This is a genomic window from Terriglobia bacterium, from assembly GCA_020072785.1.
Lineage (GTDB): Bacteria > Acidobacteriota > Terriglobia > Acidiferrales > UBA7541 > Acidiferrum.
In genome coordinates, this window is sequence record JAIQGG010000005.1 from 57,542 (window position 1) to 115,212 (window position 57,671).

The window sequence follows — 57,671 nt, forward strand, 5'->3', positions numbered from 1 at the left end:
CATCGGCTTCCTAAAATCTTCCTGAAAAACTATCGTCCCTGGTCATCCCGGGAGTGCTAAGCCCTCAACTGACATTCCTCTTCGTTCTTCGAATTTCGAGTTTCGTATTTCGAATTTCGCTCCCTACTCACTCTTCCCGCCCGTTTCGTACGCCCGCAGCGCCTCCGCAATCACCCCCTGCAGCGGCACGTCGCGCTCCGCCGCCAGTTTGCGGCAATCCTCGTACTCCGGCGCCACGTGCAGAATCTTTCCGCCGGCCCGGGACACCTTGATGCGCACGTCCCCAAACTCCGTGTGCACGCTCACCCATTCGCGCGGCAGACACCGCCGCTCGGCGCGATAGGTGCGGGCGCCCAGCGTCGTGGTCTCCGCGAAGAGCAGCTTCATCAGCGCGTCCACGCCCTCCGGCCGGCACAGCACCGTCAGCAGCGTCCCCGGCCGGTTTTTCTTCATCTGCACCGGCGTGGTGTAAACGTCCAGCGCGCCCGCCGCCAGCGCCCTCTCCAGCACGTAGCCGTAAATCTGCGGATTCATGTCGTCGAGATTGGTCTCGATCACCGCAATCTCTTCCGTCTCGATTCCCTGCCCGGCTTCCGCCGCTTCGCCCACCAGCAGGCGCACCACGTTCGGCTGCCCCGGCAGATCGGACGTCCCCGCGCCATAGCCAATCGCGGACGTGTTCATCCGCGGCTGCGCGCCGAACTCCGCGCACAGCGTGGCCACGATCGCCGCGCCCGTCGGCGTCACCATCTCCCTCGGCACGCCCGTCGAATACGTCGGCTTGCCGCGCAACAGCTCCGCCGTGGCCGGCGCCGGCACTGGCAGTAATCCGTGCGCCGTCTTGACCGTTCCGCTGCCCACGTTCAGCGGCGAGCAGGCGAAGCGTTCGATTCCCAGCGCCGCGAATCCGATGCTCGCCCCCACAATGTCCACGATCGAATCCACCGCGCCCACTTCATGAAAATGGATCTTCTCGAGCGGCGCGTCGTGCACTTTCGCTTCCGCCTCGCCCAGCCGCTGGAAGATCGCCGTCGCCCGCTCCCGCACCGGCTGGCCCAGCCCCGACTTCTCGATCATCTCCAGGATCGTGCTCAGCGAGCGGTGCTTTTGCTGGTCCTCGGCCTTCACGCGCACCCACGTCGCGGACATCCCGTTCTTCCACACCTTCTCCGCCGAAATCTCCCACCCCGCCAGCCGCAACCCCGCCAGCCCCTCCCGCAACTGCTCGAGCGGACACCCAGCGTCCACCAAAGCCCCCAGCGTCATGTCCCCGCTGATTCCGGAAAAACAGTCGAAGTAAGCTAATTTCATGGAGTTACGCCGCGCAACAACCCCGCCAGTAACACAGGTGGAACTTGTCCCAACTCGGTCGGGAGCCTGTGCTCTTCAGTCCGTGCTCCGTTCGCATTCGTTTCGATACTATCGGCGCCGCGCAGGGGTGTCAAATGCAGGCCCACCGCAGCCGATGCCTGCTCCGCCAGTAGCACAGGCGAAACTTGTCCCGGCTCGGTCGGGAGCCTGTGCCCCAACCCGTTCTCAGCGTCACTCGGAAGACATTCCGTCGAATCGCACGAAAGCTTTTTCATCGGTCGGCTATGAGTCCCCTGGTAGTCCTTGCCGAAACGCTTCCTTTAGAAAATCTATGAAGACGCGCACCTTAAGCGGTAAATAACTACGGGACGGATAGAGCACCCAGGCGGCTGCAGATTCGAAATTCGCCGCCGTGACCTCATACCCAGGGAAAAGATCTACCAAGCGGCCCTCCTGCAACTCTTGCCCTACGATCCACCGCGCTTGAAGAATTATGCCCATGCCGGCAAGAGCACATTGCTTGAGCGCGATGGCATTGGAGCTTCGCAGTCTTCCTTGAACGGATACATCAAAGCCCTTCCGGTTTGCGCCCCGAAATCGCCATTTCGAATCGAAACCAGGCATATCCAAAAGAAGGCAGTTGTGCCGCTTGAGATCAACGGGCACGCGCGGACGGCCGTGTTGCTTAAGATAGGCCGGGCTGGCGCATACTTTTCCGACCAGCGGGCATAGTTGGTAAGCCACAAGCCCCGAGGAAACCAAAGGACCGATCCTGATGGCAACGTCGATGCGCTCAGTGACTAGGTCGAGCATCGCATCCGTCAGCACGAGATCAAACGAAAGCTCAGGGAAGGAAGCTGCTAGCCTGGGGAGAAGGGGCACAATATTGAGTTCGGCGAAGCTTACCGGCGCGGTGATGCGCAGAGTTCCCTTGGGTCGTTCGTCAACGTCAGCGGCCCTGAGATGCGCGCTCTCGAGCTCGTCTGCGAGAGATTCGACGCGATCGAAATACACGGCGCCGGCCTCCGTGGGGGACAGACGGCGTGTCGTCCGATGCAGCAGCCGTACCCCTAGCTCCGCCTCCAGCGAGGCAATCGCCCGGGAGATGGAAGACGGATCCACTCCGCGAAGGCGCGCGACAGGAGCAAAGCCTCCCTGTCTGACAACTTCCACGAATATCTGAATATTCGAAAGATTCATTGTTGTATTATACGCACGAATGTTATGCATTGCGGCGTATTGTTGAATTTGACTTCTGGCGGCAAACTCGGGCCATGAAAACTCAACTCAGCATCGCCCTTGTCACTGGCGCTAACCGGGGAATCGGCCGCGCATTCGTGGAGGCCCTTCTTGAGCGTGGCGTGAATCGCGTCTACGCGGCAGCGCGCAAACTCACGGACTTGGAACCGGTCGTTGCCATCGACCGCAAACGAGTTCTTCCCCTCAAGATCGACATTACCAGCCTGGCGGAGATCAATGCCGCGGCGGAGAAAGCATGCGACGTCAACCTTCTGATCAACAACGCCGGTATCGCTGACTTTGGAAGCCTGCTGGATGCTCCCGGTGAATCCATCCGCCGCAATATGGAGACGAACTATTTCGGCACCTTGCATGCAATCCGCTCGTTCGCTCCGGTTATCGAGAAGAACGGCGGAGGAGCAATCGTCAATCTCTTAACCATAGTGGCCCTGGCAAGCATGCCCGGATTGGGTGTCTACAACGCCTCCAAAGCCGCGGCATGGTCCATGACTCAATCACTGCGAGCCGATCTCCGGAAGCGCAAGATACGGGTCTACGGCGTCTTCCCCGGACCCGTGGATACCGACATGATTCGCGGTGTTGACATGCCCAAGACCTCCGCCACCGATGTCGCACGCGCAGTCTTGAGCGGCATCGAAAACGGAGACGAAGATATCTTCCCAGATCCCATGGCGAAGCAGATGTACGCCGCGTGGAAGCAAGACCATAAGGCGGTAGAGCGCCAATTCGGCTCCATGTAGGACCGCATTCGGTCGGAGATCCTAAGATGCCATCTCTCCTGATTACGACTGGAGCCCTGCATCCAGATGGGCAGGACGCTTACAACCGGTATGCCTCGGTGGTCGTGCCACTCATCGAGGCAGCCGGCGGCAAGGTACTACGTCGGGGCACATTCCAGGAGGCCATCGTTGGCGATGATTGTCCGGAATTCATCGCAGTCATGGAATTCCCGGATGTCGATTCGATTCATGTCATGTTTGCCGGCAGCGCTTATCGGGCGGCGATTCCCGACCGAAACCTGGCCTTCAGAGATATCCGGACGTTCATTTGCAATCCCCTTTAGGGAATGGAAAAGCTAGGGCGGATCTCGCTGACGGGTGGCGCATTGGAACTTCCCATTTGTTTGCCGATGCAAGAACCACGCGATAGAGACGAACGAAGCTCCCAAACCTTGAGTAAAGAGCAATTTCGGGTGGCCTACCCTTTGCGGTCTTTCAAAGGGTGGGCTCTTCGTCTTTCTTTTTTCTCCCACGGCGGGTGCCCAGGTTTAATGAGCGAGCAGGTTCGGGGTTCCCCTCGACAAGAGTGAAGGCGTTTACTCCGACCTCGTCGGGGCATGTGGGGTTTATGACTTTGTGAGTTACACCCTCTGCCCGAAAGGATCGGGATCCTCGGTCAACTCCTCTGCCGCTTGCGGCATTCGCATGCCTCGCGGAAATCTGGCCGGCATCACGCAGCTCTCCCGAAAGTGACCCTGGCGCTATACCCCAGTGCATAGAGCACGCGCAACATCAAGTCCGTCGAAATGTCCTTCGTATTGCGGTTCATCATCGCCGTAATGCGCGTCCGCGATGTGCGCGCCAGCCGCGCTACCTGTGCATGCGTCAAACCCTTCTTCCGCACAACTTCGATGATTTTCGAGTTGAGCTCGCTGCGCAGTTCCATTTCCGCGCCGTCCGCCGGGGTCAGACCCAGGGCTTTCGCCAACTCGGCGGCCGTGCGCACGACCACTGCTTTAGACTTTTTCATCCAGTAACTCCTTTAACCGCTTCCTTCCCATATCCACATCCTGCTTGGGCGTCGTCCGGCTCTTTTTCACGAACGCGTGGAACACCAGAACGCCTCGCGGCGATCTCGCATAATAGAATGCGCGATAAATCCCGGCTCGGTCCCGGATTCTCAACTCCTCAACCCCCTGCGCTACCGATGGCATGTGCCGGGAGAAAGGCATCCCCAGAATCGCGCCCTTCTGCAGATCAAAAATCGCCTTGCCAAGCTCCAGTCGGACGTCCTTGGGAAACAAGCGGATTGCCGCCCGGGCCGCAGGATGAAAGATCGCTGCTTTCACCCGTATAGTGTCTCATATCTGGGACATTCATTCAACTGTCAAGCATGCGCCTGACCTGACTTAACAAATGGGACATTTCCGGGATACTCGAACTCTTCGAAATCATATTTTCTTCGTCAGCACGATCCAGCAGAGGACGCCCGCCAGTGAACTCCGCCTGTAGCCAGGAAATGAGGGTGCTTTCGAATACTTTTCCACAACCCATTCGAATACCACTCAGTAATCTATTGAAATAACGTAACCCATCTGCTATCCTTCCCCGTGTTGCATCAATCCACCGTTCGAAAACCTTCCGCGCCGCTGCCCACACGCCCCCCGCTCTTCCCTTCGCCTTGTACCCGCGCCAGCCTTGAATATACGTCCTCTGCGCCTTATTCTTCCCCCTCTCCCCTAAACCCCTCAGAATCAAATCGTTTCCCATCTTCCGTCGCTAAACTCTTTCTTTTCACATCACTTCCCAACATTGCATTTGATCCCCTTTGCAATCACATCGTTCCCCGGAAACCGGGGGACGACGGCTGCTCGCTTTCCTCCTGTCTCCTTCTTTCAACTGTCAACTGTGAACTGTCAACTTTCCCGTCCACCTCCTTGCCACCTTTGACCCCTCTAAACAACTTGCCTATACTGAATCGTTTCCAGCACTTCCGTCCCCGGAACGAGGAACTGTGTACCAGCTACTTCTAAATCGCCTCCGCGACACCCTGGCTCGCCACATTCAGCAGAACTATGGCGTAACCATCGAGATCGCCCTGGAAAAGCCGCCCAAGCTGGAGATGGGCGAACTGGCCTCGCCCGTCTGCTTCGAGCTGGCCAAGCGCCTGAAACGCGCCCCGCGGCAGATCGCCCAGGAGATGGTCAACCAGCTCGCCCCGGTGGAAGGCATCGCGCGCATCGAGGTCGCCGGAGCGGGCTATCTGAACGCGTTCCTCGACCGCGCCGCCTTCTGGCACCGCGCGCTGGCGGAATCCGCGGCTGGCGGGCCGGCCACCCCGGCCGCCGGCGGCAAGATCATCGTCGAGCACACCAACATCAATCCCAACAAGGCGGCGCACATCGGGCACCTGCGCAATGCCGTCCTGGGCGATACCTTCGTGCGCTTGCTGCGCCACACCGGCCACACCGTCGAAGTCCAGAACTACATCGACAACACCGGCGTGCAGGTCGCCGACGTCGTCGTCGGCTTCATGCACATGGAGAAGCGCACCGCGCGCAACGTGCGCGCCCTGACCCACGAGCCGCGCTTCGATTACTTCTGCTGGGATCTCTATGCGCGGGTGACCCAGTTTTTCGAGGAAGACAAGTCGCGGCAGGCGCTGCGCGGAGAAATGCTGAAGCGCATTGAAGAAGGCCTGGGCGAAGAGGCCGAAGTCGGACAGATCGTGGCCGACGCCATCGTGGCCTGCCACTTGCGCACCATGGCGCGCCTGGACATCCACTACGACCTTCTGCCACGCGAGAGCGAAATCCTGCACCTGAAGTTCTGGGATGCGGCGTTCACCAAGCTGAAAGAAACCGGCGCGATCCAGCTCGCCGCCACCGGTAAGAACGCGGGCTGCTGGATCATGCCCTGGGAGCAGGGCGAAGGCGCCGCCGAAAGCGAGGACGCCGACGCCCAGGCCAAGGTCATCGTGCGCTCCAACGGCACGGTCACCTATGTGGGCAAGGACATCGCCTACCAGATGTGGAAATTCGGCCTGCTGGGCAAGGATTTTCACTACGCGCGCCACCCGCACGCCCCGGCTGGCGAGGCGTTGTGGGTGACCACCAGCGAGCCGAGCGACCCGCAGGCCCCGCCCTTCGGCAAGGCTACGACCGTGTACAACGTGATTGATGCCCGCCAGGCCTATCTGCAGCAGGTGGTAACTGCGGGGCTGCGCGCCCTGGGTTATAACGCGGAGGCCGATCGCTCCGTCCACTTCTCCTACGAAATCGTGGCCCTCACGCCGCGCTGCGCCCGCGAGATGGGTTACGAGCTTTCCCCCGAAGAACTGAAGAAGCCTTACGTGGAAGTGAGCGGGCGCAAGGGCCTCGGGGTGAAGGCCGACGACCTACTCGACCAGCTCGAAGCCGCCACGCTCGCCGAGGTGCGCCAGCGCCATCCGGAGATGCCCGCCGCGGAGCAGCAACAGACCGCGCACGCCATCGCCGTGGGCGCGCTGCGCTTCTTCCTGCTGAAGTTCACGCGCACGGCCATCATCGCTTTCGATTTCGAGGATGCCCTGAGCTTTGAAGGCGAGACCGGGCCCTACTGCCAGTACGCCGTGGTGCGCATTCGCGGCATTCGCCGCAAGGGCAGCGAGGTGCCGGGCGCTTCCCCCGCGCTGTCCAATGAGTTTCTCGCGAAGATATTTTCAGGAGCCGAAGGCCAGGGTCTCTGGGAGCTGCTGCTGCTCGGCGGTTCGCTCGATTACGCCACCGCCGCGGCCATCGGCGCGCAGGAATCCGCGTTTGTCGCCAAATACGCCTTCCAGCTCGCGCAGTCCTTCAACAACTTCTACCACAAGCACCACATTCTCTCGGAAGCGGACGCCGAGAAGCGCGCCTTCCTGCTGCAACTGACCGAATTGGTCGAAGCGCAGCTGGTGCGCACCCTCCGCCTGCTCGGCATCGAAGCCCCGGAAAAAATGTGATGCAACGCTACAGCTTCGTCACCAGGTCCACCAGCGTGCGCACCGCCACCGCGCTCGCGCCTTTGGCGGCCCACGGCTTGGCGTCATCCAGCCAGGCCGTCCCGGCGATGTCCAGGTGGATCCACGGAGAGTCCCCCGCGAACTCCTTGATGAACATAGCCCCGGTGATGGCCCCGCCGCCCTTGCCGCTGCCGATGTTCTGGATATCGGCCATGGTGCCCTTGATGAATTCGCGGTACTCGTCGTCCACGGGCATCTGCCACATTTTTTCGCCGCAGGCCTTGGCGCTGGCCAGCAGCTTGTCCGTAAACGCCTGGTCCGAGCCGAAGACGCCGACGTTGACGTTGGCCAGGGCCACAACGATGGCGCCGGTGAGCGTGGCGGCATCGATCAGGTGCGTGGCGCCGAGCTGCTTGGCGTAGGTGACGCCGTCGGCGAGGATTAGGCGGCCCTCGGCGTCGGTGTTCAGCACCTCGATGGTCTTGCCGGACATGGCTACCTGGATGTCGCCGGGCTTCTGCGCTTTTCCGCCGGGCATGTTCTCCGTGGAGGGTACCACGCAGATCACTTTCACGCTGGGCTTGAGCGCCGCGAGCGCGCGCATCACGCCGAGCATGGTGGCCCCGCCGGCCATGTCGTATTTCATCTTCTCCATGCCCTCGGCCGGCTTGATGGAGATGCCGCCGGTATCAAACGTGACCGCCTTGCCCACCAGCCCGATCACCGGGGCGCCGGGCTTGGCGTTCGCCGGTGTATAGGTGACCACCATCATGCGCGGCGGCTCGACGCTGCCCTGGGCCACGCTGAGCAGCGCGCCCATTTTAAGCTCGGCGATCTTCTTCTCGTCCAGGATCTCCACGGCCAGGCCGGCTTCGCGGGCCATGGCTTCGGCGCGCTCGGCCAGAATCCGCGGCGTCAACTTGTTGGAAGGCTCATTCACCAGGTCGCGCGTGAAGTTCTGTGCGTCGCCGATTATCCGGCCGCGCTGCAGCCCCGCTTCGCCCGCGGCGCGGCTGCCGCCGTCCCAGCCGGAGAGCAAAACGGCGTCCACTTCTTTGCCATTCTTCTTCTCGCTCTTGTACTTGTCCGATTCGAAATCGGCGAAGATCAATCCTTCGGTCACCGCCTGCGCCGATTCCGCAGTGGCCTCGCCCTCGCGCACCACAAAGGCAAACTGCTTCACCGAACGGCCTTTCAGATAGCGCAGGGCCGCTCCAGCCAGCTTGCGCAGTTGCGCGCTGCCGTACTGCTCGCGCTTCCCCGCACCGACCAGCAGCAGGCGCTCGGCCTGCAGTCCCTCCGGGGCATGCACCAGGGTCATCTCCAGGGTCTTCCCGGTCAATTCGCCGCCCTGCGCCAGTTTGCGCAGCAGGCCGCCGGTTTTCTGGTCCAAGTCGGCGATGCGTCCCTGGACGGGATCGGTCTCTTCGAATACGTAACTAACCAGCGCGGCGGTCTGGAGTTCTGCGAAGGGGCGGGTTTCGAGTGCGATCTGCATAGTGTTTCTATCTCCTCCGGGCTCGATACAAGGCTTCATCCACTTCTTTGCGGGATTCCTTGTCGCGGGAATCCTGGCGGCGGTCGTAGTCTTTCTTGCCCTTGGCCAGGGCGATCTCGCATTTGGCGATGCCGTTGCGGAAATAGATACGCAAGGGAATGACGGTCAAACCTTTTGCCTGGGTCTTGCCGGCCAGCTTGTTCAGCTCTTTCTTGTGCAGAAGGAGTTTGCGGGAGCCAAGGGGCTCGTGGTTCCAGGGGCCACCGGGTAAGTACTGGGCGATGTGTGCGTTGACGAGCCAGGCGCCGTTGGGCTTGATCTCCACGTAGGCGTCCCGGATATTCGCCTTTCCTTCGCGCAAGGCCTTCACTTCCGTGCCGTGCAGCACCATGCCGGCCTCGAACTTCTCCAAAAGATGGTAGTTATAGGAGGCCGCGCGGTTCTGCGCGACGATCTCATCGCCACCCTTCCCCTTCTCCGCTTTTTTTGCCGGCTTAGCCACAAGTACTTATCTTAGCGGTCCGCCCTTACTCAATGCAAGACAGCCAACCGGTGGTTGCTTGCCGCTCCTCTGAGCGAGTGCTAGACTGGCGTAAGTTTCTGTAGTTCTGAGGCTTCGGAGAAGACATGCGGCGCCAGGGGACCCTCATTTTGTGCATCGCTTGTGCCCTGCTGGCGGCCGGTTGCCCCAAGGGCGGCGATGACTACAAGCTTGCCCGCAGAGCCGAGGCGTTGCAGGACTACGACACCGCTCTGGAGCATTACCAGAAGGCGCTCAAAGCCGATCCCTTCAACGCCGACTACAAGCTCAAGGCCACCCAGTTGCGTTTCGAGGCCAGCCAGTATCACGTGCGCCAGGGGCAGAAGCTGCGCGAGAAGGGCGACCTGCAGATGGCTCTGGCCGAATTCCAGAAGGCCCTGGCCATGGACCCCTCCAGCCCGATCGCCGCGCAGGAAATAAAGGCCACGCTCGATCAAATCGCCGGGAAGGAGAAAGAGGCCGAGCCGAGCCCGGCTCCACCAGCACAGTCCACCGAGGGTCCTCTGGCCCAGGAACCGCCGCAGCTCATGGCCATCTCCCGCGCACCCATCAACTTGAAGATGGCTAACGACGCTAAGATCATCTACGAGACGATCGCCAAGTTGGCCGGACTGACCGTGGTATTCGACCCGGACTTCCCTGCCCGGCGGATCACCACGGAACTGAACAACGTCACCCTGGAGCAGGCTCTGGACATTGTGTCGCTGCAGAGCAAGTCTTTCTGGAAGCCGGTAACGCAAAATATCATCTTCGTCATTCCGGATCAGCCGCAGAAACGCCGCGACTACGAAGAGCAACTGGTGCGCACCTTCTATCTTTCAAACACCGTGCAGCCGCAGGACCTCACCGAGATTGTGACTGGCCTGCGGCAAATCCTCGATCTGAAACGCATTCAACAGTTGAATGCGCAGAACGCGATCATCGTCCGCGACACTCCGGACAAGCTGCTTCTCGCAGAGAAGCTGATCAATGATATTGACCGGGCCAAACCCGAGGTGGTCATTCAAGTGGAAGTGCTGCAGGCGCGGCTGGACCGTCTGCGGGACCTGGGGATTTTGCCCGGGCAGGGAGCGACCCTGGCATTTACGCCGGGGGGCGCGGGGTCCACTACCACCACCTCCATGGCCCTGAACCAGTTGAAGCACCTTTCCACCGGCGACTATAGCGTGACCCTGCCGGGAGCCACCGCCACGGCCATCCTAACCGACAGCAGCACCAAAATCATTCAGAATCCGGAGATCCGCTCGGTGGACGGCCAGCCTGCCAAGCTGCGCATCGGCGACCGCATTCCGGTGGCCACGGGAAGTTTCCAGGCGGGAGTGGGCATTGGGGCGGCAGGCGGCGCGGGCATCGTCAACCCGCTGGTGAACACGCAATTTCAATACATCGATGTGGGCGTGAACGTGGACGTCACGCCGCGCGTGCACCCGAATCACGAAGTCAGCCTGAAGATCCTGGTGGAGGTCTCCTCGGTCACCGGCACAAGCACCATCGGCGGGATCCAGCAGCCCATCATCAGCCAGCGCAAGATCGAGCACGATATCCGCCTCAAAGAAGGCGAAGTCAACATTCTCGGGGGGCTGATCGAGCGCGTGGACAGCAAGACGCTGAACGGCTGGCCGGGTTTCGCCAAGCTGCCGCTGCTGCACTACCTCTTCTCCGACGAGAAAACCGACCATCAGGAGAATGAAGTCTTGATCGTGCTGATACCGCACATCGTGCGCCTGCCCCGATGGACGCAGGCAAATCTGGAGCCGCTGAGCTCCGGCTCGGAATCGAACATTCAGGTGCGCCGCGAAGCGAGCATCCAGGCGCCCACCCTGCCCTCGCCAGCGCCGACAGCAGTGCCGGTAGCGCCCGCGCCCGTTCCGCAGGCCGGCCCGCAATCAGCGCGCCTGCGCTTCGAGCCCGCAACGCTCACCCTGAAGGCGGGGGAGACCACGACGCTCGGCGTGGTCATTGACAATGTGCAGGACCTCTTCTCCATCCCCATGCTGCTGCAATACGACCCTGCGATCCTGCGCATCGAGGAGGTGCGCCACGGCGGCTTCCTCTCCGGGGGCACGCAGGAGATCGCCATCGTGGAGCGCGTGGACCAGGAGCACGGGCAGGCGATCATCTCCGCCACGCGCCAGCCGAACACCGCGGGAGTAAGCGGCTCGGGCACGCTGCTGGGCATCGTCGTGCGCGCGCTGGCCCCCGGATCCTCGAAGCTGGCCATCGTCCAGGTGAACGCCAAGGATTCCCAGCAGAAGACGCTGCCGCTGCTCAGCGGCGAGGCAACGATTCAGGTCGTTCCGTAATCTCTCTATCTGTAGGCTTATGCCGCATCCGCTGCGTACAATCCGACGAGGCGATCTCCAGGCGGGGATGACTCTGCTGGAACTGATTATCGCCTGCTCGATCCTGCTGATTCTCTCTTCTGCCGCGTTGCCCATCGCCCGCTACAGTATCGTGCGCCAGAAGGAGACCGAACTGCACCGGAACCTGCGCGAGATTCGCAACGCCATCGACCGCTACAAGGACCTTGCCGACCGCAACCAGATCCGCGTCGAAGTGGGCAGCGAAGGCTATCCCCCGGACCTCGAGACGCTGGTGAACGGAGTGCAACTAGGCGCCGGCAGCGACCGCAAGATCCGCTTCCTGCGCCGAATCCCAGTGGATCCCATTACCGGGCGCGCCGAATGGGGCCTGCGCGCGGTGCAAGACGATCCGGATTCCACTTCCTGGGGAGGCAAAAACGTTTTCGATGTCTATTCGAAATCGATGGGCACTGCCCTGGATGGGACGCGCTATGCGGAATGGTAAAACGGCGCAGAAGCTCGCGCGCTACTTTCCCGCGTCAACCAGAAAGCGCGGCACGACGCGCGCTTCCAGCGCCGGCTTCACGCTCCTGGAATTGATGATCGTTATAGGGATCATCGCCATCCTGGCGGGGATCGCCATAGGGAGCTACCGCCGCAGCGTGCAGCATGCTCAGGAAGCAGCCTTGAAATCCGATCTGCAGACCATCCGCCAAGCCATCGAACAATACACGATAGACAAGCAAGCCGCCCCGCAGTCGCTGGAAGACATTGTGGCCGCGAAATACCTGCGGGAGATTCCCACGGATCCGATCACCCACCAGAAAAACTGGCGCCTGGTATTCGAGGACGTCGTCCTCAGTCCCGACCAGGCCACTACTGGACTGACCGATGTGTTCTCCAGTTCCGACCAAGTCTCTTCCGACGGCACGCCGTACAGCACCTGGTAAGCCCTGCCAGGGCAAAGAAGCAGCGCACCCGGGCGCGCGGCATCCGCTATATCTGGAAATGTTGCTGGCCGCCGGCGACGTTCCGCGGGCCACAAATTTGACGGAACGCGCGCACTCCGCTATAGTTGAAATGCGGGGTGGAGCAGCCTGGTAGCTCGTCGGGCTCATAACCCGAAGGTCGTTGGTTCAAATCCAACCCCCGCAACCATCTTCAGAAAGACGCAGACCGGATGCTCCGTCCGGTCTCTTTTTTTGTCTCCGGCCTCCTGCTCCCTTACCCTGCAACTCCGTCGGGCTGCCCTCCGGCCAGGTTGTTCTGGGCCGCTTTCCAGTGTAGACCGCGTGCCAAGCGGCTTGCGAGTCTCTGCGCAGCAGATAGAGGCTGGTTTCCAGATGAGGGGCCCAGAACCCACAGAGACGGTGTTGACCTTGAATTGCAGATCATAGTCCATATTACGCCGGGACAGGACATCAGCTGGGCCATGATGCGATAGTTCGGTGCGTGAAATAACGCACTCAGGGTTATTTCACGCATTCTGAAGTAAACGACGTAAGGCGATTTGGCGGTCGTTTTATAGTTATATCTATGTTTTTCAGCAACATATGAAGACACATTAGAAACTCTTGGAAATGGATGAAGAATTGCACATTTCAGGGTAACATCTCTTAATTATAAGGACCAAACTTGAACGGATTGCCCATTACGGTTCGTTATGCGATCAAGATTTTAATCTTTCTTGCGCTCACGGCCGGACATTCGATTTCCGCAAGTGAATTGGCCCGGCTCACCCGCATTCCCCATTCCCAGGTGGCAAAGGTTCTGCATGCCCTGCGTTGGGGGGGACTGACCCGGTCGCGCCGCGGCTTGCACGGCGGCTACGAGCTCCGGATGAACCCGGAAGAGATTCGCGTGGAACAAGTTATGAAGCTCTTTCTCCCCGTGGAGGAGGAGCCCCAGCCGGATGCTGCGGATGATCCGTTCCTGCAGGTCTGGACGGAGACCGAAGCCCGCTCGCAGCAGGAATGGAAGCAGTTGACGATTGCGGAACTCAGCCGGCGCATGCCACCGCACGCGGCGGATTGGGACAAGCTGACCGCGGGCAGGCAATTGTGAGGGCCAGACAGCAGCAAAGTTGCAGGCTTTATAGACCCCAAATTGAAAAAAGAGGAGGGCTAGATGTTTGACCGAAAGAGCAATTCGATTCTCGTGGTGACGAGCCTGCTGGCGGGGATGTTCGTCTACCTGCTGTTTGTGTCCACGACGCGGGTTTCGGCCATCCCGGCATTTGCACGCAAGTACCAGACTTCTTGCACCACCTGCCACAACAACTACCCGGAGCTGAACGATTTCGGAGAGGCGTTCAAAAAGAACGGTTTCAAATTTCCCAAGGACGACGAGGTCTTCGTGAAAGAGCCGCCGGTGATGCTCGGCGCCAAGGCCCAGAAGGAAGCCTTCCCCGGCGCCGTCTATCCGGGCGAGATTCCTGGCTCGATCCCGATCGGCTTCCGCTATTCGGGAGCGTTCGCTTTGAACAGCAAGCAGCCCCAGGCGGCCGGCTATGTGCCGCGCACGGATCTGTTCGCACCAGACACGCTTGCGTTGATCGCCGCGGGAAGTTTTGGGCCGAACATTTCGTTCTGGATTGACGACGATGTCTCTGCCGGCGGTTCGGGAGCGGAAGGCGGACTGGGCGACGGGTATCTGAAGTTCAACGACCTGGGCCACTATCTCAAGCTGCCCAAGGACTCCCTTAACGTGCGGTTCGGACAGTTTGAGCTCGATTTGCCTTTCAGCCAGGCGCGATCGGTCTATGCATCGGAGTACGACATCTACGGTCAGGCGAGTGTTGCCGGCGCCTGGGGCCCCACCGCTACCCTGTCTGGCGAGCCCACGACAAATAACCCATTCGTGCTGGGTGCTTCGCAGCGGGGCATCGAGATCGGCGGCTATCCCAACGATGGGAATTTCTCCTGGTCCATCGCGGTGACGAACGGCAGCAATGACGGCTCCGCAGCGCGCAATTCCAAAGACGTCTACGTCCGCGTCTCCCAGAAATTCAATCTGGAACGCGACTCCGCCGCGCGCAAAGAAGTGCAGGCCGCCGGACCCACCGGTCCGCGGGACCACTCCTCGATTCGCGTCGGGGGGTTCTACTACTACGGCCGCAACGCACAGAACATCCCCGGCACGGACCAGACATATTCCTTCCTGGGCACGATCCGCGAGCCCTTCTACCGGGTTGGCACGGACCTGCGTTTCAAGTATCGTCACATGGAACTGTTCGGCCTGCTGATGTACGGCCACGACCAGAATCATCTCGTGGATACGGAAAGCGAAACGATCAGTGCGGGCCGTCCGGTAACTTTCAGCGGCGGTTTCGCGGGCTTGAACTACTGGATCTATCCGTGGATGATTGCCACCTTGCGCTATGATGCGGTAAATTCTCCGGCGGACTTTCTGAATGGGGTATCCAAGAATGGGACCCGCAACCGCGTCAGCCCGGGCCTGCAGATGCTGGTCCGCAGCAACATCAAGCTGGTATTCGAGTACCAGCATCACTGGGAGCAGCCCATACCCGATTCCAACCTCTTCTTCCGGCCTAACACGTTCGTATCCGGAATTGACTACTCCTTCTAAGGAACGGTCAGGGAAGGGCCGGGGCCTGGCGGCTCCGGCCCTAACAAATTTCTGTACACTAAAAGGGAGAAAAACGATGAAAAAGATGAACACTCTGGCGTTGCTTGTGACGGCACCCCTGGTCATGCTCGGGCTCGCAGGCGCGGTGCAGGCTGGGGAGATCAAAGGCAAGGTGAGCGTGCAGGGTTTGAAATCAGCGGAGAACATCGCTGTTTACGTGGATGAGATCCCGGGCAAGACCTTCCCGGCCCCGGCGCAGCCTATTGTGATCGATCAGATCAAGATGTCCTTTATCCCGCATGTGGTGGTGGTCTTGAAGGGCACGACAGTGGATTTCCTGAACAGCGACCCGGTCGGGCACAACGTGTATTGGCCCTCTGTGAGCGGCAATAAGAAGCTGGCGCACAATCTTGGAACGTGGCCGAAGGGACAGAAAAAGCCATTCCAATTCAATGATCTCGGTGTAGCATCGCTGCTTTGCAACGTGCACCCGGAGATGTCCGGCTACGTCGTGGTCGTGGCCACGCCCTATTTTGCGGTGACTGGGAAGGACGGCTCGTTCGTGATCAAGGACGTACCGGCCGGGACCTATACGCTGAAGAGCTGGAGCGAGGACGGCAAGCCCACGAGCCAGAGCGTCACCGTCGGCGCCGGCGCAGCAGAAGTGGCATTGACCGTAAAGAAGTAAGGTTACTGCTACGCTTCCCGGAGGAATGCCATTACGACTCGGACGAAACTGGTGGACCTGGACTGGCTGGAATCGAATTTCCCTTGCATGCAGGCCTGTCCGGTCCACACGCAGGCGGGGCGGTATGTTTCCTTGATCGCGGAAGGCCGCTACGAGGAAGCCTACCGCTACGCCCGTTCTCCCAATCCTTTTGCGTCGGTTTGCGGGCGGGTGTGCGGCCACCCCTGCGAACCGGCCTGCCGGCGCGGAAAATTCGACGCGCCCATCTCCATCCGCGCACTCAAGCGCTTTCTGACCGAGCGCCATGGGCCGGAATCGCGCAATCCAGTGGATGTGCTGTCCAATCAAAAGCAACTGGTGCAACGGGAAAAAGTGGCGATCATCGGTTCCGGACCGGCGGGCCTCTCGGCGGCGCACGATCTGGCGTTGCTGGGCTATGCGGTGACCGTTTTTGATGCGGCGGCGGTGCCCGGCGGCATGATGCACCTGGGCATTCCGGAATACCGCTTACCGCGCGACGTTCTGCAGGCGCAGATCCGCGAAATTCTGGAGCTCGGTCCGGAACTGAAGCTGAATATGCGCCTAGGGCGGGATTTTTCTCTCGCCGACCTGCGCCAGCAGGGCTATAAGGCCGTGCTGATGGCTTTCGGACTGCACCGCAGCCGGGATCTCAATCTGCCGGGCAACGATCTCGACGGGGTGGTCAAGGGCATCGATTTCCTGCTGAACGTAAACCTCGGCTACCGCTTCTCCATAGGCAAGCAGGTGGTGGTGATCGGCGGCGGCAACGTGGCCATTGACGTGGCGCGCTCGGCAATGCGCGAGCAGCAGCAGAAACTGGTGACTGACATAGCGGGTGTAGTGCTCCCCAACGAGCTGACGTCAAGTGAAATGGACGTAGCCATGAAGGAGTTCATGGACGTCTCGCGCGCCGCGCTGCGCATGGGGGCGCGCGAAGTGCATCTGGTCTGCCTGGAATCACGGGCGGAGATGCCCGCATCGGAAGAAGAGATCGCGGAGGGCCTGGAAGAAGGCATCCGCATGCACCCTTCGCTGGGCCCGAAGCAGTTTGTGGGAAAGAAGGGCAAGCTGACCGGGCTGGAAGTGATTCGCTGCACATCGGTCTTCGACGAGCAGCACCGGTTCAGTCCGAAGTTCGCGGAAGGCACGGAGCACGTCATTCCCTGCGACACGGTAATTCTGGCGATCGGGCAGGCTTCCGACCTGTCCTTTCTGACGCCCGCGGACGGGATCGAGGCTACGCGCCAGGGAACGCTGAAAATCAATCCGGAAACGCTGATGACCACGGCGCCGGGAATCTTCGCGGCAGGAGACATCGCCTTCGGGCCGCGGCTGATCATCAACGCCGTGGCCGACGGCAAGAAGGCGGCCGAGCAGATTGACAAGTACCTGCGCGGGGCGGAATGGAAGCCGAAGTCCAAGTACGTACGCGTGACGGTTCTTGATCACCACGAGATGGCCGAGCACTACGACGAATATTCGCGCCTGCCGGTTCCCGTGATTCCATTGGAACGGCGCACGGGAGTGGCCGAAGTCGAGGTGGGATTCACGGAAGCGCAGGCCCGCGCCGAAGCCACGCGCTGCCTGAAGTGCTGGATCAACACGATCTTCGAAGGCACGGAAGCCAGCGGCAGCGAATGCATTCTCTGCGGCGGGTGCGTGGACGTCTGTCCGGAAAACTGCCTGCGGCTGGTGCCGCTGAGCCAGTTTGCCTTTACGGAGGAGACCAAGACGCGGCTGGCGGAGGAGGCGGACTCCCGGGGCATGGATCTGCAGCACGTCGCGGCGGAGGAACTGGGCGCGGCTGAGGGTTCGGTGATGGTCAAGGACGAATCGGTGTGCATTCGCTGCGGCCTCTGCGCGGAGCGCTGCCCGGTACACACCATCACCATGGAAGCTTTCGAAGTGGTGGATCACGATCCGGATCTGGTATCCATTGAGGAGATGGTGCTTCGGCCATGAGCGACACAAAACATCCGTCTTCTGCGGGCGAAACTCCCGCAGAGCAGCGGGGCAACGGCATAACGCGGCGCGACTTCCTGAACGAAGTCACGCTGGGCGCCCTGGGCATAGCGGGCCTGGGCTCCGTGGTGGTGACCTACCAATATTTTTCGCCCAATGTCCTGTTCGAGCCCTCGATGACATTCCGCGCCGGCAGCCCCGACCTGTATCCGGACAATTCCGTGAGCTTCCTCCAGGACCAGCAGGTCTACATTGTGCGCCTGCCGGAAGGCTTTTATGCGGTATCGGCGGTGTGCACGCACCTGGGCTGCATCACGCAGTGGAAGCCCGACCTAGGGATCATCGCCTGCCCCTGCCACGGCAGCAAATTCAAGCGGGACGGCACGAAGATTGAAGGGCCGGCGCCGCGCCCCTTGCCGCATTTTGCCATCAGCCTGACCGCCGATGGGGACCTGCTGGTGGATAAGCTGCAAGTCGTGCAACCGAAGCAAGTTCTGAAAGTCTGAGGAATAACGATGGCCACGACGTTGCAATCCTCTCTCGAGCGGCTCCGCGCGACGCGGGTCTGGAAGTCCATATTCCGGCGCGGTCCGGCGCTGACCAACCGCTCGCGCAGCCAAGCGGTCTTCGGCAACCTGTTCCTGCACTGGCTGCCGGTGAAGGTGCGCGAGAAGGCGCTGCGGGTGCGCGCTTCCTACTACCTGGGATCCATCTCGTTTCTGCTGTTCCTCGCCCTGACGGTCTCCGGTATTCTCCTGATGTTCTATTACCACCCGGCGGTGCCGCAGGCCTACCAGGACATGAAGGACCTGCGCTTTGTGGTTTCCAACGGGGTCTTCCTGCGCAACGTGCACCGGCTGGCGGCGCACCTGATGGTGCTGCTGGTCTTCTGGCATATGTTCCACGTCTTCTACCGCGGGGGGTACAAGCCGCCGCATGAGTTCAACTGGGTGGTGGGAGTGATTCTGCTGCTGGTGACGCTGTTCCTGAGCTACACGGGCTATCTGCTGCCGTGGGACCAACTGGCGTTCTGGGCGATCACGGTGGGCAGCAACATCATTTCGGCGATGCCATTCGTAGGCAGCAAGATGCGGTTCACATTGCTGGGCGGACACGTGGTGGGAGAAAACGCGCTGCTGCGCTTCTACGTGCTGCACGTCGTGGTGCTGCCGCTGGTCGCGTTTTTCTTCATCGGGGTCCATTTCTGGCGGGTGCAAAAAGACGGCGGTCTAACGGTACGGTCCAAAAATGACGGAAAAGAATAAAATCGAAACGGGCTTCGCTTCCGACGCCCAGAAGAATCCCCAACGGGTGGTCTTCGTCACGCGGAATACCTCCGCGAAAGTGACGGACGATCGCGGCCCGCAACTGATGACCTATCCGCACCTGCTGCTGCGCGAGGCCATCGCCCTGCAGGTGCTGGCGGTGGTGCTGGTGCTGGCGGCGCTGTTCTGGGACGCGCCGCTCGAGCAACTGGCGAATCCGCTGCTCACGCCGAATCCGGCGAAGGCGCCGTGGTACTTCCTGGGCCTGCAGGAGCTGCTGCACTATTTCCCGCCGTTCGTCGCCGGGATCATCATCCCGACGCTGGTGGTCCTGGCGCTGGTCGTGATCCCGTACTTCAACGTCAACATCGAGGGCGCCCCGATTTGGGAGCGCCGACCGACGCAGCACTTCCGGATCTACGCCGCGGTGCTCGCGGGCCTAGCGGTGTTTCTCGCGCTGTTCGATGCCTGGACGGTGCTAGTGCCCACGCTGTTGGTAGGCGGGCTGCTGGTGTGGTCGTACTACGCCAAACCGGAGAAGAGCCGGGCGGCCCAATACCTGCGTGGGCGGCCGCTCTCCTGGTGGCTGATGACCTGGTTTGTCGCGGTGGCTATGGTTCTAACCCTGGTCGGCACGTTCTTCCGCGGGCCGGGCTGGTCCTGGGTGTGGCCCTGGAGAGCATATGGCGCCTGAAGAGATGGGCAAAGTTTCGTACCGCATGCGGCTGGTCTTTGCCGCCAGCAGCCTGCTCTTTGTGGCGGTGCTGGCGGTTTCCCCGGTCAAAGACCTGCTCCGCGAATGGAAGCACTACAAGCGCGGGTATTTGCAGTTCGCCAGGACGCGGCCGGACACCAAGCGCCTGACCGCGGATTACCACCCGGATCTCGACCAGATCTGGATCCCAGAGATGAACGTGGTGGACCGTTGCACCTCGTGCCATCAGGGAATCACGCAGCCGACGCTGGCGGATGCCTCCGTGCCGCAACCGTACCGGGCGCACCCGCCCATTCCACACCGCGTCCGGGATTGGGGCTGCACGCCCTGTCATCGCGGGCAGGGAGTGGCCACAGAAGTCGCCGAAGCGCATGAGACCACGCTGGCCTGGGAACAGCCGATCCTGCCGGGACGGTACTTGCAAGGGGCCTGCGGCTCGTGCCACCACGACGCCCGGCCGGAACTCCCGAAGCTGAATCGCGGAAGAGAGTTGCTGGAGAGCCACAACTGCGCGGGCTGCCACCGCCTGCAGGATATCGAGCGCCGAGAAATGCAGGGACCGGACCTGACCAGCGTGGGCACCAAGGTCAGCCGCGCATGGATCTACAAGTGGCTGAAAGAGCCGCGCACCATCGTGGACGATTCCGGAAACGTCAAGGTCAACGGCTACGAGACGGAAGAATCCCCGCGCATGCCGCAGTTCCGCCTGACCGAGCAAGAGCTGCGGGATCTTTCCGCATACCTCAGTGCGCAGCGCAGCCAGCCCGTGGCGCCGTACAAGTTCAGCCCCGCGGTGGTGGCCAAGTGGGCGAAGCGGCCCGACGTGGTGGACCAGGGCGAGCTGCGCTTCCGGCAGATGTTCTGCAGCACCTGCCACTCGTTTGCGGTCACCCGGGCGGGAGAGACCACACTCATCGGCGGCAACATTGGCCCGGAGTTGACCAAAGTCGGCAGCAAGGTGAATCCCGACTGGCTGGTGGCCTGGCTGCGCAACCCGCAGGGCTACCTGGCGCACAGCAAGATGCCGCGGTATGAATGGAGCGACGAGGACCTCTTCACGGTCACCCGCTACATCCAGGCCAAGCTCAGCGATTCCGACTTGCTCAGTGACGTGCCGCAACTCAGCGCGGCAACAACGGAAGAGATCGCGAGCGGCAAGAGGATCTTCTCCGAGAAGGGCTGCGCCAGCTGCCACGCCGTGGGAGGCAGCGGCACGCAGAAGGACTTCGGTCCGGATCTCTCGGCGCTGGGCAGCAAGAACGTTTCCCAGCTGGAGTTCGGCACGTCGAAGATACCGCGGAATCTGATCTCCTACATTCAGGCCAAGATCACCGACCCGCGTTCGGTGAATTCGGCCGCGCGCATGCCGCAATACAACTTCAATGCGGCCGACCTGGATGCCATCACCACTGCCCTGCTGAGCATGACCGGCCCGCCGGCCACCAGCGCTCTGCAGAAGCTGACCATTCCGCGGGCCAATCCGCAGTTCCAGCCCGCCGGGGAATTCGCCCGGGTCTACGAACGCTATCGGTGCGCGGATTGCCACAAATTCAACGGCTACGGCGGGGACCTGGCTCCCGACCTCAGCTATGAAGGCAGCCGCGCGCAGCGGCAGTGGATCATCAGCTTCCTGAAGAATCCGCAGACGCTACGCCCGACGCTGACCTTCCGCATGCCGCAGTTCAACATGAGCGACCGCGAGGCCGCCACCCTGGCCGATTATCTGAGCATGGTGATGCAGAGTCCAAACGTGAGGCAGGAGGCGGTGAGCGCGAAAGATCTGACGCCCGCACAGGCCGCACTGGGCAAGGAGCTCTACGAAGTGAAATACCAGTGCCAGTCCTGCCACACCATCGGATCCGGCGGGGGATACGTGGGGCCAAATCTGAACAACGCCGGCAACTGGCTGAAGCCGGAATGGATCGCGGCGTGGCTCAGCAACCCGCAGGCGCTGGCGCCGGGAACCATCGAGCCGCGCCGCAGCATGACGGACGGGGAGATCAAGGCGCTCACCGCGTACCTGATGACCCAGCGGCAGAGCGGCGGCAAGGCCGCGCAAAAGCACGCTGCGGTGCACGGCACCACGCCGGGCGGAAACGGGGTGGCCGGACAATGAGACACCGCAGCTTGCTGCTCCTCTTCGCGCTTCCGATCCTGCTCGGTGTTCAGGGCTGCCATAAGGCGGCCGCGCCGGCGAAGCCGGACCCGCTGCGCAACGCCTACGACGTGGAAGTGGACGCCAATGATCCCACGCACCTGATCCCGCTCAGCTACCAGCAGGCCCAGGGCAAGCGCGTCTTCTACGCGGATTGCGTGTGGTGCCACGCCGATGCCACTCCGGCCGGGCCGTCCAACCGCAGCAACCTCACTCCCGTACCGCCGCTGATGAACGACGGCGCTACGCTGAACGGGGTCACCGACGAGTTCATGCAGAGCATCATCACACTGGGTGGGAGCGCCATGGGCAAGTCTGCTATGATGCCTCCCTGGGGCCGGACGCTTTCCCCGGACGAAGTCAAAGCGGTGATCGCCTATACCCGGGCCATTGCACAGCCGGCGTATCAGCCACCGGCGCGGGCGGCGTCACCCTACTCGAGGGAAACGGGACCCGGGCCCGCGACGAAATGACACTGTTCATTCGAATTGCCCAGCGGAGCCGGATGGCCCGCAACGCCGTCTTGCTGGCGGTATTCTGCGCCCTGCAGACCTGCCCGGCCGCTGCACAGGTGCATCCGGCGGAGATTATCAACCCGCAGCTTAAGGCGCCCGAAGAGGCCTACTTTCAGCAACTGATCGCGCTCAACCGCAAGATTGCCGCGGCCAAATTCCCGTTCGAATTCAATCTCAGCCGCTACGTGGGCCTGGATCCCGATCAGCAGAAGGAAGCGGACACCCGCGGCCTGGAGTTCGTGAAATTCAAGGACCGCATCATCCTGAAGGTCACCGGCAACTACAATTCGGCCTACAACGCCGCCCTGCTGACGCAGAACCAACGCGTCACCCGCACCTTTCGGGAGGTTGTTCTTCCGATCCTGCGGATGGTCACCCAGGAACTGCCTGCGGACGTGGCCTGCGACGGCATCGGATTTGAGATTTCCCATCACGTGCGCCGCCGTACCAAGGCCTCTGATTACGAAGGCAAAGAGATTCTGGTCATTGTCTTCGACCGGGATGCGGCCTTTCGGCTGGCGGGTCTCACGGACGAAGAGCAACAACAGGATATCGTCAGCCACTCGATGGTGTACGTGAGCGGGAAGGAGTTCGGCCTCGCGCTGAACCAGGCCGATCCCCTCGATATTCAGGCGCTGAACTCGTCTTTTTCCTCGGTCGCGGGTTCCGCAACTTCGCCGGACGCTTCGCGCAACCTTCCCGCCTACCACGCCCCGGCGAGCGCCGCGGACAAGTTTTCCGTGACTCCCGCCACGCCCGCCGCCGCGACGCCAGAGGGAGAACCCGCCACGCCGGTCGCGCCGGGCAAGAGCGCTCCCGCGGTGGCGGAGAAGAGTGACGCATTGCTGGCCCCCGGCGGCACCGCGGCGCAGAGCGACGTAGACCGCCTGCAAACCAAGTATCAGACGCAACTGGACAGTTTTGCCAAAGAGGGCGTGAGCAAACTGCACTTTGTCTCCTACGCGCCGCCCTCGTTCGCGCTCTTCCGCAAGCGCATCGTTCTCCAGATGACGCTGCGCAATCCCAAACCCTTCGACCCGGGCACGACCTCCATCTACAAACGTGCGGCGCGCAGTTTCGACCTCTTCCTGGCTCCGCAGCTGAAAGCCATGGTGGAAAAGCTAGCCGCGGATCTGGAGTGCGATGGGCTGGACATCACCGTGCTGAACCAACTGGGGCCGAAAAGTTCTTCCTCGGAAGCCCTGGAGTTCGTCCTCCCGCTCCCCGCCCTGCGCCAGTTCGTGGATGCCGAGATCACCAACCAGGAACTGATCAACCGCAGCATCGTTTTGGTAAACGGTGTGCGCATCGCCATTAACCTGCAACAGGTGGAATGAACTTTCCTTGGGAACGAATCCGTAGCGGCGGCCACTCTTAGTCAAGATTCCACGACCGGGCGCAAGCGTCCGGTCCTTCTGTATTGCGGCGAGATGTACCGGTTGGCGCGCCCCGGATCAATCGAACGGCAGGCCCACGTAATTTTCGGCCAGGGCTGTGGCGGCGGCGCGGGAACCGGTGACGTAATCCAAATCCGCGAGGTGAATCCGGTTTATGAAATCACCCTCCGGGGAGCGATGCAGCGTAGTGGTCATCCACCAGGAGAAGCGCTGCGCCTTCCAAATGCGGCGCAGGCAGACTTCCGAGTAGCGGGCCAGCAGGTCCTGGCGGCCGTGTTTGTAGAAGGCCTCGAGCGCCTGGACGAGCACGCGGACGTCGGCCGCGGCCAGATTCAGGCCCTTCGCGCCGGTGGGGGGAACGATGTGCGCGGCGTCCCCGAGGAGGAAGAGCCGGCCATATTGCATGGGCTCCACGAGGAAGCTGCGCATGGCCGTAATTCCCTTCTGCAGGATGGGACCTTCCTTCAGCGTCCAATCGGCGTGAGTTGCGCAGCGCAACTGGAGTTCCTTCCAGATGCGCTCATCTGACCAGGCGTTGAGGTCTTCCTCGGGAGCGCATTGCAGATACAGGCGTGAAATCTGGGGGGAGCGCATGCTGAGAAGCGCGAAGCCGCGCTCGTGGCTGGCATAGACCAGTTCGTCGCAGGACGGGGCCACCTGCGCGAGAATCCCCAGCCAAGCGTACGGGTAGACGTTTTCGTGAGTCTTGAGCACCCCGGCGGGAATCGCGGGCCGGGAAACCCCGTGGAAGCCGTCGCAGCCGGCGATGAAATCGCATTCCAGCACCTCCGGGCACCCGTTGCGGGTGTAGCGGATGGAGGGCTGGGGCGAATCCAAACCGTGCACGCTGACGTCCTGCACTTCGAAGAAAATCTTCCCCCCGGCGTGGAGACGGGCGGCGATCAGGTCCTTCACGATATCGTGCTGGGAGTAAACGGTGATGGTCTTCCCGCCGGTGAGCTCCACGAAGTTGATGCGGTGGTCGCGCCCCCGAAAGCGCAGATAGATCCCGGCGTGGACCAGGCCTTCGCGTTTCATGCGCTCGCCGGCACCTAAGTGCACCAGCAAATCAGCGACGTCATGTTCGAGGACGCCGGCGCGGATGCGGTTCTCGCAATAGTCGCGGCCGCGATTTTCGAGAATGACGGATTCGATGCCTTGGAGATGGAGCCATTGCGACAGCAGCAGCCCCGAAGGGCCCGCTCCGATGATTCCGACTTGGGTACGCATATGCGCTGTTCCTTTATGGGTTCCGTTTGCAGGCGAGTCTTGCGGCTGGTGCGGCCCGTTTTCACTTCCGGCCGGTATGAGGCTTGCCTGAGAATTTTTCCTTTACTTCCTGCGGAATGACTTGCGCCTTGAAGCGCACCGGGCCCTCCGCCGATTCCGCGGTGCGCGCGACCCACACGCGCTTTTCGAAGAGTTCGACGGCCAAAACGCCGTCCTTGAAAAGCTTGTGATGAACGGAGAAGCTACTGCGACCCCATTCCGCGACACAGGACTCGACAAGGACGGTATCGCCGAATTGCGAGGGCAGCAGGAAGCGCGCGCGGGATTCGACCATGGGGATGCCGGCAATGCCGTAGGTCTTGACCATCTGCGCTTTGTGCAGGCCGGCGCGAGCAAACAAGGCATTGGTGCAGGCATCCCCATATTCCAGATAGCGGGGGAAATAGACGATGCCTCCGGGATCGCAATCGCCAAACTCGATATAGATCTCCTTGCGGTTGATCAGCATGGAATTCTCTTACCGTGGATTTTCGAGCAGCACCGCCATGCCCTGCCCGCCGCCGATACAGGCGGAGACAATGCCGTAGCGCAGCTTGGAACGGCGCAGCTCGCGGGAAAGAGTGATGGCGAGGCGTACGCCAGTCGCGGCCAGAGGATGGCCGATGGCGATCGCGCCGCCGTTGACGTTCAGCTTGCTGCGGTCAAGCTGCAGCTCGCGCTCGACGCCGATGATCTGCGCGGCGAACGCCTCGTTAATATCGAAGCGGTCCACGGCATGCAGCGCGAGCCCCACGCCTTCGAGGAGTTTGCGAATGGCAGGGGCGGGCCCCAAAACCATGGTTTTGGGCGGCACGCCCACGACTGCCACGGCCACCACGCGCGCCAGCGGAGTGAGCGAGCGCGATTTCGCGTAGGCGCCGGAGCCGACCAGAGCCGCCGCGGCGCCATCTACGATCGCCGAGCTGTTTCCGCCGGTCTGCACACCGCCGAAGGCCGGGCGGATTTTGGCCAGGGTCTCATAGGTGGTCGCGCGGATGTGGGTGTCCGCGGCCAGGCTTTCCACGCCCCTGGGCAGTTGGATGCCGCGGGGGTTATGGTCCTGCAGCTCAAATTTTTCGTTGACCACCGGCACGATTTCGCCAGCCAGGAAGCCGTTCTTCTGAGCTGCGAGGGCGCGGGCGAAGCTCAACTCGGCGAAGCGGTCCACGTCCTCGCGGCTGATCTTGTACAGGGGCGCAATCTCTTCGGCCGTCTGGCCCATGGTGAAACCCGGAGCGGGGTCCAGCAGCGCTTCCCAGAGGAAGTCCTTGAACTCGACCTGGCCCATGCGAAACCCGCCGCGATGGGTGTAAGCGGCAATGGGATTGCGGCTCATGGATTCCGCGCCGACGCAGAGGGCGAGATCGATCTTCTTCAGGGTGATGGAGTCGGCGGCCTGGCTGATGGCCTCCATGCCGGTGCCGCAGACACGCTGCACCAGGTGCGCCGGGCGATCGATGGGCACGCCGGAGTACAGGCCGATGTGCCGAGGCAGGACATAGGCGTCGAAACTCGCCTGGGCCACGCTTCCGGCGATGACCGAGTCCACATCGGCAGCCAGAATTCCACTGTGTTCGAAAACCCCGCGGGCCGCTTTGATGCCGAGGTCAATCGGAGAAACCAGGCCCAGCACGCCGGTGTAGTCCGCAAAGGGCGTGCGAACCCCGTCCAGCAGCCAGACATCCTCGTAGGCGCAGAAAAGACCGCCGCTTCCCTTTCCCATGACGCATTCTCCCTTGAACCGCAAACTCCGTGAACTGAATTCTCGTGTTTAAAAGGCCCGGGGAACTTCCTCCAAGACCTTGATCAGGCGCTTCATGTCCGTCTGTGCCGGAACATCGCCCGCCGTGGTCAGGATCGCCGGCCGCAGCTCCGATACTATCTGCCGCAGAGAGCCGCGGCAGGCTTCCAGGCCGGAATCATCGAGCTGGAATGTTTCCAGAGGCAGGGCGATTCCCAGGGCCGCGCTTCTCCTCTCCGGAACAGCACCCAGGGCCTGGGACGGAATGCCCTTCAGCGTGGGGCACAGGAGACAGTCCCAGGGGCGTTGCAGGATTACGTCGGAATTATCGGCAAAGGCGCTGCCATCCGTCAGCAGAAGCACGGGAAGCGCTTCGTAGAAGCGAATGACGTTGCAGGCCGGCTCGAGCAAAGAGGCCCACGCGGCGCAACGCTCCGCGGAGAGAGCCGGGAGAACGTTTTCCTGGATCACGATCAGGTTCGCTCCGGCTTCCACCAGGGTGCTGGAGATCCTGGTGATTACCGCAGCCGCCAACTCCAGAGCAGCTTCCGGCAGCTCCTGGGTGCGCCACGCATTGCCGGTGTCCAACTGGGTGAGGCGCGCGGCAAGGGTAAAAGGTCCGGTTACGCCGGCCATCAGCAGCGAAGCGTCGCGCAACATCGAGGACATTCGCCGGACGACGTCCACGGCGACTGAGACGCGGCCGCTGGTGACCGCTTCCTCGGGCGAGCGCAGGTTCTCCGGCAGTTCGCCGGGCTCCGCGGGCTGCGGCCATTGCACGGCGGGAGGCTGATTCTCCGCCGTCCACTGCAGGACGCCACCCAGCGCTTCCACCTCCAGGAACGGATCGAAATAGCAGGAAACGCCGTCCGAGCGCAGGTAGCTGCGCATCTGCCGCTGGGCGTTGCAGATTTTGGTGGGATTGCCGAGGAAGGCGCGGAGCGCCAGATTTTCCACGCGGGCACCGGTGGAAAACACGATCGGCAAGAACAGCGGCCGGGGGGGCGCAATTCCCTGCAACAGCCCCTTCACCATCTGCCGGGGAGTGAGATTCTCTGCCATGGATCAAGGCCGGAAGACGGGTCCCGTGGCCTTGGCGTCGGGCCAGGTGCCGTAGTAGAGCAACGCCTCCTTGGGCGGGCTCTTCTTGGTCCACTCCTGCTGGAAGTCGTCGTAGGATTTGCCGCGGGCCAGCCGGGCCTTTCGCTCCTCCTGGCGCTGCTGCTTGGTCTTCTCGATATTTACTTTGCGCCGCTCGGGATCATAGGCGATCTTGTAAATATTCTGTGCGGTCCAGTCCGAGATAATCTTTTTCTTCAGGTCGTCCATCACCGATTCCGGATCGCGTTCCAAGGGATCGCCATAGCCGGGCCCTCCGCCGCTGAAACCGAAGAGCAAGTCGCCCTCTTCATAGACCTTGGGAGTGCGGGCGATGAGCTCAAATTTCCAATCGCCATGAATGGTGGCCTTGTCGATGATCGTGCGGTGATCCATCTCAAGTTCGGGGTTGCCTTCCTTCATCTGTTTCAGCAGGTCGGCTTTCCGGATGCTAATTCCCGGAATAGGTGACGAAGCATATCCACCGAACAGAGGCTGGCCGATCGGCACTTTGCTCCCGTTCCCCATGCACATGGATACCATGTTGGGCATCTTGTGGATCATCCACTGTTGCACGGCGCCGGAGCCGCCACGATGCTGGCCGTGCCCGCAGGAATCCCGCCAGTGCTGGGAGAGCATGACCGACAAGGGCAGCTCGCTCTCGACCTGTTCGGAATCGGGCGCGCGGCCAAACGCGCACCAAGCAAAACCATAGGAATCCATCCCGTCGGTTTCGGAGCGCCCGCCCTGCCCCTGGGTATTCAAGGAGAAGGAAAGCACGTCGGAGACGGCCAAGTTCCACTGCGAAAGCCCCGCGCAGATCTGCGAGGTATGCTGACTGCCCGGCGCGGCGGCCACCTGGTGCCAGAGGTTTGCGCTGGAAAACACCATTTTGGCAAAGGCGTTGTGCGTCGCGTTGCGCGTCTGCATACCGATGAAGACGCAACAACTGGTCGCAGCCAGCTTATCCGGATTGAGAATGATCCCTTCCGGAAACTCGAAGTCGATGGGGGCAAAGGTGGAGCTGCAGATCGGGAGGTCATGGAAGATGTACTCATACATAAAATTGGCGATGTGCCCGACCACGGCCTGGGTGTGCACATTGTAGGACGAGGGATTTTCCGGCGACGTGCCCGTAAAATCAAAGGTGATTTTTTCGCCCTTTTTGGTGAGGGTGAGGAAACACGAGCGAACGAGCGCGGGCGTCCAGCCGATGGCGTCATTGAAGACCACGGCGCGGAACTTGCCGTCCGGAAGAGATTTAACCTTCTGGCGAGCGCCTGCTTCGGCGGTGTCCTGCATCTTGCGGATCAATCCCACCAGATAGTCCGGTCCGCGCTTTTCCACCAACTCGAGCAAGCGGACGCGGACGCGATCGGTGGTCGTGCAGCGGGCCCGGAGGTCGGAGATGAACATGGCGGGCGCACGGAGGCCATAGACGCCGTAGAATTCGAGAAAATCATTCCGCAGCTTGAAATTTTCGCCGATCTTGATGGGCGGAAGGTTCAGGCCTTCCTCGAAGCGGGACTTGGCGCTGACCGGCATGCCGCCGGGCTCGATGGCGCCCGTTTCGGTAGTATGCAAGGCGGCGGAAGCCCAGGCCAGCAGCTTGCCGTTGTGAAACACGGGCATCAAGGCCACCTGGTCCGGGTTGTGAATGCCGCCGTAGAGGGCGTCATTGGTGTACCAGATGTCACCGTCGTGAATCCCCGGATTTTCCGAGTAATACTTGAGGATGAACTTGATGACGATGGGCTGAATGATAGCGTGCAGATAGGTGCCGCAGGAGGCGTTGATCAGGTCGCCGCCGGCGGTGAAAATGGCCACCATGGAGTCGCCGGACACGCCGAAATAGCTGCGCGAGGAACGGACGAAGATCTCCATGGCTTCGTCCAGGATGTCATTGGTGATCTGCACACCGATTTCGTAGTCGCCCTGACGGAGCTTCGCGGCGCACTCGATCTCGTGCGCCGTGGCGGGGGCGGGCTTCAGCCACTGGAGTTTTTCCGCTAATGTGGGTATGGGCATGGTTCTCCTTGCTCGCTCCGGGCAGTCTAGGCCTTCCGGTTTTCCAGAATTCCGAGACCCCGCTGATCCACAGAAAACTGCATCGAAGGCGGCACCACGAGCGTCGTGTATTCGCCTTCGACCACCGCAGGGCCTTCGATCACATTCCCGGAGCGCACCGACTCGTAAGCATAGATCGGCGTGGTCTTGAAGCCCTTAAAGTCGGTCCAATAGACCGGGCGCTCACCCTTGCGGGCGGCGCTGGGATCGTGGCCTTCCAGGCGCATGGTGGGCAATTCAACTTTCTTAGTCGGAACGATGGCCTTGAGGATAAAGCTCTCAATGAAGACACCACCCTCGGGGTTCACGACGAACGGGCTGAACGCTTCGCTGAACTCCTTTTCGAAAGCGTCGCAGATGGCGCGGACGTCCTCGACTCCCTGCAGGGACAGCCGGGGAGACAGCGTGCGTTTCACGTGGAACTGGCCGCCGTAAAGCATGTCCAGCTCGAGAACGAAGTGGGCATCCTCCGGATTGAGGCCGTCGGCCACGAGATCCCGCTTGGCCTGCTCGATGAGCATCTCGACCGCGCGGTTAAATCCCGCAAACTCACCGGCGAGTTTCTGGGTGCGAGGCTCCATCAGCGTAATTTTTTTCGACGCCTCGTAGACGTGCATGATGTCCATGGTGGACGAGCCGAAAGCGCAGAACACCGGAGAGAAGGAAAAGGTGACGGCCTTGGGCACATCGGCCATATATCCTTCCACATGCGTTGCGCCCGCGCCGCCACCGACGAAAAGAATGAATTCCTCCGGGCTGTAGCCGCGCAGGTGGACTTCTTTCATGATCGCCGAGGCCATGTTGCCGTTCACGATCTTGCGGATGATCTGGGCGCCCTGCTCGACATCGATGCCGAGAGGCTTGGCGATTTTTTCCCGGATCGCCTGGATGGAGCGCTCCTTGATGAGGCGCAGCTTCCCGCCGTAATAGAAATCGGGGTTGAGATAGCCGAGCACGACGTCGGCATCGGTGACCGTCGGCTCCGTGCCGCCGAGATTGAAGCAGGCCGGACCGGGCATGGAACCGGCGCTCTTCGGACCCACCTGCAACTGGTTCTGCAGCAGCTTGTTGAGCCAGGCAATGGAGCCGCCGCCGGCGCCGATGGAGAGGGTCTTGATCATGGTGATGCCGACCATCCAGCGATCGATGATGGGCCGGAAGTCGTAGCTGCGCACGCTGTCCTTGACGACGAGCCCAACGTCGAAGCTGGTGCCGCCCATGTCGGTCATGATGACGTTCTTGTAGCCCAGGGACTTGGCCACGTGATGGGCGCCCATGAGGCCGGACACGGGACCGCTGTTGAAGGTGCGGCTGGCGGCCGTGCGGAAGACCTCGGCGATGCCGCCGGAGCTCTGAATCATGAGCAGCGGCTTTTTATAGCCGCGGTCACGCAGCTTGTCCCACATCGCGGAGAGTTCGATCTGCATGGAGCGCTGCAGGTAGGCATCCAGGATCGCGGCCAGCGTGCGTTCGTACTCGCCGAGCTTGCCGACCACCTGGCCTCCCAGCACGACGGGAAGATAGCCGATGTGGAATTCCTTGTATTCGTCGCGGATGATCTCCTTGATGCGCTTCTCGTGGATGGGATTCAAAAAGCCCCAGAGAAGGGAGACCACGAAACCGCGTACGCCCTTGCTCACCAGAGAGCGAACCTTGGCACGAACGTCGTCCTCGTCGAGAGGCCGGATAATATTGCCGCGCGAGTCAATGCGCTCCTTCACGCCCACGATGAGGTCGCGGGGGATGAGGGGATCCGGTTTTTTCTGAACGGCCAGGTTTCTGCGCTCGGCCACCCGGGTTCCGTCGATCCACTGCGCGCCGCGGCCGATCAAGACCACGTCTTCGTGGCCTTCGGTGGTAATCAGGCCGAGGCGGGGCCCCTTCTTCTCGATCAGGCGATTCAACGCGATCGTCGTCGAGTAACGGATCATGTCGATCCCGGGAAGAAGCTCTTCGATTTTCAGGCCGAGAGCGGCCGCGCCCTCTTCGATGACTTTCGAAAAACAGACGGAAAGATCGTACGGCGTCGTGGGAACTTTTTTAATGAGGCTCTTACCCTCGTAGTTGAGGACCAGGTCCGTGAAGGTGCCGCCCACATCGATGTCGATGGAGTTCATTCGGAGACCTCGAGCCGTTGTTTGCGGATCTTGAATTCGCCGGTGCGCAGTCTTTCCTTCAAGCTGTCCAGATCGATTTCAATGTCCCGGGTGAGGGGATGTCCCGGAGGCAGGTATTCCGTCTCCACCTGCGTTCCACAGCCCGGACAGTACAGCTCCACAATTCGCACCCAAAGAGGGTCTGGCGAAAAATTGAAATCGCCGGAAACCAGAGGCGGATGAACCTCGCGGGGATCGCGGTCGTGAAGCAAGCAGCCTTTCTTGTAGTCCTCGCGGGCCGGGCCGAGCTCATAATTGCAGCGGTTACACAGCCACTTTTCCCGGTCGATATCCAGGTCGAGGTACTCGGTGACCCGGATGCGGCTTGGTTGTTCGGATGGCATTGCTCTCCCCTTGCTGGCTCTAAACTTTTCCGCGACGCAACAATTCTCTAGCGCCGGGTCAGCTTGGCATTTCCGTAATGATCCATGAGCAGCGTCCAGCCTTCGGGCACGAAATAGGTGCTGTTCGCGCCTTCCAGCACGGCGCATCCCTCGACGCGATTTCCGGGCTGCAAGTCTTCCCAGCGGTAGAGCTGTGCTTCCCCCCTGGCGCTGCCCCAGGCGACCTGCCGCCTGCCTTTGCCGGCGTGCGAAGAATCGGCGCCCTGCAGCGGCCTTTCAGCGAGCGACGGCTTGGGCATGGCCTTCTTGATCTGGACGCGCAGGAGATCGACGACAAACGCTTCCGTGCCGCCGCCAAGCGTTTTCTCCAAGAACGCTTTCAGCTGCTTGGTGCTCTGAAAAGCATCTGCCGGACAGGGCACGGCAACCGAGGGCCGCCCGTCGCGGGAGACTTCCAGCTCGATCATGTACTCAATTCCCTCCGGCTTGATGCCTTCTCCCAGGAGATCGCGCGTGCCCTCGGCCTTGCTGTCCAGGAGGGCACCGCTGAGACGCTGCAGCTCGCCGTCGCCGAGCGACATCAGATGCAGGGAGCGCTCGTAGACGTGGGAGATGTCCGAGACCGAGGAGCCAAAGGCGCTGAGGACGGGCCCCAGGTTGAAGAAGAAGACGTCCTTCAGCCCGGCCTGCTCCGCGACACCGCAGGCGATCAGGCCGCCGTTTCCGCCGTAGGCAAACAGGGTATGCCGGGAAAGATCCTGTTTCAGCTCGGCGCTGGCGTGCGCGATGGTTCCCGCGACAAGGGCGAAGGAACGTTCGATGATGGCGCGGGAGGCTTCTTCAACCGATTTCTGGAGGGGCTCGGCGACGCGCTGCTGAATGGTCTGGCGCGCCGTCTCCAGGCTGATGGGCTTGCTGCCACCGAGGAAGTAGTCCGGGTTGATCAGCCCGGCGGCGACGAAGGCATCCGTGAGCGTGGGCTGGTCGCCGCCCAAGCCATAGCAGGCGGGTCCCGGATAGGAGCCCATGCTTTCGGGCCCCAGGGAAATTTCCGGCGCCTGTCCTTTCGCGCCGGCTTTCACCACGCTGCCTCCACCCAGAGCAATCGAGCGCAGGTAGGGCAAGGAGATCTCTACGGGAATGCCGAAGAAATCCGACGGCTTGCGCAGCAGAGGCGTGGCATTGCGCAGGATGCTGACCTTGGCGGTGGTGCCGCCGACGTCCAGGGCCACAACTTCGTTCAATTTGTAGACCCTGGCCAGATGCGCGCTGCCGTGGATGCCCAGAATGGGGCCCGATTCGATGGTGTCGATGGCCTTGGTCTTGGCGATGCCGGAGACGCCGCCGTTGATGTGGCTGACGAGGAACGTTCCGGGATAGCGATGGACCTCGCGCAGATCATCCTCGGCTTTGAAGAGCGTAGCCGCCAGCGCACCGTGCGTATAGGCATTGATGAGGGCGCAGTAGGTGCGGGTCATGGCGTCGGAACTCTTGGAAATATCGCTGCCGGCCAGAACCGGGACGGAGCCGAGAAAATGGTCCGGGTACTGCTGGTCAACGATGCGCTTGACGCGGATTTCCTGTTCGGGACGGAGATGGGCGTCCTGGATGCTGACGCAGATGCGGCGCGCGCCGCTTTCGAGCAGGGTGCGCACGGCGTTCATGATCTCCGTCTCGCTGCTGTCGCCATCTATTCCGGTGATGTCGCGCTCGGAAAGAATGCGGCCGAGGACGATGCTGCGCGGCTCCTTGCTGTACAAATCTTTTTCGTGGCCGCGCGAGATAAGCAGGCCGATGCGCGGCCCGCGCAATTCCGCGAGAACATTGGAGGTGATGGTCGTGGACCAGCGAATGAGGTCGACGCTTTCCAGGAACAGATCCACGTCAGTGTAGCCCAGTTGCGCGGCGCCCTGCGTCAGGCAGTCGAACAGGCAGATGGTCAGGTCGTGCGGGGTGGTGTCCACCTTGGAACAGACGACCTTCTGGCCGTCGCTAAAAATCCCGTCGGTTAACGTTCCGCCGATATCAATGTCTACGGTCAGCACTGGGCCCTCAGGACTGCGATGATTTGACTGCCGCCAGAAAGTCTTGCGACTGCATCGTCCAACCAAAAAAATTCTCGACGTTGAAAACCGTGGCCTCCTGAAGGGCCGGCGGCCCGGCCTGCATGGCTCCGTCGGCAATCAGTATCGGCCAGTAATCCAGGAAGTAGGCATGGCGCAGCGTGGATTCCACGCAGACGTTGGTGGCGATGCCGGTGATGAACAGATACTGGATGCCGCGCATGCGCAACTGGGAATCCAGCGTCGTCCCCTGGAATCCGCTGTAGCGGGTCTTCACCACCACGAGATCTTCCGGCTGCGGCTGCAGTTCATCCACAATGGCAAAGTCCCAGGTCCCTTCGGTCAGCAGCTTCCCTTTCAGCTCCGGCCTGCAGTTCATGAGATGCATGGCCAGTTCCTTGTGCCAATTGGGGGAAGCCGGCCCGCCGCTGTTGCTGAGATCGGGCTTGTAACCCATTTGCAGGTGCACCACGGGAAGACCCGCGCGGCGCGAGGCATCCAGCATACCGCAAATCGTGCGCACCACCTGCGCGGCTCCGGAAATATCCACCCCGGCGATATCCAGCATTCCACCCTTGGCGGCGAAGGCATTCTGCATGTCCACGACGACGACGGCCGTCTTCCGGAGATCTACCTCCAGCGGCTGCGGCTTGGCTTTCAGCATTGCCATGGATGGGCCTCGACTTTTCTCTTACTTCTCGTAGAGCTTCTTGATCAGCTGGCCTTTCATCTCAAACCGGGGCAGCGTCCCCGGGGACACAAGCTGCACGGCCGCGGAAACGGAGAGCACGGCCTTGATCTTTTCCTCGATTTTCTTCTGCAGCGCGGGCAGGTCCTGCGTGCCACTCCCATATTCCGCCGCCACCTTCAACGGCGGCTTCACGCCCGGCCCGGGTTCATCCAGCAGGATCTGCACTTCTCCCGTGGTCTGCGGATAGAAGCTGGAGACGACATCGCGCACCGCCGAGGGGAAGATATTGACGCCCAGAACGATGAGCATATCGTCGGTGCGGCCGATGCAGCGCATCTTAAATCCGGTTCGTCCGCACTTGCAGGAGGTAGCCAGAATGGAGACACGGTCCCGCGTGCGGAACCTCAGCAGGGGAACGCATTCGCGATCCAGGCTGGTGTAGACAAGCTCTCCGGAAACCCCGGTTTCGATGGGCAGCACTTCCCCGCTCTCAGGGTCGATGATCTCGATGTACACGTACTCGTACCCGTTGTAGTGCATGCCGGACTGCTCCCGGCATTCGGCGAAGATGATGGGGGCCATATCGGCGTTGCCCAGGCCTTCGGTCACGCGCGCGCCCCATTCTTCGGTCATCTTGGCACGAACCGAAGGGATGCCGGCGCCGGGCTCCGCGCCGCAGACCAGCTTGGCGATGGCCAGTTCCCGCGGATCCATCTTGGCCTCGCGGCGCACGTAATCGGCCAGGTAGATGGCATAGGACGGCGTGCAATGGATGGCGTTGGCGCGCAGCGCTTTCGCGTATAACACGACCTTTTCGGAGGCGCCGGTGCCCACGGGAACGAAGGCCGCGCCGATCATCTCCATGGCGTCCTTCGAGGGCAAGCCGCCGGCGAACATCGTCAGGCCCGCAGCGTGAATCACGATGTCAGAAGGCCGGATGCCCTGGGCGTAAAACGACCGCGCGGTGACATGCGTCCAGACCTGGGCGTCCCTGCGGGTGACGCCGACAAAGCTGGGGCGTCCCGTGGTGCCGGTGGAGGCGTGCAGGCGGATGACATCCGCCATGTCCGCGGCCATGTGGCTCCCCAGCGGCGGGCAGGCGGCCTGGCTTTCGCGCAACTCTTCCTTAGTGGTGAAAGGAAAGCGCGCCAGATCCCCGAGGGTGCGAAAGTCCTCGCGGCGAATCCGGGCGGCGGCGAATTTGTCGCGGTAAAAGGGCGACCGGGCATACAGATAGTCGAGTTGCTTGGCGAGTTTGATCTCCTGCAGGAGGCGCAAGGTTGCAGGGGTCATCGTTTCGATTTCCAGATCGAGATATTCGTCTGTTCTCATCGTGTGCACCGTGCCCTGCGCGCTTCCGTTCTGCATCCGAAGCGGGGCCTTCCGGCTAATCCCTTCCAGCCTCCAGAATCTTTTCCGCCAGGCCCTGCGGATTCGTGAACATCACTTCGTGGCTTCCGGCCATTTGCACGAGGCGGCAGAGGCCCAGGCGGCCGGACATCCGCGGATGCCATCCCCATTCGCCGGGGGGCAGGGCGATGTCTTCCGTGCAATTGAGGAAACTTCTGGGAATCTCCAGGGAGTAGAACTTCTTCAAGTCGAGTTTGTCCGCGAAAGGCTGAAAGGGCTCGGGAGAGAGCCTCGCGTAGGCCGCTTTCGCCAGCCCCAGATCGGCGTCATTGATGAAGGCCTCGCGCCAGACGGGAAACGGCGGCATCACCGTGTTGTCCCCGGATTGCTTTGCCAACCGGGAAAACAAAGCGACGTATTCCGGGGGGATTTCGTCCAGCAGGCTCAGGCCATCGCGGATGACGAAAGCGTTTTGATAGACCAGCCGACGGATGCTGCCGGGAATCGCTTCGGCGGCCTTGGAAATGAGCGTGCCGCCAAAGCTGTGGCCCACGAGGATAATATCGGAGAGAGAAATTCCGGTGATGAACTCTACCAGCGAGCGCACGCAATCCGCGTGGGAGACATTCTTGCGGGCGCCTTTGCCGTGACCCGCCACGGTAGGGGCGAATACCTTGTGGCCCTTGCTTTCCAGATGCCGAACGACCGCGTCCCAAGCCGATCCGTCATGCCAGGAGCCATGCACTAAGACGAAGACCGCCATACCAGCTTCCCCTGAGTATCGTGCGCTGCCAAATTACGCGAAGCTTGAATTCGCAGCCCAGGAGCAGCTATGGGCCCGCCTGCTTTGAATCCTGCAACAAACTTATCGGCAGAATCTGCGGCCGCCGCAGTCGCTCAGTTTCAAGTTACGTCCGGCAGGGCGGAACCGAGAATCCTGCCTCGGCGCCGCCCTGCGGACGAAGAACTAGAAGGAATACTTGAGCGAGATCTGGAGCTGCCGCGGGTTGAACATGGTCCTCGCCGAGCCGAAGCTCGGATTCGGGACCGGCGGCCCGAACAACGGGCATGAGCCAAAGAACGACCCCGGGTCCGACTGAATCTGCAGCGAGGTGGCGTCCTTATAGTTAACCGGCACCTGGCCGTTGCAGAAGTCGTAGGTGCCGTACACGGAGGTAACCTCGTTCACGTTGGGGCGGTTGAAGGCGTTGAAGGCATCCACGGCCAACTCAATCTTCTGCCGCTCGCCGAACTTGAAAGACCGCGAGACGCGCAGATCCACGGTCCGCAGAGGGTCGCCCCAATAGGCATTGCGGGCCGAGAGACCGGCGCGATCGGTGACCGGGTTAGTGTCGTTATTGGCGTCAAATCCCACGAACATGGTGAACGGACGAGCGCCCTGAACGGTGATGATGCCGCTGAACTCGAAATCACGCCAGGCGATGTTCGTTTCCTTGGTTTTGGGGGTCGCCGCCACGAAGTTGGCTACAAAGCGGTGCCGCACGTCCTGGTTGGAGTTGGCCCGTTCCAAATTTCTCCTGTAGAGATCCTCCGGGGTGCTGACGAACGTGGTGAACGTGCCGTCATCCAGAGTCTTGGAGAAAGTGTAATTGGCGTTGAGCCGGAAATACTGCCCCACCTTCTCGGTCGCGGAGAACGTCACGCCGTGATAGACGCTATTGCCGCTGTTGTCGGTGTAATAGAGCAGGCCGACCGGCATCAGAACGCTCTGGAAATAGCTCTTGCCGCCGGGGAAATCCGGAGGCGGCGCCGCGTAATTCTCAAATGCATTAGATCCGCATTCATACCAGCCGGTAGTGGCGGCAGGCGTCACGCCAGCAGTTGTGGATACTGGGCAGACATTCAGATTCTCCGCGCGAACCTGATGGTGCGCGGAGACGAAGAGATAGCCGACGTTGACCACCAGCCCCTTGCCGATTTCGCGGTCAATTTCCAGACTGCCCTGCTCGGAGTAAGGCATCTTGCTCTTGGTTTCAACGGTTCCGTCACCTACTGTGGAGAACTCCGGTTTCGTGACGTCGGTGACAAGCTGGACGGGCAGATAGGTGCCATTTACGAGCAAATCCTTCGCTGTTGCCGCGGGATCCCAGCCCACGCCGGGGACGAAGGCCATCTGGTTCAGGGCGTACGTAGCGTTGTAACCGCCTTGACGGATGCCAGGCAGCGCATAGTCGGCGCCTGTGCAGTTCGGAGTGCTCACCACACAGACGAAAGTTGTGGGGCGCTGGGGCCGGGTCACAAAGAAAAATGACTTGTTGTAACGGTCGAAGAAGAGACCGAAGCCGGCACGAATGACGGTGTGCCTGTCGGGAGAATAGGCGAGGCCGACTCTGGGCTGAAAGGCCTTGTAATAGTGATTGACTACATCACTGATTCCAGGCTCAAAATCCCAGCGCATCCCGTAATTCAGAGTGAACTTGGGAGTGACGCGCCACTGGTCCTGCGCGAAAAGCCCCAAATAGCCGTGGGTCATATCCGAAAAATAGTTCGGAGTTTCATTGGGCAGATAGGCGTTGTCCCAGTTCAGCGGCAATGGAAATGGCGGAGCAGTGGCCGCGGTGCCATCCACGACAGAGTTGTCAGCCGTTCCGAGCGGAGAGGGCCAGAAAGCGACCGGTACGCCATTCATGGCTGGTGGGAGAGGACAGGTATCGCCGGGGTTTGGCGAAAGCGCCAAGCTGCCACCGGAAACGTAGTTGGCGAAGATCACCAGACAGTTGATGCTGGGCAGAACGATGCGCATGGGGGAAAAACCGGGCCAGATGATGTGATCGTTGACATGGTTATAGTCCACGCCGAATTTGGCCAGGTGCGAGCCCTTTACCCAGGAGACGGAGTCCGCAATCTGAAAGCGGCTCTCGTAGGTGGCATCGAAAACGCCGAAGTTGTGGCCCATGAGGAGAGAGTTTGGCAAGTCCAGATTGGGCTGGCCGGTGACTCCGGGGAAGGTGGAGTGGCGCCGCGCATACTGCACAAGAGCGCTGTTCATCAGGGTGGGGCTGAACTGGGAGGTGACGATGCCCACCAGGGACTGATCGCGTAAGAAGTTATTATGGGCGCTGCTGGGCGCACCGATGCCGCCGCCGTCCAGGGTATCACCCATCAACACGTTCAAGCTGCGGCCATCCTCGATGCTGTAGCGGAGGGCCAGGCGATGATCCTTGTTGATTTCATGGTCGAGTTTGATGAACCCTTTATCGGTATCCTGGGTCTTCAGGTTGCCGGTGTGCTCGTCGAATTGGCCCGGCGCGCCCCCAAATAGTTCCGCCTTGGCAGCATTGATCAATGCCAAGTTGGCCATCAATACCGGAGACTGAACCGGAGCTTCCGCGCGGCGCTGCCCTTCGTAGTTCATGAAGAAGAAGGTCTTGTCCTTCCGGAGGGGCCCGCCGAGGGTGCCGCCAAACTGGTTCTGCCGCAGGGTGTTCGGCAGTGGAGAGGGCTGCAACATGGCGCGCGCGTTTACGGCGTCATTTTCCAGGTAGTCGTAGAGCGAGCCGTGCAGGTCGTTGGTGCCGGATTTGGTGATGATGTTGACGATGCCGCCCATGGCCCGGCCCTGTTCCGCACCGAAGCCGTTATTGACCACGCGGAATTCGCTGACCGCTTCCTGGGAGGGCGTGGCGCGCTGCGAGCCGGTGGCGCTATTGATGGTGTCCGCGCCGTCCACGGTGACCATGTTGCTCAAGTCGCGCATACCACCAAAGGAGATGCGCGTGACTTCCGCCTCCGTGATGGTGGACTGCAAGCTGGTGCGTCCCGTGGTCACGCCGGGGGTCAGAAGGGCGAAGTCGGTAAACAGACGGCCGCTGATGGGCAGCGACCCGATTTGCTTGGAGTCAATGACCTGGCTGACTTCGGTGCGGCTGGGCTCGACGGGCGGAATCTCCGTGGTCACTTCGACCTTCTGGCCGACCGTAGCGACCTTCAGGTCGATGTCAATCGTGGCCACCTGGCCGACGCTGAGGACGATGCCGGTATGCGTGGACTTGGAGAAGCCCGTGGCGTCCACCGTCATTTCGTAACGCCCTGGGGCGACGTTGGGCACCAGATACGTGCCATTGTCGATGGAGACGGTCGTATAAGTGCGGTTGGTGTCCACTTCGCGCAGGGTGATGGATGCCTTGGCGACAGAGCCGCCGCTTTCGTCGCGCACGATGCCGTTCAACTGCGCGCTACCGCTGACTTGTGCGGATGCGGCATGCACACCCGCGAACAGAATCAAGACCGCCAGAACAACCAGCAAGCTCCCCCGTACCCTCATGAGTGACTCCTTTTGTTGGGGCGCAATTGCGCTCCCCTGTCTCAAAGACACAGCGCACCGGTAGTTTCACCAAAATGTGATGTCGGTCATATCTTCAGTAGCAGTTCTTTGTCAAGCCAATAATCGAGCGGCTGTGCGAATATCGCCAGATTGCTATTCGAATCCGCCAAGGCCGCGTTTTCCTAGAAATGGCCCCTACAAGGCTTTCCAGCGATCCGGATGGCTGCGCGCAACTCACAATGCCATCGAGGGCGCGCAGGAGAGTTCCTGGAGTTCTGCGGCCTGCTTTCTGTGCGCAACCCTGAGAATCGTCTATATGCGTGACCGCGAAGCGGTCAACGGTAGGTGTGACCGCGAAGCGGTCAACTGCGCTGCATTGCAAAACGAAGGGGTGGCGCTTGACATTGCGCACACAAGACGATAAGGAAACTCATCGCTTCTGCAAAGCGGCGGTCCGGGAGGGACGCGCGCGCGCCTCCGGGACGCCCCAGGCAATCCAGCGGTCAGGAGAACACATGGCTCAGAGAAAAATTTCCATCGTCGCGGCCGCTCTCGCTCTTGGGGTGGGAGCGGGATTCGCTGCACCTGGGTTTCACCGTGCCGGCAACACCAAGCCCGGAACAGCCGCGCAGCGCGGCGGCGTGAACGGCGCGCGCATCCGCAACGCCGACCAGGAGCCGGGAAACTGGATGAGCCATGGCCGGACCTACAGCGAACAGCGCTTCAGCCCGCTCAAGCTGATCAACGACCGGAACATCGGCCGGCTGGGGCTGGCGTGGTACTACGATTTGGACACGCGGCGCGGCCAGGAGGCCACACCGCTGGTCGTCGACGGCGTGATGTACTTCACGACGGCCTGGAGCAAAGTCGTGGCGCTGGAGGCTGCGACCGGCAAGCGGCTGTGGACTTACGATCCGAAGGTGCCCCCGGAATGGGCCATCAACGCCTGCTGCGACGTGGTCAATCGCGGCGTGGCCATCTGGGGCAACAAAGTCTACGTAGGAACGCTGGACGGCCGGCTGGTGGCGCTGGAGGCCGCCACGGGCAAACCGGTGTGGGAGAAGCTCACCATCGACCCCAAGTTCCGCTATACCATCACCGGCGCACCGCGGGTAGTCAAAGGCAAAGTGCTGATCGGCAACGGCGGCGCAGAGATGGGCGTGCGCGGCTACGTCTCCGCCTACGATGCGGAGACCGGCAAGCTGGTCTGGCGCTTCTACACCGTGCCCGGGGATCCCTCCAAGCCGTTCGAAAGTCCCATCCTGGAAAAAGCGGCGAAGACGTGGAGCGGCGAGTGGTGGAAGTACGGCGGCGGGGGCACCGTCTGGGATTCCATCGTCTACGACCCCGACGCCGATCTGGTCTACATCGGGGTCGGCAACGGCAGCCCGTGGGACCGGAGAGTGCGCAGCCCGCAAGGCGGAGACAATCTGTTCCTGGCTTCGATCGTGGCGCTCAAGCCGGACACCGGGGAGTACGTCTGGCATTACCAAGAATCCCCCGGCGACAGTTGGGATTACACCTCCTCGCAGCAGATCATGGTGGCGGATCTGCCTATCGGCGGCCAGGTACGCAAGGTTCTCCTGCACGCGCCGAAGAACGGTTTTTTTTATGTGCTCGACCGCAAGACCGGCGAACTGATCTCCGCGGCGCCCTACACCAAAATCAACTGGGCCACCGGCGTGGACATGAAAACGGGCCGCCCCATCGAAACGCCCATTGCACGTTACCCGGGCAGCGACCCCGCGCCGATCATCCCCGGACCGGGAGGCGCACACAATTGGCAGCCCATGTCCTACAGCCCGCTCACCGGCCTGGTCTACATCCCGGAGCAGGACACCGGCTTCAAATACAAATCGGTTGACCGCTTCGAGCCGAAGACACTGGGATTCAATACCGCCACCGATACCGTGGCTGCCGCGCTGCCCCAGGAACCAAACATCAAGAAGGCGATCCTGGCGAGCGTCAAGGGACATCTCCTGGCCTGGGACCCGGTGCGCCAGAAACAGGTGTGGGAAGTCGAGCGGCCCGGCGCCTGGAACGGGGGCACCCTGGCAACGGCCGGGAATCTCGTATTCCAAGGCACGGCGGGCGGGAACTTCGAAGCCTACCGCGCGGACACCGGCGAAAAGCTCTGGTCGGCGCCCGCACAGACGGGCGTGATGGCTGGACCTGTGACGTACACGGTCAAAGGAAAACAGTACGTAGCCGTCCTGGCAGGTTGGGGAGGCGCGATACCGCTGATCGCGGGCGAGGTTGCGTTGCAGTCCGGCAAGGTATCGAACACCGGCCGCCTGCTGGTCTTCAAGCTGGGCGGCAAGGCCAGCCTGCCGGCGGTGCATATGGAGCAGCCCGTCCTGCATCCGCCCGCGTCCACCGCCACGCCCGCCACCATTCAGAAGGGAGAGCAGCTGTTCCAAGGTTACTGCTCCAACTGCCATGGCGATGTCGCGGTGAGCGGCGGCGTCCTGCCCGACCTGCGATACTCCGGCATGCTGGACGATGACATGTGGTACAGCATCGTGCTCGGCGGGATGCTCAAGCAAGCAGGCATGGTCTCCTTCGCCAAGGAACTTTCCCGCGAAGATGCCGCGACCATCCGCGCCTACGTGATTTTCCGGGCGAATCAGAGTCTGGCGGAGACCAAATGAAGCTTCATTTGCGGCCGGCGTTCAGTTTGCTGGGGGGAGGTTCCGGCGGCGGAGTGGCGGGTGTTGCGGTTGCGGAAGCAGAATGCGTTGCCGCCAGAGTTTCCGCGGTGATCAGGCGCACGGGCGCGAGCGACGGCAGGGGCATTTTCCCCGGGCGGCTGTCGCGGTTCAGGAAGTAGTTGATCCAGGAACTCGTCTTGCTTAGAGCCCGATTGGGGGGAGGAATATAGGTGCGCAAATCGTCCACGCGGTTTGCCGCCTTGGCACGGTCGTAGACCGCCACCCAGATGCACGGTTGCTCGACGACCTCGCACGTGCCATTCAGCGTGCCGCCGCAGGGACCATTGCGCATACCCTTCGGGCAGGTCTGCGGACAAACGTACTCCATGTGTCCCAAGACGCAGTTGCCGCAGGCCTGGCAGCCAAACAGGGGCGACTTGATGGCGAACTCGAGGCGCTCGAGACCCCGGGCCGCGACCTTGCTTCCATCCACCCAGCGCAGTAGCGCGCTGAGAAAGCCGCGGAGCTTCCCTTCCTTGTTCACCGGAAAGAGGCGCCCCATGGTGTCCAGAAGGCGCGGAATAAGCCCCAGGCCTCTTGCCGGACTGGGCTGCGAATCGTAGAAGTAGAATCCGCCCTTGGGCGCGTAGGCAAACTCCTCCGCAAACTCCTCCCACCTCACGGACAAGGCTTCGGAGCGCCGAATCATCCAGCGCACATGATCGGCCCTATGGTTTCCGCCCAGATAGGCACCGGCATATCCGAGGCCACGGAGAATCGCTATCATGCGGGCCGCGCGTTCGAGGCGTGCCGCCAACCCTGCATCCGCCGCTTGCGTCTCGGAACGGATTTTCTCCAGCAGTTCGGGAGAGACCCAGCAGCCGGGAGGTTCTCCCTTGGCCATCTTTTCTGCCGCCTTGCCACTCAGAACATAGACATTGCCGAAGATGGGCGTGCGGATGCCACGTTCCTCCAGGTACCGCTTCAGCTCCCGGAACTTCCGGACGTCATAGCCGAGCTGGGTCACCGCATAATCGGCACCGGCGGCGATTTTTTTCGTCAGCTTCAAGTACTGATAAGCGCAGTCAGCCTCGGAGTACTTGAACGGGGAGACCGCCGCACCAATCCAAAATGCCATACCGCTCTGGCGAAGTTCCTGAAGCAAGGAAATAAGCTGGACGGAATCCAGATCGAAGACCGGCGGGGCACTCTGCGGGCCGGACGCTTTTGGATAATCGCCGGTCAGAGCCAGGACATTTTCGAGGCCCAGCGCGTGCAGATCTTCGAGGGTGTTGCGAATCGCGGCACGATTCCGGCTGACACAGGTGATGTGTATGTTGGGGGTGAGACCGCGTGCGCGCGCGGCGGTGCCGACGCGGATGGGATCGTGTCCCAGAGCGCCGCCGGCATAGCTGGTGATGCTGCCGGCCACCACACCAGGCACCCGCGCCAGTTGCGAGGCGACATCGAGCAGCCGGGCTTCGCGCGTCAGGCGGCTCGCCACCAGTTCCACGACATAGCAGAATCGGCCGGCGGTCAGGGCTTCCCGCAACGGATTCGGCAACTCCATCTCAGTGTCCCAATTCTTTGCGCACCAGCCGCGTCCCCTCGACCATGGCAGAAAGCTTGGCAAAGGCGACATCCCGCGGCAGGTGGAAGCAGCCACAGTCGGGAAGCACGAAGAGGCGCTCCGCCGGCACAACTTCCAGCGCCTTGCGAATGCGCTCGGCCACGAGTTCCGGTGTCTCCACAGCCTGGGTTTTCACGTCGATCACGCCCACACCCAGCTCAAAGGGACAGGCGAACTCCCGGAAGAGATCCATGTCCTCTCCGCCGCGCCGCGCGAATTCCAGTGTCAACTGCTGCACCTTGGCATCCAGAATCCCCGGAAATAAGTAGCGGTAGCTTCCCTCCCAGGAAGGTTTTCCATAGCGGTTGCCGTAGCAGATGTGCACGGCAATCTTGGCGTCCACTCCCTCCACCAGGGCGTTCAAGGCCTTCACGCCCCAGGACAGATCTGCGGGAAATCCGGAATAGTACGGCTCGTCGATCTGGATGAACCGCGCGCCGGCCTTGACCAGCTCTTTCAGTTCCGGATTCATCACCCGGGCAATGTCCATGGCAAAGGCTTCTTCGCTGGGATAGAACTCATTGCGGATGCGCTTGGTCAGCGAATGCGGCCCGGTGATGCAAATCTTGGTTTCCCGGTCGGTACAGGCGCGCAGGAAACGGAAATCGTCCACCAGGCCCAAAGGGGCCATGGGGAGAGTGCCGCGAACGGCGCTGTCGTAGAAATCGTAATAGAACTTTTTGGAGGAACGGTCAATCTGGACGCCGGGAAGCCGTTCGACAAAGTAGTCGATCATATTGTCGCGGCGGAGTTCCCCGTCGGTCAGAATATCCACGCCGGCCAGTTCCTGGTCCTTGACAGCGGCCTTGACCGCCGTGTCGTGGATCTCGTCCAGATCGTGGCGGCTGATGCGCCGGGCGAAATACTCGGTCTTGAGCCGCTCCAGCCAGCCGGGCATGGAGTAGCTGCCAACCACCGTCGTAGGAAGAATCGGAAGACTCATGGCCATTACTCCCGTTGCGTCGTGTAAAGGATGGAAGTGCGTGATCCCTTGCGGTAGTGAAACGGCGCGAAGTGCACGTCGTAACCGGCCCGCTCGCCGACCGCGCGCAGCAAAACACCATTCACCCAGGTCACGATCGACCCATCCAGCTTGCCCGGGCCGTGGAAGCCCAGCCGGTATTCGTCGAGGTCGGTGACGAAAATATCCTGCACCTGAAGGTAGGCGCGCGGGTACAGCAATGGAAGAGTATTCCGAAAACTCTCCAGCGCCCCGGAACTCAGGTGGAAGCGAAGATCACTCGGCGCGTCCCGCAGGAGATCTTCCAGATGCGACACATCCAGCCCACCCGGCAGAAAATCGTCAGGAAGCTCTTCGAGGGCCACCAGATTTTCTTCCAGGCGCAGCGTTTTCCAAACTTCCTGCCAAAAGGCCACACCGCGGGAACGCTCGGGGAAATAGTCCGGCCCACCCTCGAGCAAACGGCGCACCGCCCGCGCAATTTCCCCGACGGGCAGGGCGAAGGCCTGAGCAATCCGGCGGGCTTCGGCGACGGGAAGATAGGAACGCACCTGCACGGCATAGAGACGGCCGTCGCGGCGGACGAGCTCGTCGCTGGGAAGGTTGTCGTAAACATTGGTCAAGTGCACGTGAAGGATTTTGTGGCGGAGGAAGGAGAGCGTGTTGAGGGGATTGAAGGCGTCCAGGACGACAAAGCTGCACAGATCGATGTGCTTCTGCACGGCCGCCCGGGAACGCTCGAGGGTGGCCGGGGAATAGTCGCCAAGAATAAATTTCAGGCGGGGATAATAGCGGGTGCCGCGCTCCTGATCCAGCGCGCGGAAGCGATCGAGCCATAGAGCGGCGCGCGTGCCCATGCCCACGCCGATTTCCAGAACAAAAATTTCCGCAGGAAGCTGCTTCTTGCTTTCCATATCGCGCAACAGCGTCCAAAAATCCGCCACGCAGTCCGCTACGGCTGCGGGATGGTTGGCGTCCGATTTGCCCCCCGGGAGCGCCAGTTCATAACTTCGGCCCGTGGCTTGCTCCCAGTCCACCAGACGGTGCCAATAGAGCCGGTTGAACTCCCAGGCAATGCTGGAGCAAAAGGAGGTGAACTCTTCGAGGGCCAGCCGATCCGCCTGCGGCGCAGGATCCGCAGTCGCACGGGCCATGGTCCGCAGGATCTCCTCCCGCAGCACCCCCGGCACCACCTGGCGGGTGTCCACGTGCACTTCCAGCAGCGGCAGGCCCGCCACGCGCTCCTTGCGGCCCTGCGTGACCATCACGGCTTCGCGAAAGTTCTGGCGATATTGAATCCAGTCCAGATGGACCCGGAGGTGCGCAAACTGGGCTTGCTCGAGGTGCCCCTCTTCGAGCAGGGAATAAAACGTTTCGATCACATCCTGCGCCGCGGCCGTTACCGGAGCGCGTTGCAAATGATTCAGTTGCAGGATCATATCGTTTCGTTCATGCCAGAATGGACCTTACACAGAGAGAGATTTCGCACCAGCCGCCTGCGGCGACTTCCTGGACTGACCGGCGCAAAGAGTTTCTCAACACACTTTTCAGCGCTAGACCGCGGCGGCCTGCCGGACCATCGTCGCCTTAACCGCCCGGACGATTTTGTCTTCGTCCGGCAGCACGTACTTTTCCAGCGGCTCGCTGTAGGGGATCGAGGTATCCAGCGCCGTCACCATCTTGACCGGCGCCTTCAGGTATTGGAAGCCGTGCTCGGCGACCTCGCCGGCAATGATCACGGCGACGGAAGCATGACGGGGGGCCTGATCGGCGAGCACCAGCCGCCCGGTCTTCTTCACCGAGGCCACGATGGTCTGCACATCGAGGGGCGCGATGGTCCGGGGATCGATCACTTCGACGCCAATGCCCTCCTTGGCGAGAACTTCCGCAGCCGCAAGCGACTTCTTCACCATCCATCCCGTGGCCACCAGCGTTACATCGCTCCCGGCCCGCTTCACGTCCGCTACGCCGAACGGGATCACGTAATCCCCGTCGGGCACTTCACCCCTGTCCAGGGTCAGCATGTAGTGATGCAGATACACGACCGGGTTATCGTCGCGGATGGCGGCGGCCATGAGCCCCTTGGCGTCCGCGGCCGTCGAAGGCAGAACCACCTTCAAACCGGGAATTCCCATCATCGTGTGGTAGATGCAATTGGAGTGCTGGCCCGCCCAGCCCGCGGCAAACCCGTAACCCGCCTTGAAAACGAGCGGCACCTTCGCTTGCCCCCCGGACATGTAGCGAAGCCGCGGCGCTTCGTTGAGCGCCTGATCCATGGCCACCAGCATGAACTCGCTCATCCACAGCTCGACCACCGGGCGCAGCCCGGTCATGGCCGCGCCCACCGCGATGCCCATCTCCGCCGTCTCCGAAATGGGGGTGATGCGCACGCGATTCTTGCCGAACAACCGGACCATGTGATCTTTCTCGGTCATCCCCAGATTCTGGCCATAGAAAATAACGTTGCCATCGCGCTTCATCTCTTCCACGATGGCCGTGGCGATGGCTTCCCCGTACATCATTTCGCGCGGCATAAGCTGTCCCCCCTTCTAGGCGTACACGTACTTGGTCGCTTCTTCGGGCGCCGGGAACGGGCTGGCCAGCGCAAACTTCACGGCCTCTTCCATCTCCGCGCGAACGGTCTCTTCGATGTGCTTATTTTCGGTCTCGGACAAAACGCCGCTGCCCATCAGCTTGGTCCGGAACTGCAAGATGGGATCCTTGGCCTTCGCCGCGGCGTACTCGTCCCTCTTGCCGTAGGTTTCGATGGCTTCATGCTCCGGAAACTGCGTGGGCACCGGAGGCACGGTGATGGCATTGCCATGCGCGCTGAAGCGGTAGAATTTCGATTCGATCAGGCTCGGTCCCCGGCCCGCACGCGCCCGCTCTGAGGCCTTCCCCACCTCTTCATACACCTTGAGGACGTCGTTTCCGTCCACCGTGACGCCAGGAATGCTGAAGGCCTTGGCCTTCTGGGACAGCGGGTCCCCGGCGATATGGTTGGCGTCCTCGAGGCTGACGTGGGTGTACACCTGATACTCGTTGTTCTCGAGAACGTAAACGATCGGCAATTTCCAGACCGCGGCCATGTTCAACGATTCGTAGAACGCTCCTTGCTTGCTCGAACCGTCGCCGAAGAAGCAGTAGATGACCTGGCCGGTGTTCTTCACCTGCGCCGTCAATGCGGCGCCGGTGGCATGGGCGATGGCCTGGCCGATGATCCCCGAGGTGCCGGGAAAATGGTGCGCGGGGTCGGCGAGATGCATGGAGCCGCCAAAGCCCTGGCACAGGCCGTCTTTCCGCCCGTAGATCTCCGCCATCATTTTTTTCGTGGAAGTGCCGAGCACGATGGGATACCCGTGGCAGCGGTAGCTGGGCATGGCCAGGTCGTTCTCGCTGCGGGTCGCCAGGGCCCCGACGATGGAAGCTTCCGCGCCGTCGCCGAGATGCGTGTGGCCGCGTATCACTCCCGGGTGCTCGACGAAGGTGCGCTTGATGCGCTCCTCGAACTCGCGGATACGCAGCATCTGCGTATACATCCAGAGCAGCCGGTCTTTTGCAAGATCTTCTTTTTTCTGCATCGCTGGCTCCTTCCAACTTCAGGACTGCGGTATGGCCTCGCCCGGCGCGCCGATGTGGCAGAGCAGGTCCCCCACGGGCACTTCCGCGTCTTCCCGCGCAACGATCGTCAGCAGCACGCCCCCCACCGGAGCATCCAGCTCGTAATTCACCTTGTCCGTCTGCAACTCCACCAGGGGCTCGCCTTGCTTCACCGTCTCCCCTTCCTGCTTGAGCCACTTAACCACGCTGACTTTCGTGGTGGGGATCCCTCCGGTCTTCGGTACTCTAAGCGCGGTTACCATGGCCATCCTCCCGCCGCGGTCGCGAGCTTAGCCCTTGCCCGCAGCCCCTCATTTCGTACAATCCTGACTGCCTCTCGCCTTCGCGAAAAACAAATGATCAAAAATGGGGCAGAGCGCCTAGTTAACGCAATTCCCGCACCGTGTCAACTCAAGCGCATTCCCGGCACTGCCGCAAAAATATTCGCAGGGCCGGTAATCGCCCAGCGTCAGGCATCCAGCTTCGCTTTCAGCAGGCCGTAGCTCTCGAGAGCCTTCAGCAGCTCGCGATGTCCCAAGGCCGCGCACGGCGAGGCGTAACCCACCTTGCGCGGCGCATTGTGCGCCAGGGTGTGGGCCGCGTAGGCCTGCACCAGTCCGGTCTGGCGGTAGGCGCAGGTCCCGTACATGACGCACTGTGCCCACGCCGTGGTGCCTCGCCCGTAAACCACGTCGATGGTGCGGTGCTCGCGCATGTTCTCGCGCGGCGGAGTGCCGCCTTGCACGGAATTCGCCATCTCCGCCAGTTTCCGCTCTTGCTCCTGTTTCGGCAACGGCCGGATATTCTCCTCGAAATGTTTCTCCGTGGCGGCGACCGTTTCCATGATCTGCCGGTTGAGTAGTCCGCCGAGGGTGCGCACATTGGCCACCTGGGGGTGCTGTTTGTACCACACCGGGTGCGGGAAGCCGCCCCAGGGCAGCGCCAGTTGCGTCTGGACCAGGCCGGGCACGGCCACCTCGTGCGGCGTGGCGCGGGGCCACGGCTTGTACTGGTTCTGCTCCAGGTAGAAGGCGTCCGTGGGGATGGCCGCAAAAATCGTCTGTGTGGAGCCGAACGTAGGAATGCCATTGAACATGGACAGGATGTCCAGGCTATCGATCCCGCCCGTCTCGAGAACCAGATGCGCGGCAATATCGCTCGCCGCCGACATATAGGCCATGCCGGGCGCGGCCAGCAGCCCCTGCCGCGCAAACTTTTCACTCCAGTTTTCCTCCACGTCGCGATGCCAGGCCTGCTCGCCCCCGATGTCCATGTAGTGACAACCCGCCTTCAGGCAGGCTTCGATCACCCGCGGGCCGTGATAGAGGAACGGGCCGACCGTATTGCAGACAACTTTGGAGCCGCTGAAGAGCAGGACCAGCTCGTCCAGCGAGCCGCTGGTTTCGGCAATTTCGTAATCCGCGGTCTCGATTCCGGGGACGCGATCCATCACGTCGCGGATTTTGGCGCGATTGCGCCCCGCGGCAACGAACGGCACGTTGTACTCCCGCAGGAATTCCGCGACCAGGCGTCCCGAAAACCCGCTGGCGCCGTACAGAACAACCGGTTTCTTGTTTTTCATCGTATTCCTCGCGTGCAATGTTCGCGATTCCCCCGGGAATTTCCCGGAGACCACCGCCGGCCCGGGTCCATGCCCCGGGCCGCCAGGCGCAATTTCGGCCCTGGCTTCGCAGAACATCTTAGGCTAAAGTCTCTTTTATGCCAGTAGGCACCTTTTTGTAACCTGGTATCCGAGGAGCTGCAGCAATGGATGAGCGCAACTGCCCGGTCGGGCTGACGACCGACATCATCGGCGGAAAATGGAAGCCGCTGATTCTTTTCCACCTCCAGGATAAAACGCGCCGCTTCGGTGAACTGCAGAAGCTGATTCCGGAAACCACCAAGAAGATGCTCACGCAGCGCCTGCGCGAATTGGAACGCGACGGCATCATCCGCCGCAAAGTCTACGCGCAGGTGCCGCCGCGCGTCGAATATTCGCTCACCCGGCATGGCCAGAGCCTGCGGCCGATCCTGGAACTCATGTCCGCCTGGGGAAAGAAGCATCGCACCCGCCACGGCGGCAATTGACCGGGTCCGGCCGGTCCCTTCCTGCGGATCCCGGTGCGCAGCCCCCGCAATCATTTCAGGAGCATGGAGAGTTCCTGCGCGGCAGCCTGAAGCTGCAGCAGGAACTTGGTGACCATGTCCTGCACGGAAACACGCTGCGCATGGGCGCCGACGTTCAAGGCCGCAATCCCCTTCCCGTCCGCGTTGTGGATCGGGACGGCTATGGCGCGCAGTCCCAATTCCAATTCCTGATCGACCAGCGCATAGCCATTGCGGCGAACGAGCAGGAGCGCCTCCCGCATCTTGTCCGCGCTGGAAATGCTGCGCTCGGTGTAGCAGGTGAACTCGGCATGCGCCAGATAGGATTCGAGTTCCTCCGGCGGAAGATAGGCCAGCAAGACCCGGCCCATGGAAGTGTACAGCGCCGGCACACGGCTGCCGATCGCGAGATCAATGGCCAGAATCCGTGTCACGTTGGCGTTTGCCACATGGATGATGTCCCGCCCATCCAGCATGCCGATGGAACAGGACTCGCGCAGGAGCTGGCTGACACGATCCAGAACCGGCTGCGCGATCTTGGCCAGCGGCATGGAGGCAACGTAGGAATGTCCCAGCGTGAGGATGCGGGGCTTGAGAGAAAAGTGCCGGCCGTCTTCGGAGTCGGCCAGGCCGAGCTTGCCCAGCGTGTACATGCAGCGGCGTACCGCCGCGCGGGAGAGTCCGGTGGCCGCGCTGAGCTGGGAAATGGTCAGCAGCGGCTTTGCATGGGAATAGGCCTGGATGACCGCCAGCCCGCGGGCCAGCGAGGTCATGAAGTTGGGATCCCCGCTGAGGGTGGAGATCTGGGCCGCAGGCAAAGGCGCCACGCCCGGGGGTATCTCCCCAGGAGAGAGATAGGGGGGCTTCTTTTCGGCAAGTTTGCGCGAGGAGGCGCGGGCCATAGATATCTCCCGGAGGGGCGTTCGTCAGCCAGAGGGAAGGATACACGATCTGGCCAATATACGCACAAGACTTCGATAATCGCCCTTGACATCGCCTCTGCTGCTTAATAGATTCGCCATGATATCCCATCCGGTGCGTTTCCGGCATCCTGCAGCGTTGCGGGTTGATAGTGGGAGCAGGAAGGAACCAATGACGAAGATCGCGGGCTATCGACGGCCTTATATCGGGACCCAGCCTAATCCCCTTCATCCACCTTACGCCTCCAGCATTAAACGGTCCCCCGGGAAACCTCTGATCTACCTCCCGCACACGCTCTCCGAAGTGACCGGCCCGGTCTTCGGGAAGGAAACGGTGCAGGTCAAGGCCTGCGACCTGACCCGCCAGCATTCCGGCGAACCGCTGGGCGAGCGCATTGTGGTGAGCGGGCGGGTGTTGGACGAAAACGGCCGCCCAGTGCCGCATACGCTCGTTGAAATCTGGCAGGCCAACGCCGCCGGGCGCTATTTGCACAAACGCGATCAGCACCGCGCGCCGCTGGATCCCAACTTTACCGGCTGCGGCCACACGCTGACCGACGCCGAGGGCCGCTACCGCTTTGTGAGCATCCGCCCCGGCGAATATCCCTGGCGCAATCATCACAACGCCTGGCGTCCCGCGCACATCCATTTTTCGCTGTTCGGACCGGCCTTCGCCACGCGCCTGGTCACGCAGATGTATTTCCCGGGCGATCCGCTGATTCCCTACGATCCCATCTTCAACTGCACCGCGGATGAAAAAGCCCGCAACCGCCTGATCTCGCTCTTCGACTGGGAATCGACTCTCCCGGAAGAGGCCCTGGGCTATAAATTTGACATCATTCTCAACGGGCGCGAAGCCACGCCCATGGAGCCCTAAGATGAGCCTGTGCAAGACAACGTCGCAAACCGTCGGACCTTACTTCGCCATCGGCCTCACCTGGCTGAACAAGGACAACCTCGCCAGCCCGGGCGTCGCGGGTGAGCACGTGACGATCGAGGGCCGCTTCCTGGACGGCGACGGCCAGCCCATTCCGGACGCGCTGCTCGAAGTCTGGCAGGCCAACTCGCATGGAAAATACGCCCACCCGGAGGACACCCAGAACAAACCCTTGGAGCCTGGGTTCCTGGGCTTCGGGCGCATTCCCGCCGATGCCAACGGGAAATTCCGCTTCAGCACCATCAAGCCGGGTCCGGTGCCGGGCCCGGATGGCAAGCCGCAGGCTCCGCACATCCTGGTCTCCGTCTTCGCCCGCGGGCTGCTGTGCCGCCTTGTGACGCGCATCTACTTCCCGGACGATCCCGGCAACGCCGGCGATTTTGCCTTGAACCAGGTCGAGCCGGCGCGGCGCGGCACTTTGATCGCCAGGAAGGTGCCGGGCCAGAGCGGGGTTCTCGAATGGAACGTCGTCATTCAGGGCCCGGAAGAAACGGTTTTCTTCGACTGCTAAGAACGATTAGACTGGCGGCATGAGCTTGCTGGAACCGTTGTTCCGATGGAAAGCGGTGGAAGAGCTGTTTTCCGACCGCGCGCGCCTGCAAGGCATGCTGGATTTCGAAGCCGCGCTGGCCCGCGCGGAAGTGCGCGCGGGGGTTATCCCCGCGCCGGCGGCGCCCGCCATCGCCGCAAAATGCCGTGCCGAGCTGTTCGACACCGAAGCCCTGGCTCGCGCCGCGGGGCTTGCCGGCAACCCCGCCATTCCCCTCGTCAAGCAGCTCACCGCTCTTGTCGGAGCAGCCGACAAAGAAGCGCAGCGCTTTGTCCACTGGGGCGCCACGAGCCAGGACGCTATCGACAGCGGCTTCGTGCTGCAGTTGCGCGGGGCGCTGCAGCACATCGAAGCGGAACTCGAACGCCTGGCGGGCGCGCTAGCGCAGCTCGCCGATAAGCACCGCGCCACTCCGGTGGCCGGCCGCACCTGGATGCAGCAGGCGCTGCCGACAACATTCGGCTTGAAGGCCGCGGGCTGGCTGGATGCGGTCACGCGGCATCGCGCGCGGCTCGCAGAGGTGCGCCGCCGCGTGCTTGTCGTGCAGTTCGGCGGCGCCGTCGGCACGCTTGCCGCCCTGGGCAACAAGGGCCTGGATGTGGCCGCGGCCCTGGGCGAAGAGCTGCATCTCGGCGTGCCCGATCTTCCCTGGCACGCGCAGCGGGATCGCGTGGGCGAAGTGGCCACCACGCTCGGGCTGCTTAGCGGAACGCTCGGCAAGATCGCGCGAGACATCTCGCTGCACACCCAGACCGAAGTCGGCGAACTCTTCGAACCCGCCGCGGAAGGGCGCGGCGGCTCTTCCACCATGCCGCACAAGCGCAATCCGGTGACCTCCGCGGTAACCCTGGCGGCAGCCACGCGCATACCCGGGCTGGTAAGCACGATCCTCAGCGCCATGGTCCAGGAGCAGGAGCGCGGGCTGGGCGGCTGGCACGCCGAGTGGGAGACGATGCCGGAGATTATCGGGCTGGCCGCCGGGGCTCTGCACCACCTGACGGAAGCCATAACGGGTCTCGAACTGAACGCCGAACACATGGCCGGAAATCTCGAGCTGACCCACGGTTTGCTCTTCGCGGAAGCGGCGCAAATGGCCCTGGGCCGCGCCCTGGGACGCCAGGCAGCTCACGATCTGGTGCAGGCGGCATGCCAGCGGGCGCAGACGGAGAAGCGCCACCTGCGCGCCGTCCTCGGCGACGACCCCATTGCCGCCAGGAATCTTGCGAAAGAGGATCTCGACCGGCTCTTCGACCCGCGCCAATATCTCGGCGTCTCGGAGCAATTCATCGACCGCGTGCTGGCGGCGCATTCCTCCCAGCAGACAAAAACATCCGGCGAAAGCAGGTGAAGGAAATGCCCTTCGTGGAATACGGAGACTTGCGCGTAAATTACGCGCTGACGGGAGCGGCCAGCGCACCCGTGCTGATCCTTTCGAACTCGCTGGGCACGAATTTCTCCATGTGGGACGCGCAACTGCCGGCGCTCGAGAAAGAGTTCCGCGTGCTCCGCTACGACACACGCGGTCATGGCCAGACCTCCGTGACGCCCGGCCCGTACACGATCGAACAGCTCTCCCGCGACGTTCTCGGGCTGCTCGATGCCCTGCACCTCGACCGCGCGCACTTCTGCGGCCTCTCCATGGGCGGGATGATCGGCATGTGGCTGGGCGCGCACGCCGCGGAGCGCTTCCGCAAAATCGTGCTTTGCAACACCGCTGCGAAGATCGGCACCGCGGAAACCTGGAGCGCGCGCATCGAAGCCGTGCGCAAGGGCGGCATGCAGGCGGTGGCCCCCGCAGTGATCGAACGCTGGTTTACGCCGGAGTTCCGGGCGTCTGCCGCGGCCATCGTCGCGCCCGCGCTGCGCATGCTGGAAAACTCCCCGGCGGAAGGCTACATGGCCTGCTGCGCGGCACTCGGGGCGATGGACCAGCGCGAAGCCCTGGCGGCGATTCGCGTGCCCGCGCTGGTGATCGCCGGCGCCAGGGACCCCGTGACGCCGCCCGCCGAGGGCCGCTTCCTCGCCGAACGGATTCCCGGAGCGCAATACGCCGAGCTTCCCACGGCGCACCTTTCGAACGTCGAAGCACCCGCGCAATTCACCGCGGAACTCATCCGTTTTCTGAAGGCCTGAGGAGAAGGAGCGGCAATGGACGAAAGCGAACGGTATCAGCAGGGGATGGGCGTGCGCCGCGCCGTTCTAGGCGACGCGCACGTGGACCGCTCGTTGCAGAACAAGAACGAATTCAACCAAGAGTTTCAGGACCTGATCACGCGCTACGCCTGGGGCGAAATCTGGACGCGGCCCGGCTTGCCGCGGCATACGCGGAGCTGCATCACCCTGGCGATGATGGTGGCGCTGAACCGCGGCGAGGAGCTGCGCATGCATCTCCGCGCGGCGTTCAACAACGGCGTAACCCGCGAGGAGATCAAGGAAGTCCTGCTGCAAACCGCCATCTACTGCGGCGTGCCCGCGGCCAATTCCGCGTTCCACATCGCGGAAGAAGTATTCGCGGAGATCAACTTTAAGCGCTAGGCCCCGCTCAGAACGGGTACGGGTGGCGGCCCATCTGGATCGTTACCCACTTTACCTCGGTCATTTCATCGATCGACCAGCGGCCCCCTTCCCGGCCGCTGCCCGAATCCTTTACGCCACCAAATGGAACGGTGGCCTCGTCGTGGATCGTGGGGCCGTTGAGATGCACCATGCCCGCTTCCAGCTCCAGAGCGAAGCGCATGGCCAGTTGCAAATCATTCGTCAGCACGGCGGAAGAGAGCCCGTAGACCGAGGTATTGGCCAGGGCCAGCGCGTGATCGGCATCCTTCGCCTTGCTCACCGCCGCCACCGGACCGAACAGTTCGTCGCGGAACGCCGCCATCTCCGGGGTCACATCCGCGAGCACCGTCGGATGATAGAAATTGCCCTCGTAACGTCCCCCGGTGAGCAGCCGCGCGCCTGCGGCGACCGCCGCTTTCACTTTGCCGTCAATCATCGGGCATTGCGCAGAACGGATAAGCGGCCCGATCACCGTATGCGGGTCGCGCGGGTCGCCAACCTTCATGGTCTGCGCTTTGGCGGCAAAGCGCTTCAAAAACTCTTCATAAATCGGCGCTTCAACGATGATGCGCGAGCCGGCCATGCAGATCTGGCCCTGGTGGATGAAAATGCCGAAACACGCGGTATTGACGGCATAGTCGAGGTCGGCGTCTTTCAGGACGATGACCGGGCTCTTGCCGCCCATTTCCAGAACGACGCGTTTGCCGCGCTTGGCGCACTCCGTGGCAATGATGCGCCCCACGGCGGTGGAACCCGTGAAGGTCACCAGCTTTACGCGT

The 57,671-nt window shown here is 61.9% G+C and carries 51 protein-coding genes and 1 tRNA gene (2 of these 52 running past the window's edge); 24 read left to right on the forward strand and 28 right to left on the reverse strand.

Annotated elements, in window-relative coordinates:
• The 3 genes from metG to LAN61_13100 all read right to left on the reverse strand — a co-directional run.
• Positions 1-3 carry the start of a methionine--tRNA ligase gene (metG, locus tag LAN61_13090; protein MBZ5541445.1) on the reverse strand. 1,977 nt of this gene lie to the left of the window's left edge, so 3 of the gene's 1,980 nt are visible here — the first part of the coding sequence; it begins with the start codon at positions 1-3; the stop codon falls past the left edge of the window.
• Positions 4-123: 120 nt separating this feature from the next.
• Positions 124-1,311: a nickel pincer cofactor biosynthesis protein LarC gene (larC, locus tag LAN61_13095; GenBank protein ID MBZ5541446.1), complete on the reverse strand. Its 1,188-nt coding sequence runs from the start codon at positions 1,309-1,311 to the stop codon at positions 124-126.
• A gap of 282 nt (positions 1,312-1,593) precedes the next feature.
• Positions 1,594-2,511, reverse strand: coding sequence for a LysR family transcriptional regulator (locus tag LAN61_13100; GenBank protein MBZ5541447.1), 918 nt, complete (start codon positions 2,509-2,511; stop codon positions 1,594-1,596).
• A gap of 74 nt (positions 2,512-2,585) precedes the next feature.
• Here LAN61_13100 and LAN61_13105 point away from each other — a divergent pair, with 74 nt between their 5' ends.
• Both LAN61_13105 and LAN61_13110 read left to right on the forward strand, forming a co-directional pair.
• Positions 2,586-3,311: an SDR family oxidoreductase gene (locus LAN61_13105; protein MBZ5541448.1), complete on the forward strand. Its 726-nt coding sequence runs from the start codon at positions 2,586-2,588 to the stop codon at positions 3,309-3,311.
• Positions 3,312-3,337: 26 nt separating this feature from the next.
• On the forward strand, positions 3,338-3,634 hold the full coding sequence (locus LAN61_13110; GenBank protein ID MBZ5541449.1) for a DUF1330 domain-containing protein: 297 nt from the start codon (positions 3,338-3,340) through the stop codon (positions 3,632-3,634).
• 386 nt (positions 3,635-4,020) lie between these two features.
• On the opposite strand, the gene LAN61_13115 is transcribed toward LAN61_13110, so the two are convergent.
• On the reverse strand, positions 4,021-4,320 hold the full coding sequence (locus LAN61_13115; GenBank protein MBZ5541450.1) for a helix-turn-helix domain-containing protein: 300 nt from the start codon (positions 4,318-4,320) through the stop codon (positions 4,021-4,023).
• Positions 4,307-4,639: a type II toxin-antitoxin system RelE/ParE family toxin gene (locus LAN61_13120; protein MBZ5541451.1), complete on the reverse strand. Its 333-nt coding sequence runs from the start codon at positions 4,637-4,639 to the stop codon at positions 4,307-4,309. The genes LAN61_13115 and LAN61_13120 overlap by 14 nt, the downstream gene beginning before the upstream one ends.
• A 665-nt stretch (positions 4,640-5,304) precedes the next feature.
• Between LAN61_13120 and argS the strand changes: the two genes are divergently transcribed.
• Positions 5,305-7,269 carry an arginine--tRNA ligase gene (gene argS, locus LAN61_13125; protein ID MBZ5541452.1) on the forward strand — a complete coding sequence of 655 codons (1,965 nt, stop codon included), beginning with the start codon at positions 5,305-5,307 and terminating at the stop codon, positions 7,267-7,269.
• Positions 7,270-7,276: 7 nt separating this feature from the next.
• Here the strand turns inward: argS and LAN61_13130 are convergent, their stop codons facing one another.
• Together LAN61_13130 and smpB are read right to left on the reverse strand one after the other, a co-directional pair.
• A complete protein-coding gene (locus tag LAN61_13130; protein ID MBZ5541453.1) occupies positions 7,277-8,767 on the reverse strand; it encodes a leucyl aminopeptidase in 1,491 nt (496 codons plus the stop codon).
• A gap of 7 nt (positions 8,768-8,774) precedes the next feature.
• The gene (gene smpB, locus LAN61_13135) at positions 8,775-9,269 is read right to left on the reverse strand and encodes an SsrA-binding protein SmpB (protein ID MBZ5541454.1); all 495 of its coding nucleotides are present in this window, start codon (positions 9,267-9,269) and stop codon (positions 8,775-8,777) included.
• Between the two features lie 125 nt (positions 9,270-9,394).
• On the opposite strand from smpB, the gene LAN61_13140 reads away from it, so the two are divergent.
• The 14 genes from LAN61_13140 to LAN61_13205 all read left to right on the forward strand — a co-directional run bounded on the left by LAN61_13140 (position 9,395) and on the right by LAN61_13205 (position 23,857).
• Positions 9,395-11,611: a hypothetical protein gene (locus LAN61_13140; protein MBZ5541455.1), complete on the forward strand. Its 2,217-nt coding sequence runs from the start codon at positions 9,395-9,397 to the stop codon at positions 11,609-11,611.
• A gap of 19 nt (positions 11,612-11,630) precedes the next feature.
• On the forward strand, positions 11,631-12,116 hold the full coding sequence (locus tag LAN61_13145) for a type II secretion system GspH family protein (protein MBZ5541456.1): 486 nt from the start codon (positions 11,631-11,633) through the stop codon (positions 12,114-12,116).
• A complete protein-coding gene (locus LAN61_13150) occupies positions 12,103-12,561 on the forward strand; it encodes a prepilin-type N-terminal cleavage/methylation domain-containing protein (protein MBZ5541457.1) in 459 nt (152 codons plus the stop codon). Before LAN61_13145 ends, LAN61_13150 begins: the two co-directional genes overlap by 14 nt.
• A 131-nt stretch (positions 12,562-12,692) precedes the next feature.
• A tRNA-Met gene (locus LAN61_13155) sits at positions 12,693-12,769 on the forward strand.
• A gap of 477 nt (positions 12,770-13,246) precedes the next feature.
• Positions 13,247-13,675 (forward strand): Rrf2 family transcriptional regulator, encoded by a 429-nt coding sequence (locus LAN61_13160; protein MBZ5541458.1) that lies wholly within the window; start codon positions 13,247-13,249, stop codon positions 13,673-13,675.
• Between the two features lie 63 nt (positions 13,676-13,738).
• A complete protein-coding gene (locus LAN61_13165; GenBank protein MBZ5541459.1) occupies positions 13,739-15,199 on the forward strand; it encodes a hypothetical protein in 1,461 nt (486 codons plus the stop codon).
• 76 nt (positions 15,200-15,275) lie between these two features.
• On the forward strand, positions 15,276-15,887 hold the full coding sequence (locus LAN61_13170) for a hypothetical protein (protein MBZ5541460.1): 612 nt from the start codon (positions 15,276-15,278) through the stop codon (positions 15,885-15,887).
• A 51-nt stretch (positions 15,888-15,938) separates the two neighbouring features.
• Entirely contained in the window at positions 15,939-17,870 is a 1,932-nt protein-coding gene (locus LAN61_13175) for an FAD-dependent oxidoreductase (GenBank protein ID MBZ5541461.1), read from the forward strand.
• A complete protein-coding gene (locus LAN61_13180) occupies positions 17,867-18,376 on the forward strand; it encodes a ubiquinol-cytochrome c reductase iron-sulfur subunit (protein MBZ5541462.1) in 510 nt (169 codons plus the stop codon). Before LAN61_13175 ends, LAN61_13180 begins: the two co-directional genes overlap by 4 nt.
• 9 nt (positions 18,377-18,385) lie before the next feature.
• A complete protein-coding gene (locus LAN61_13185) occupies positions 18,386-19,135 on the forward strand; it encodes a cytochrome b N-terminal domain-containing protein (protein MBZ5541463.1) in 750 nt (249 codons plus the stop codon).
• A complete protein-coding gene (locus LAN61_13190; GenBank protein ID MBZ5541464.1) occupies positions 19,119-19,829 on the forward strand; it encodes a hypothetical protein in 711 nt (236 codons plus the stop codon). Before LAN61_13185 ends, LAN61_13190 begins: the two co-directional genes overlap by 17 nt.
• Positions 19,819-21,966 carry a c-type cytochrome gene (locus LAN61_13195; GenBank protein MBZ5541465.1) on the forward strand — a complete coding sequence of 716 codons (2,148 nt, stop codon included), beginning with the start codon at positions 19,819-19,821 and terminating at the stop codon, positions 21,964-21,966. The genes LAN61_13190 and LAN61_13195 overlap by 11 nt, the downstream gene beginning before the upstream one ends.
• Positions 21,963-22,478 carry a cytochrome c gene (locus tag LAN61_13200; GenBank protein ID MBZ5541466.1) on the forward strand — a complete coding sequence of 172 codons (516 nt, stop codon included), beginning with the start codon at positions 21,963-21,965 and terminating at the stop codon, positions 22,476-22,478. The genes LAN61_13195 and LAN61_13200 overlap by 4 nt, the downstream gene beginning before the upstream one ends.
• Positions 22,475-23,857 carry a hypothetical protein gene (locus LAN61_13205; protein MBZ5541467.1) on the forward strand — a complete coding sequence of 461 codons (1,383 nt, stop codon included), beginning with the start codon at positions 22,475-22,477 and terminating at the stop codon, positions 23,855-23,857. The genes LAN61_13200 and LAN61_13205 overlap by 4 nt, the downstream gene beginning before the upstream one ends.
• A gap of 117 nt (positions 23,858-23,974) precedes the next feature.
• Here LAN61_13205 and LAN61_13210 read toward each other — a convergent pair whose 3' ends face one another.
• From LAN61_13210 to LAN61_13265, 12 genes are all read right to left on the reverse strand, one after another.
• Positions 23,975-25,147: a 4-hydroxybenzoate 3-monooxygenase gene (locus tag LAN61_13210; GenBank protein MBZ5541468.1), complete on the reverse strand. Its 1,173-nt coding sequence runs from the start codon at positions 25,145-25,147 to the stop codon at positions 23,975-23,977.
• Between the two features lie 61 nt (positions 25,148-25,208).
• Positions 25,209-25,655, reverse strand: a complete 447-nt coding sequence (locus tag LAN61_13215; protein MBZ5541469.1) for an acyl-CoA thioesterase — start codon at positions 25,653-25,655, stop codon at positions 25,209-25,211.
• Positions 25,656-25,664: 9 nt separating this feature from the next.
• Positions 25,665-26,909 (reverse strand): thiolase family protein, encoded by a 1,245-nt coding sequence (locus LAN61_13220; GenBank protein MBZ5541470.1) that lies wholly within the window; start codon positions 26,907-26,909, stop codon positions 25,665-25,667.
• A 48-nt stretch (positions 26,910-26,957) separates the two neighbouring features.
• Positions 26,958-27,989, reverse strand: coding sequence for a hypothetical protein (locus tag LAN61_13225; GenBank protein ID MBZ5541471.1), 1,032 nt, complete (start codon positions 27,987-27,989; stop codon positions 26,958-26,960).
• 3 nt (positions 27,990-27,992) lie between these two features.
• Positions 27,993-30,053 carry a hydantoinase B/oxoprolinase family protein gene (locus LAN61_13230; protein ID MBZ5541472.1) on the reverse strand — a complete coding sequence of 687 codons (2,061 nt, stop codon included), beginning with the start codon at positions 30,051-30,053 and terminating at the stop codon, positions 27,993-27,995.
• A 26-nt stretch (positions 30,054-30,079) separates the two neighbouring features.
• On the reverse strand, positions 30,080-32,209 hold the full coding sequence (locus tag LAN61_13235; GenBank protein MBZ5541473.1) for a hydantoinase/oxoprolinase family protein: 2,130 nt from the start codon (positions 32,207-32,209) through the stop codon (positions 30,080-30,082).
• Positions 32,206-32,592: an acetone carboxylase subunit gamma gene (locus tag LAN61_13240; protein MBZ5541474.1), complete on the reverse strand. Its 387-nt coding sequence runs from the start codon at positions 32,590-32,592 to the stop codon at positions 32,206-32,208. Before LAN61_13240 ends, LAN61_13235 begins: the two co-directional genes overlap by 4 nt.
• 47 nt (positions 32,593-32,639) lie before the next feature.
• Positions 32,640-34,637, reverse strand: a complete 1,998-nt coding sequence (locus LAN61_13245; protein MBZ5541475.1) for a hydantoinase/oxoprolinase family protein — start codon at positions 34,635-34,637, stop codon at positions 32,640-32,642.
• A 7-nt stretch (positions 34,638-34,644) separates the two neighbouring features.
• On the reverse strand, positions 34,645-35,319 hold the full coding sequence (locus tag LAN61_13250; GenBank protein MBZ5541476.1) for an isochorismatase family protein: 675 nt from the start codon (positions 35,317-35,319) through the stop codon (positions 34,645-34,647).
• 27 nt (positions 35,320-35,346) lie between these two features.
• Positions 35,347-36,639 (reverse strand): phenylacetate--CoA ligase family protein, encoded by a 1,293-nt coding sequence (locus LAN61_13255; protein MBZ5541477.1) that lies wholly within the window; start codon positions 36,637-36,639, stop codon positions 35,347-35,349.
• A 94-nt stretch (positions 36,640-36,733) separates the two neighbouring features.
• Positions 36,734-37,459: an alpha/beta fold hydrolase gene (locus tag LAN61_13260; GenBank protein ID MBZ5541478.1), complete on the reverse strand. Its 726-nt coding sequence runs from the start codon at positions 37,457-37,459 to the stop codon at positions 36,734-36,736.
• Positions 37,460-37,663: 204 nt separating this feature from the next.
• On the reverse strand, positions 37,664-40,981 hold the full coding sequence (locus LAN61_13265; GenBank protein MBZ5541479.1) for a TonB-dependent receptor: 3,318 nt from the start codon (positions 40,979-40,981) through the stop codon (positions 37,664-37,666).
• 515 nt (positions 40,982-41,496) lie between these two features.
• Between LAN61_13265 and LAN61_13270 the strand changes: the two genes are divergently transcribed.
• The gene (locus LAN61_13270) at positions 41,497-43,632 is read left to right on the forward strand and encodes a PQQ-dependent dehydrogenase, methanol/ethanol family (GenBank protein MBZ5541480.1); all 2,136 of its coding nucleotides are present in this window, start codon (positions 41,497-41,499) and stop codon (positions 43,630-43,632) included.
• Between the two features lie 4 nt (positions 43,633-43,636).
• Here the strand turns inward: LAN61_13270 and LAN61_13275 are convergent, their stop codons facing one another.
• The 7 genes from LAN61_13275 to LAN61_13305 form a co-directional block, all read right to left on the reverse strand.
• Positions 43,637-45,202, reverse strand: a complete 1,566-nt coding sequence (locus LAN61_13275) for a methylenetetrahydrofolate reductase C-terminal domain-containing protein (protein MBZ5541481.1) — start codon at positions 45,200-45,202, stop codon at positions 43,637-43,639.
• Position 45,203: 1 nt separating this feature from the next.
• Positions 45,204-46,205 (reverse strand): methionine synthase, encoded by a 1,002-nt coding sequence (locus LAN61_13280; GenBank protein MBZ5541482.1) that lies wholly within the window; start codon positions 46,203-46,205, stop codon positions 45,204-45,206.
• A gap of 5 nt (positions 46,206-46,210) precedes the next feature.
• The gene (locus LAN61_13285; GenBank protein MBZ5541483.1) at positions 46,211-47,662 is read right to left on the reverse strand and encodes a hypothetical protein; all 1,452 of its coding nucleotides are present in this window, start codon (positions 47,660-47,662) and stop codon (positions 46,211-46,213) included.
• A 114-nt stretch (positions 47,663-47,776) separates the two neighbouring features.
• The gene (locus LAN61_13290; protein MBZ5541484.1) at positions 47,777-48,757 is read right to left on the reverse strand and encodes an alpha-ketoacid dehydrogenase subunit beta; all 981 of its coding nucleotides are present in this window, start codon (positions 48,755-48,757) and stop codon (positions 47,777-47,779) included.
• Positions 48,758-48,772: 15 nt separating this feature from the next.
• Positions 48,773-49,804 carry a thiamine pyrophosphate-dependent dehydrogenase E1 component subunit alpha gene (locus tag LAN61_13295; protein ID MBZ5541485.1) on the reverse strand — a complete coding sequence of 344 codons (1,032 nt, stop codon included), beginning with the start codon at positions 49,802-49,804 and terminating at the stop codon, positions 48,773-48,775.
• Between the two features lie 18 nt (positions 49,805-49,822).
• A complete protein-coding gene (locus tag LAN61_13300) occupies positions 49,823-50,092 on the reverse strand; it encodes a hypothetical protein (GenBank protein MBZ5541486.1) in 270 nt (89 codons plus the stop codon).
• 200 nt (positions 50,093-50,292) lie between these two features.
• Complete coding sequence (locus LAN61_13305) at positions 50,293-51,405, reverse strand: DUF5938 domain-containing protein (protein ID MBZ5541487.1); 1,113 nt, start codon at positions 51,403-51,405, stop codon at positions 50,293-50,295.
• A 185-nt stretch (positions 51,406-51,590) separates the two neighbouring features.
• On the opposite strand from LAN61_13305, the gene LAN61_13310 reads away from it, so the two are divergent.
• The gene (locus LAN61_13310; protein ID MBZ5541488.1) at positions 51,591-51,911 is read left to right on the forward strand and encodes a helix-turn-helix transcriptional regulator; all 321 of its coding nucleotides are present in this window, start codon (positions 51,591-51,593) and stop codon (positions 51,909-51,911) included.
• 50 nt (positions 51,912-51,961) lie between these two features.
• On the opposite strand, the gene LAN61_13315 is transcribed toward LAN61_13310, so the two are convergent.
• A complete protein-coding gene (locus LAN61_13315; GenBank protein MBZ5541489.1) occupies positions 51,962-52,831 on the reverse strand; it encodes a helix-turn-helix domain-containing protein in 870 nt (289 codons plus the stop codon).
• A 190-nt stretch (positions 52,832-53,021) separates the two neighbouring features.
• On the opposite strand from LAN61_13315, the gene pcaH reads away from it, so the two are divergent.
• Genes pcaH through pcaC form a run of 5 tightly spaced genes read left to right on the forward strand, consistent with a single transcriptional unit; the run spans position 53,022 to position 56,871 of the window.
• The gene (gene pcaH / locus LAN61_13320) at positions 53,022-53,726 is read left to right on the forward strand and encodes a protocatechuate 3,4-dioxygenase subunit beta (GenBank protein ID MBZ5541490.1); all 705 of its coding nucleotides are present in this window, start codon (positions 53,022-53,024) and stop codon (positions 53,724-53,726) included.
• Position 53,727: 1 nt separating this feature from the next.
• The gene (pcaG, locus tag LAN61_13325; GenBank protein MBZ5541491.1) at positions 53,728-54,297 is read left to right on the forward strand and encodes a protocatechuate 3,4-dioxygenase subunit alpha; all 570 of its coding nucleotides are present in this window, start codon (positions 53,728-53,730) and stop codon (positions 54,295-54,297) included.
• 19 nt (positions 54,298-54,316) lie between these two features.
• Complete coding sequence (locus LAN61_13330; protein MBZ5541492.1) at positions 54,317-55,684, forward strand: 3-carboxy-cis,cis-muconate cycloisomerase; 1,368 nt, start codon at positions 54,317-54,319, stop codon at positions 55,682-55,684.
• Between the two features lie 5 nt (positions 55,685-55,689).
• Entirely contained in the window at positions 55,690-56,469 is a 780-nt protein-coding gene (gene pcaD / locus LAN61_13335; protein MBZ5541493.1) for a 3-oxoadipate enol-lactonase, read from the forward strand.
• 15 nt (positions 56,470-56,484) lie between these two features.
• Positions 56,485-56,871, forward strand: coding sequence for a 4-carboxymuconolactone decarboxylase (gene pcaC / locus LAN61_13340; protein ID MBZ5541494.1), 387 nt, complete (start codon positions 56,485-56,487; stop codon positions 56,869-56,871).
• Between the two features lie 7 nt (positions 56,872-56,878).
• Here the strand turns inward: pcaC and LAN61_13345 are convergent, their stop codons facing one another.
• On the reverse strand, positions 56,879-57,671 hold the 3' portion of the coding sequence (locus tag LAN61_13345; protein MBZ5541495.1) for an aldehyde dehydrogenase family protein. 647 nt of this gene lie beyond the right edge of the window; 793 of the gene's 1,440 nt are visible here — the last part of the coding sequence; its start codon lies beyond the right edge, outside the window; the stop codon is at positions 56,879-56,881.

Bases quoted from the DNA above. Each gene is read 5' to 3' on its own strand.
- larC (MBZ5541446.1), bottom strand. From the start codon at position 1,311: ATGAAATTAGCTTACTTCGACTGTTTTTCCGGAATCAGCGGGGACATG.
- LAN61_13100 (MBZ5541447.1), bottom strand. From the start codon at position 2,511: ATGAATCTTTCGAATATTCAGATATTCGTGGAAGTTGTCAGACAGGGA.
- LAN61_13105 (MBZ5541448.1), top strand. From the start codon at position 2,586: ATGAAAACTCAACTCAGCATCGCCCTTGTCACTGGCGCTAACCGGGGA.
- LAN61_13110 (MBZ5541449.1), top strand. From the start codon at position 3,338: ATGCCATCTCTCCTGATTACGACTGGAGCCCTGCATCCAGATGGGCAG.
- LAN61_13115 (MBZ5541450.1), bottom strand. From the start codon at position 4,320: ATGAAAAAGTCTAAAGCAGTGGTCGTGCGCACGGCCGCCGAGTTGGCG.
- LAN61_13130 (MBZ5541453.1), bottom strand. From the start codon at position 8,767: ATGCAGATCGCACTCGAAACCCGCCCCTTCGCAGAACTCCAGACCGCC.
- LAN61_13140 (MBZ5541455.1), top strand. From the start codon at position 9,395: ATGCGGCGCCAGGGGACCCTCATTTTGTGCATCGCTTGTGCCCTGCTG.
- LAN61_13145 (MBZ5541456.1), top strand. From the start codon at position 11,631: ATGCCGCATCCGCTGCGTACAATCCGACGAGGCGATCTCCAGGCGGGG.
- LAN61_13150 (MBZ5541457.1), top strand. From the start codon at position 12,103: ATGCGGAATGGTAAAACGGCGCAGAAGCTCGCGCGCTACTTTCCCGCG.
- LAN61_13165 (MBZ5541459.1), top strand. From the start codon at position 13,739: ATGTTTGACCGAAAGAGCAATTCGATTCTCGTGGTGACGAGCCTGCTG.
- LAN61_13170 (MBZ5541460.1), top strand. From the start codon at position 15,276: ATGAAAAAGATGAACACTCTGGCGTTGCTTGTGACGGCACCCCTGGTC.
- LAN61_13180 (MBZ5541462.1), top strand. From the start codon at position 17,867: ATGAGCGACACAAAACATCCGTCTTCTGCGGGCGAAACTCCCGCAGAG.
- LAN61_13185 (MBZ5541463.1), top strand. From the start codon at position 18,386: ATGGCCACGACGTTGCAATCCTCTCTCGAGCGGCTCCGCGCGACGCGG.
- LAN61_13190 (MBZ5541464.1), top strand. From the start codon at position 19,119: ATGACGGAAAAGAATAAAATCGAAACGGGCTTCGCTTCCGACGCCCAG.
- LAN61_13195 (MBZ5541465.1), top strand. From the start codon at position 19,819: ATGGCGCCTGAAGAGATGGGCAAAGTTTCGTACCGCATGCGGCTGGTC.
- LAN61_13200 (MBZ5541466.1), top strand. From the start codon at position 21,963: ATGAGACACCGCAGCTTGCTGCTCCTCTTCGCGCTTCCGATCCTGCTC.
- LAN61_13205 (MBZ5541467.1), top strand. From the start codon at position 22,475: ATGACACTGTTCATTCGAATTGCCCAGCGGAGCCGGATGGCCCGCAAC.
- LAN61_13210 (MBZ5541468.1), bottom strand. From the start codon at position 25,147: ATGCGTACCCAAGTCGGAATCATCGGAGCGGGCCCTTCGGGGCTGCTG.
- LAN61_13215 (MBZ5541469.1), bottom strand. From the start codon at position 25,655: ATGCTGATCAACCGCAAGGAGATCTATATCGAGTTTGGCGATTGCGAT.
- LAN61_13220 (MBZ5541470.1), bottom strand. From the start codon at position 26,909: ATGGGAAAGGGAAGCGGCGGTCTTTTCTGCGCCTACGAGGATGTCTGG.
- LAN61_13225 (MBZ5541471.1), bottom strand. From the start codon at position 27,989: ATGGCAGAGAATCTCACTCCCCGGCAGATGGTGAAGGGGCTGTTGCAG.
- LAN61_13230 (MBZ5541472.1), bottom strand. From the start codon at position 30,053: ATGCCCATACCCACATTAGCGGAAAAACTCCAGTGGCTGAAGCCCGCC.
- LAN61_13235 (MBZ5541473.1), bottom strand. From the start codon at position 32,209: ATGAACTCCATCGACATCGATGTGGGCGGCACCTTCACGGACCTGGTC.
- LAN61_13240 (MBZ5541474.1), bottom strand. From the start codon at position 32,592: ATGCCATCCGAACAACCAAGCCGCATCCGGGTCACCGAGTACCTCGAC.
- LAN61_13250 (MBZ5541476.1), bottom strand. From the start codon at position 35,319: ATGCTGAAAGCCAAGCCGCAGCCGCTGGAGGTAGATCTCCGGAAGACG.
- LAN61_13255 (MBZ5541477.1), bottom strand. From the start codon at position 36,639: ATGACCCCTGCAACCTTGCGCCTCCTGCAGGAGATCAAACTCGCCAAG.
- LAN61_13260 (MBZ5541478.1), bottom strand. From the start codon at position 37,459: ATGGCGGTCTTCGTCTTAGTGCATGGCTCCTGGCATGACGGATCGGCT.
- LAN61_13265 (MBZ5541479.1), bottom strand. From the start codon at position 40,981: ATGAGGGTACGGGGGAGCTTGCTGGTTGTTCTGGCGGTCTTGATTCTG.
- LAN61_13270 (MBZ5541480.1), top strand. From the start codon at position 41,497: ATGGCTCAGAGAAAAATTTCCATCGTCGCGGCCGCTCTCGCTCTTGGG.
- LAN61_13275 (MBZ5541481.1), bottom strand. From the start codon at position 45,202: ATGGAGTTGCCGAATCCGTTGCGGGAAGCCCTGACCGCCGGCCGATTC.
- LAN61_13280 (MBZ5541482.1), bottom strand. From the start codon at position 46,205: ATGAGTCTTCCGATTCTTCCTACGACGGTGGTTGGCAGCTACTCCATG.
- LAN61_13285 (MBZ5541483.1), bottom strand. From the start codon at position 47,662: ATGATCCTGCAACTGAATCATTTGCAACGCGCTCCGGTAACGGCCGCG.
- LAN61_13290 (MBZ5541484.1), bottom strand. From the start codon at position 48,757: ATGCCGCGCGAAATGATGTACGGGGAAGCCATCGCCACGGCCATCGTG.
- LAN61_13295 (MBZ5541485.1), bottom strand. From the start codon at position 49,804: ATGCAGAAAAAAGAAGATCTTGCAAAAGACCGGCTGCTCTGGATGTAT.
- LAN61_13300 (MBZ5541486.1), bottom strand. From the start codon at position 50,092: ATGGCCATGGTAACCGCGCTTAGAGTACCGAAGACCGGAGGGATCCCC.
- LAN61_13305 (MBZ5541487.1), bottom strand. From the start codon at position 51,405: ATGAAAAACAAGAAACCGGTTGTTCTGTACGGCGCCAGCGGGTTTTCG.
- LAN61_13310 (MBZ5541488.1), top strand. From the start codon at position 51,591: ATGGATGAGCGCAACTGCCCGGTCGGGCTGACGACCGACATCATCGGC.
- LAN61_13315 (MBZ5541489.1), bottom strand. From the start codon at position 52,831: ATGGCCCGCGCCTCCTCGCGCAAACTTGCCGAAAAGAAGCCCCCCTAT.
- pcaH (MBZ5541490.1), top strand. From the start codon at position 53,022: ATGACGAAGATCGCGGGCTATCGACGGCCTTATATCGGGACCCAGCCT.
- pcaG (MBZ5541491.1), top strand. From the start codon at position 53,728: ATGAGCCTGTGCAAGACAACGTCGCAAACCGTCGGACCTTACTTCGCC.
- LAN61_13330 (MBZ5541492.1), top strand. From the start codon at position 54,317: ATGAGCTTGCTGGAACCGTTGTTCCGATGGAAAGCGGTGGAAGAGCTG.
- pcaD (MBZ5541493.1), top strand. From the start codon at position 55,690: ATGCCCTTCGTGGAATACGGAGACTTGCGCGTAAATTACGCGCTGACG.
- pcaC (MBZ5541494.1), top strand. From the start codon at position 56,485: ATGGACGAAAGCGAACGGTATCAGCAGGGGATGGGCGTGCGCCGCGCC.